This is a genomic window from Bacteroides sp. 1_1_30 (genome assembly GCF_020982715.1).
Classification (GTDB): Bacteria; Bacteroidota; Bacteroidia; order Bacteroidales; family Bacteroidaceae; genus Bacteroides; species Bacteroides xylanisolvens.
Map to the genome: position 1 here is coordinate 57,672 of NZ_JAJKHN010000005.1, position 57,671 is coordinate 115,342.

Genomic DNA, 57,671 nt, shown 5'->3' on the forward strand with positions numbered 1-57,671 from the left:
ACTCGGCTCTTTTAAGGCGGATTACATGCCGGAACAAGCCAAATATTTGTCTTCCTCCTATGCAGATGAAAGCGATAGAATATTGGCAGGGAACACGAATCATCCATTTAATGAGTATCTGTTGTTGCTGATTGAACAAGGACTTATAGGAATCGCTTTATTCTTATTGTCGTTGATTGCTGTTTTTCGAAGTAATGTGGTATTTGACACTCCAGCCTTACTGACGCTTGTTTCTATTGCTATATTTTCCTGTTTTTCTTATCCATTCAAATATGCTTTTGTTTGGTTCATGATTATCTACTGCCTCGCTTCACTTAATCAACGGGAGGTTGCTCTACGAACAATACATTTCAACAAGCCATTTTTATTGATTATTCTTTTTATACTCTGTTTTTTTTCGATTAAGAATATCATTTTCGAGTGTACATGGAAACGAATTTCGTTGGTTGCAGAAAAGAACAATGGTTTGCTGGATAACGAATTATCTGTATTTACCAGGCTATACGATGAGTGGAATGGCAATCCCTATTTCTTGTACAATTATGCATCAGAATTGAAAAATGTGGAATTGTACAAACAAAGCGTCAACATATTCTTGCATTGCGAGTCGTATATCAATACGTATGACCTGCAAATGCAATTAGCTGACAATTACTATCAGATGGAATGTTGGAAAGAAGCTGAAAGACGCTATAAACTGGCACAATGTATGTGTCCTAGCCGTTTTCTTCCATTACAAGGACTTTTGAGAGTCTATGCAAAATCTAAAAACTGTATACTTGCCGAACGGGTAGCCTTAGAAATAATCAATAAACGGATAAAGATACCATCTTACACTGTTTCTATCATACGAGAAGAGGCTAGAAACTATTTGCGCAAAAAGAATATTTAATTATAAACTAACAATCATACAAAATGAAAGCTACATTCATCTTTCTTTTTCTTCTTTTGCTTTTCAGTTGTCAAAACTCTGAAGAAAAACAGCTGGAAAAGGTGCTGACACTGTCGGGCAATAATCGTCCGGAACTCGAAAAAGTGTTGGAGCATTATAAAGAAAACGAAGCCGACAGTTTGAAGCTTAGAGCTGCTAAATTTTTGATAATAAATATGCCCGGACACCAGTCGTATACAGGGAAAGATATTGAAGAATATTATGTTGAAGCTGAAAAGATAATCTTCTCCGACAGAAAGATTGATGAACAGGTGAATGAATTAAATAATTTGTTGTTAGAGTTTCCATCAGATGATTTTGAGTTTAAGGAAGATTACTCTGTCATAAAAGCCAGCTATCTGATACAGAGTATAGACGCGGCTTTTGACGATTGGCAACAAGGTCGTTGGGCAAGAGGCATTACATTCGATGAATTTTGTGAATATATGCTTCCTTATAAGTGCGTAGAGTTTCAGGCTTTTGATGATTGGCGCAATGTGTTGAAACCGATAGCTAATGACACATTATGCGATTTTTCTTATAATGACATTTGGAATAAAACACCTTATCATGCGGCAGAAGCTATTAATATTAAACTACGTGATACTGTTATTGTCGATTTGAAAAAGCCTCTGAAGTGGCATGCGTTATATAAGATTCCGTTTTGGTGCAATATTCCTTCCAATTCTTGTGAGACAAGGACAAATACTGCTTTAGCCATCATGCGTAGTAAGGGTTTTGCGGTTTCGTATGATTTCGTTTTGCAGTGGCCTACAAAAGCACATGCACATTCGTGGCTAAGTATTCTGATAGATCACGATCGCCGAATGGTATGTGAAGGAGGGCATGAACCTTTTTTAGCTACCCTACGACCGGGTGAGTGTAAAGGTAAAGTATATCGAAGAACATATTCTCCCAATTCGGCCTTAGTCCGGCTGAATAAAGAAGCTGGTAGTGTCCCGTCAACGTTGCGCAATGTGTTTATAAAAGACGTTACGGATGAATATGCAACGACCATTGATCCTGTTTTTCCTGTACTTTCCGGGAAAAGAGAACGCAAAGAAAAATATGCATATCTGGCAGTATTTGACAATGCGAAATGGGTTCCTATTTGTTTTTCGGAAATAAAAGATAGTAAGCAGATCGTCTTTGATAAAATAGAGAAGGGAGCTGTCTATCTGCCGGTATATTATATAAATGGAAGGGTTCGTCCATTCAATTATCCTGCTTTGTTGAATGAAAAAGGTGAACTGGAGTTCTTGAATCCCGATAACACATCCAAAAGAAGTATTAGTTTAAAACGGAAATATCCCTTAACACGCAAAGCGTTCACTACAGCACTCCGTTTAAAACACAGCATGTTTCAAGCAGCACACAAGGAGGATTTTAGTGATGCCGTCACAGTACATACGTTCAAAGAGTATAGCGTATCGGGTAGTATAAATGTGAGCGATACTACAAAGTATCGTTATTGGCGTTATATCTGTCCAAAGCCCTACCGCTGTAATATTGCAGAATTGATGTTCTTGGATAAAGAGAATAAAAAACTGACAGGAACAATTATTGGTTCTGAAGAACGAAGTAAGAATCCTCATTATAGCCGTTCTGCTGCTTTTGATTTAGATCCGTTGACATTTTTCGCATCTAAAACTTTAAGAGATGGTTGGGTAGGATTGGATTTGGGCAAACCGGAATCTGTTGGAAGAATAGGCTATATGACACGTAATGATGACAATAATGTTCGTATTGGAGATACTTACGAGCTTTTTTATTGGGATATGGATTGGGTGTCGTTGGGCAAACAAATAGCTGACGATTTTAGTCTAACCTTTCACCATGTACCACAAAATGCTTTACTTTTATTGAGAGATCTTACTAGGGGGACGGATGAACGAATTTTCTTGTATAAAGATGTTAAGCAGATATGGTATTGATTCATCGGCAAAATGCCATCCGTGAATTTATCGACGGCGAGGCGCACGTCAAGGGATTCCTGCTGGCTTACTTAGGGTTGACGCAGGGCTACATCCTTCTTCCCGAATACGAATCTTCCAAAGGTTATGCGGATTTCTACATGATGCCCGATCTGGTGCGCCAGCCGGACATAGTCTACAGCTATATCGTGGAGGTGAAGTATGCCCGGCGTGACACCTCCGATGCCGACATCGCCTTGCTGAAACGTGATGCGGCAGAACAGTTGCGCCGCTATGCCGATGATGGGAAGGTGGCCCGCACGAAAGGGAATACCCGGCTTGGATTGATTACGCTGGTGTTCAAGGGATGGGAATTGGTGGCACTGGAGAAGCTGGCGTCCAGAGCGGATTGCGAAAATGCATCAGAAGCCTAAATATGGTATCCGATTTTTTTTAATATTTATGCTTGAACATTTGGACGGGCGTCTGCGGAGGCTTCTTATTATAAGGGGAATATGACGCATGCGTAACCTTTAGGTCTTCGCTTGCCTGTTAATCTTTATTTGTGCTAAAAGTTTCACAGGTTTCATCGTCGTGAAACTTTATTTCCATCACGATGAAACTTTTTTTTCATTTTTATGGAACTTTTTTTTTATCGTTATGAAACTTTTATTCAATTCCTATGAAATATTTTCGCAAGTATCTTTCCCGTCACAATCTGTGGCTTACCAGTCATAATCTTCAATGTATTCGTCGAAGTTAATCTTTGTCTTGATGCCGTGTTCCAGGAAAACGTCTGCGATTTGTTTCTGTTCCGATGGATGAAGTCGACGTTGTTTGTTGCGAATACGGTAGTACATGCTTTTCCCCATTAAAGATTTAAGGCTGTTTTGTATGGCCATAGCTTTTTTGTGCGGAACGTCGTCTAATATATGGCTGATGCCAAGTGCAAAGGTCGTGAGAGTGTATGCGCTGAAATAGGAACATTCCTTTTCATTCCCCGCTACATGGTTGATGTTGATCGCTTCGTAGTGAGGAACACTTTGGGGCACAATCATCGCAGCCTGAAAACGGAGGCATTTGTTGCGGCGCGGACATTTGGTGTGGTTGCAAAACAGATACATTTTAGGTATATCATCGTATGTAAGTGGCTTATTCATTGTTTTTATCATATTCAACTTTTATATCAGACGAATTTGATACAAATATAAGGATTTATCTTGAAATACAGAATTTGCTTCACTTGTTCTTATTTTTTTAGATGACAACCTTTTTAGAATAAAGACATTCCACCTGCAAACTCCTTATTTATCGAAGAAACAGAGAAAAGTGAAGGAGATGGAAGAATTGACCATGTTATAGAGAAAAGCATTGAATTGTTCAAAACCGTACCGATTATGAACCAATGCAAATCATTGGTCAGTATATGGAAAAAATGACATAAATATGGATAATAATCCTTGTTTCGAAATAGACTGCTAAGTTTTTTGTATTTATTATTCCTTTTGGCTAGTTTTGCTTGTATAAATCTTAAAAAACTATGAAAAGATGTATCTTTGTAACCAGCAATCAAAATAACCCCAACCACTATATGAAATATAAATTATTATGCCTCTTCGTTTTGTTAAGTTTTTCTTTATCGGATTTGTATGCTGATATTGAACTTAGTTCCAAACAAATGAGAACCAGTGATGGGCTACCTAGTAATTCTGTACGATGCATGTTTCAGGACAGTAAAGGGTTCTTATGGTTGGGTACTTTAGACGGATTGACCCGTTATGATGGAAATACTTTTCTTACTTATCAGTTGGAAAGCGGGAAACACGATCGGATTTCTTTAGCAGATAACAGAATAAAACATGTGGCAGAGGATAAGAATGGTTTTTTGTGGATAAAGACTGTGCCGGAATTATTCAGCTGTTATGATCTACAGAAAGCTTGTTTTGTAGATTTTACCGGTACCGGAAGTGATGGAGAGAACTATTCAGAAATATTTATGTCCTCTAATGGAGATGTGTGGCTTTGGCATAGAAGGAATGGTGTGCGTCAAATTGTTTGTGAGGACGATCGGACTATGACCTCTGTGAAGTTTAGAACGAAATTTGGAAACCTGCCCGATGATCGGATTAAATTTATAAATGAAGATTCTAGTGGCAGGATCTGGATTGGTACCATGCGGGGACTTGCGTCTGTTTATAAAGGGAAAGTTGAATTTATCGATAGGAAATTGAATTTTTCTTCTTCTTTCCCTCATGGAGAGGATATGTATTTTCTGACAAAGAGTGGAGATGTGTATCGCTGTGTAAATGGATCGAAAAAAATAGACTGTTTAGCGTCGCTGTCTGCTATTGCCGGTAATACATCTGTCAGTACACATTCATTGATAAAAGATAAATGGGTTATATTTACTTCTAGCGAAGGGGTATATGAATTTGATTTTCAGAATTTTCAAATAACTCCTTGCCGGGAATTGAAAATAAATAATGGAAAAGTTATTCATGACAATTATGGAGATTGTTGGGCTTACAATAACACTGGACGAATTTATTACATAAACTCGAAGAGCGGAGAAATAAAGAATTTTCAACTGATTCCTGAAGAGAAGATGAAATATATAGATTATGAACGCTATCATGTGGTGCGTGATGACCGGGGGATTGTGTGGATTTCAACTTATGGAAACGGACTTTTCACCTACGATATTCAGGAAGATCGGTTGGAACACTTTGTTTCCGAAGGGAAGAATGCAGGACCTATAGGGTCAGATTTTTTGTTATGTTTGATGAAAGACAGAACAGGAGGGATATGGGTAAGCTCCGAATATTCCGGTTTGTCTCATATTTCCATTTCAAATAAAGGCATTACACATGTCTATCCAGAATCGCCGGATGTTTTTGATCGTTCGAATACAATCCGGTTACTGACTAAAATGTCGAATGGAGATATATGGGTAGGAACGCGAAGAGGTGGATTGTATAATTATGATTCTCATCTGAAAACTAAGATAGATAATCATTATTTGCCCTATAATATTTATGCGATTTCAGAAGATAGTCAGGAGAATATATGGATAGGAACCCGGGGAGACGGACTAAAAATAGGAGATACGTGGTATAAAACGGATCCGTCTAATCCTTTTGCCTTATCTCATTCTAATATTTATTCCATTCTTCGTGATAAGAAAGATCGTATGTGGGTGGGAACATTTGGAGGAGGACTGGATCTGGCAGAATCAACGGAAAAAGGACAATACAAGTTCCGTCGTTTCTTTCAAGGAAAGAAGTATGGCTTACGGATAGTCAGAGTAATGGCAGAAGATGAGAAAGGGATGATATGGATGGGCACAAGTGAAGGTATCTGCATTTTCCACCCTGACTCATTGATCGCTAATGAAGATAACTATCATTTGTTCAGCTACACCGATGGCAATTTTTGCAGCAATGAGATTCGTTGCCTGTTTCGTGATAGCAAAGGGCGCATGTGGGTAGGAACTTCGGGTGCCGGGCTGAATCTATGCGAACTGTCAGACGACTGTCAGTCTTTGAAATATACACATTATGGAATAGCGGAAGGACTGGTTAATAATATGGTGCAATCTATTTTGGAAGATCATTCGGGACAATTATGGATTGCTACGGAATATGGAATTTCAAGGTTCAATCCCAACAGCCATTCTTTCGAGAATTATTTCTTCTCATCTTATACATTAGGAAATGTGTATAGCGAGGACAGTGCGTGTATGGGGGCAGACGGTAAACTGATTTTTGGAACAAACTACGGATTGACGATTATTGACCCGAAGAAGATTCCAACAGAGAGATTGCTTTCTCCTATTGTTATCACAGGATTGTCCGTTAATGGAATTCAGGTGAAGCCTAATATGCCGGGTTCTCCTTTGCAAGAATCTTTAGCCTATTCGGATAAGATTACATTGAAATATTTCCAGAATTCTTTTATGCTTGATTTTTCTACTCTCGATTATTCGGATAATGGTCAAATTAAGTATATGTATTGGCTGGAAAACTATGACAAGGGATGGAATGTTCCGTCTTCGTTAAGTTTTGCCACTTATAAATATCTGGAGCCGGGCAGTTACATTTTCCATGTGAAATATTGTGATGGTGCCGGTATTTGGAATGATACCGAAACAACTTTGAAGATTGTTATCGTGCCTCCGTTTTGGAAAACAAATTGGGCTATGCTCGGATATTTCATCCTGATGTTAATAGCTTTGTACTTTACATATCGTATCATTTTTAATTTCAATAGGTTGCGCAACCGCATCAATGTTGAAAAACAACTGACAGAGTATAAACTGGTATTTTTCACAAATATCTCTCATGAATTCCGTACTCCGCTTACATTGATCCAAGGAGCATTGGAGAAAATGTACCGGATGGATGATATTCCACAAGCCTTATTGCATCCGTTGAAAGTCATGGATAAAAGTACACAACGTATGTTGAGGCTGATTAATCAGTTGCTGGAGTTCAGAAAAATGCAGAACAACAAGTTGGCTCTTTCTCTGCAGGAAACTGATGTAGTTGCTTTCCTGTACGAAATATATTTAAGTTTCAGTGACGTAGCAGAACAGAAGAATATGGATTTCCGCTTTTTGCCGTCTGTGCCATCCTATAAAATGTTTATTGATAAAGGTAATTTGGATAAGGTGGTGTATAACTTACTTTCAAATGCTTTTAAGTATACTCCTTCGGGTGGGACAATTCTGTTTTCTGTGAATGTGGATGAGGTGAAGAAGTGTTTATACATTCAGGTAGCGGATACCGGAGTAGGTATTCCTAAAGAAAAGCAGGGAGAATTGTTTAAACGTTTCATGCAAAGTAGTTTCTCCGGAGATAGCATTGGAGTAGGGTTGCATTTGAGCCATGAATTGGTGCAGGTGCATAAGGGAACGATTGAATATAAAGATAATGAAGGGGGAGGTTCCGTATTTACGGTATGTATTCCGACTGATAAAACTGTTTATTCGGAAAAAGACTTCCTGGTTCCCGGCAATCTCCTGTTGGAAGAAGCGAATATGCAGACTCACCATTTGCAGGAGCTTTCAGAGGAATGTCAGGAACATGAAAAGACAGTCACCACATCAAGAAAACATAAAATATTAGTCATCGAAGACGATAATGATATTCGTGGGTTCCTGCAGGAGGAGCTTAGTGCTTATTTTGAAGTAGAAGTGGCTGCGGATGGAATATCCGGATTTGAAAAGGCATGCAACTATGACGCAGACTTGATTATCTGCGATGTATTGATGCCTGGGATGACCGGTTTCGAAGTGACAAAGAAACTGAAAACTGAATTTGCGACAAGTCATATTCCTATTATTCTGCTGACTGCCTTGACTTCACCGGATAAGCACCTGGAAGGACTTGAAGCGGGAGCGGATGTTTATGTTACAAAGCCATTTAGTTTTAAGCTTTTGCTTGCGCAGGTGTTCCGGCTGATAGAGCAATGCGAAAAGTTACGGAAGAAGTTTTCCAGTGAACCGGGGGTAGTGCGTCCTGCTTTATGTAACACGGACCGGGATAAGGAGTTTGCAGATCAGTTGGTGGCTGTGGTGGAAAAGATTTATTCTCAATACAACATTTCTATTGATGAATTTGCGCAGATGATGGGGATGGGACGAACTGTGTTTTATAAAAAATTACGCGGAGTGACAGGATACTCACCGAATGAGTATTTGCGTGTCGTACGAATGAAGAAGGCTGCCGAACTGTTTTTGACCGAAAGGGATCTGACTGTTGCGGAAGTTTCTTATAAAGTGGGTATTAACGATCCTCTTTATTTCAGTAAATGTTTTAAAGCGCAGTTTGGAGTATCTCCTTCGGCTTACCAGAAAGGGGAGAGAAGTAAAACGTAGTATATACTTACCTTGAATCCGGTTTGTGAAGGATAGACCGGATTCAAGATAAGTATGTTTATCAGTTACATATTGAGGTCTAATTTATAGATTTCACTTCCGGCAAGAAGGAAACATCCTGTTCCGAAATCCTCAAAATCAGGAACTTTGTCGTATGTGACAGGTTGACTGTCTTTCGGTTCTTTGCCGGTTCCCTGTACATAACCAAGAAAACCATTCGGGTGAACTGCATCCTTCACCATAGCATTCCATGCTTTTATGATTACAGGCAGATAGGTCTTTTTATCCAATAGACCGTTGCGTACGCCCCAAGCCATACCATATACGAAAAGAGCTGTGCCGGAAGTCTCTTTGCCTCCGAAGTTTGACGGATCGTGGAGGCTGACATTCCAAAAGCCATCTTCACGCTGGCATTGTTTCAGTGCTTTGCTCATGGTTAGAAAATCATTGATGTAATCTTGGCGATGTTTTTCATCAGATGGAATTTCATTCATTACCCGTACTAAAGCGGCATATACCCATCCGTTACCGCGGCTCCAATAACAGTTTTTACCATTCGGCTCTTTGTATGGAGGGTCGAAATTATGGTCTCTCCACCACAAACCTTCTTTGACATTGAACATTCCGTTCTCTCCGTGTTTATTACGGGTATATTCGTACATATCCCACATCTTGTCGAAGTACTTCTGTTCGCCTGTAAGTTTCCCCATTTTGGCAAATATAGGCATCCCCATCTGGATAGCATCTATCCACCACCAGTCGTTTACTTGTGGAGTGTTGACCAGCATATCCATATTGGCTTTCGTTTTCCGTATTTTCTCAGGATCAGGGCAAATGTTGTATAAATCGAGATAGATTTGGCTGGCGCAGTAATTATCTGCATTACGGGTGGTTGTTCCCCGGTGGAAGCCCCACTGGTGGTAATCCGCCCATTCTTTGGCATAGAGATAATATTCGTCTGCGGGATAGATGGAGTAGAGTGCCATTAAGCCTTCGTAATATACACTTCGTGTCCAGATATTACTGGGCCGAACTACTTTTTTCACAAAAGAAGGAGTACGATAATCGGCATATTTTTTCATGAAATAGTCGTTCACCTGAAGGGTTACTTTGAGAATTTCTTTTTTATCGGGAGCTGTCTGTGCTTTTATGTTCCCGTAACTCAATATTACTCCTGCAAAAAATAGTATAAGATGCTTTTTCATTTTATAATAAATTAGATTACTATTGTTCTTAGATTTAGGCACACAAAGGTGAGCCTTTCTTTACCTGTTGCAAAGAAAATGCATTGTAAGGAAAGTGATATTGAAATTTGTACGGAAAATATGTAATATTAGACTTTATTCTTTATTCATATTAGTCATGGATAAGAACCAAGTATGAATAATTAGCAAGAGCGATTTTTTTGTAAGTCATATTGTTGTATTGATATTTATTGTATATTTGTAGAAGAGTAAGGGGAGACGAATATGAAAAGTCATACAAATAAAATATTAGAGTCTATTAAGCAGGCATTGACAGAGCATTTACCAAAAGGTGGCAAGGCTTTGTTGTTTGGTTCTCAAGCTCGTGGGGATGCACGGATTGATTCTGATTGGGATATTTTGATTATCTTAGATAAAGAAAAATTGGAGCCTGAAGATTATGATAAGGTAAGCTTTCCCTTAACTATGTTGGGATGGGACTTGGGAGCGCGAATTAATCCGATTATGTATACGATGAAAGAATGGGCTGCAAGTTGTATTACACCATTTTATAAAAATGTAGAGCAGGAAGGAATTGAATTAGTATGAAATTGACAGATGAAGAACGTAATTCTTTGGTGATATTACAGTTGGAGAAAGCTAAAGTATTTTTGAAACAAGCAGATGAGATGTTTGATCTGAAGTATTGGGATATTGCTTCCAATAGATATTATTATGCCTGTTTTCATGCTGTTCAGGCTTTATTAATACAAAATGGATTATCATGTAAAACCCATGATGGGTTGATAGCTTGCTTTGGCTTGAATTTTATAAAAACAGGCAAAATTAGTGCACGTTTGGGAAGTTTTTTGGCGCGTATGGAACAATTACGGCAAAAAGGGGATTATAATTGCATTTATTCAATATCGGAGGATGAAATCAGTACGATAAAAGCTCCGGCAAGAGAACTTATTGAGACTATTGAAGTTTTACTTGCCGAATCATAATTATTCTTGTAAGGATATCATCGTTAAAAGACCATTTTTTTTATTTTTTCGGCCACATCTGTCATATATGCCGGATTAAATTCTTCTAGTTCCGTGCGTGGTCGGAATCCCCATGTCACTCCGCAAGCGGTTACACCGGCATTGGCTGCTGTTTGCATGTCTACACCGGAATCACCTACATAAAGAACATCTTCTTTTCGTACATCGGCAAGTTTTAATATATCAAAAACGATTGTTGGATCAGGTTTGACATTTACTCCTTCCCGTTGGCCGAAAACGGCAGTGAAATGAATTTCCGGAAAGTAGTGGGCAACCAGTTTCTCGGTAGCGGCCTGATATTTGTTGGAGGCTACGGCAATCTGAATGCCTGCGGATTGCAGATAAGACAATAACGCTGAAATACCCGGGTAAGGACGACTATCGTCTGCATTGTGAATATCATAATAAGGAATAAACTCTTTTCTTACCCGGAGCACATTCTCTTCTGTCTTTTCTCCTTCGGGTAATGCACGTTCAAAGAGTTTGTTGATACCATTTCCTACCATGAAGTTATACTTTTCTACATCGTGTGTGGGGTATCCTAATTTATTCAAAGCATAATTAGTGCTATGGGCGAGGTCTGCGATAGTATTTAATAATGTACCGTCCAAATCGAATATTATTAGTTTTTTCATTAAGGCTTATGTTTATAGTTAATTCTATATTTAAATCTTTTATTCTGCAAAGGTATACTAAAAAAATGAGATTGGGAAGAATGAGGCAATAGTTTAGAGAATATCGAATGAACAACAAAGCCGGAAATATATTTGTTATTCTACCAGATTGGCTTAACTTTGCGAAAAACTAAAGAATAATGAATGCAGAATGGTTTGAGGCATTGCCTGAACAATGTCCCCCAACGGATGCGAAGCGGTGCGAAGGCTGTTATTATAGAATTGCAAATGGTAATCCTGTTACAACAGAAGATTTCTTTTCGCAAAGAAAAATGCAGCCGGATAAGGTCTTTAAAGGATTAGGAATAGATGAATGTGTGACAAGGGCAGTCTCTCTATTTTCAGAGAGGGAAGAAGCGGAGAAAAGATTAAAGCTTCCTAAGTTCAAGAAGGCAAATATTGCTTTAGTCATATTGGAACCAAAAGATGGAGTGTTAAAGAAAACATTTGATATAGCACATTATTCTTGGTGGAGAACAAAGGATTTTAATGTTTTACAAGCTAAAATAGTCTGATTATGGGAATGGAAGATGTGTTAAGGATAGACAAAATTCTGGATTTCTGTGATGTGCCTCAGCTTTTTGTGGCAAGAGATGCCTTTGATACACTGTATCTTTGTCTTTTATATGATGATGAGACGGTTTATCGCTATACGGGAATACGTATCTCTACACGTAGACTTGAATCCTTCTTAGCAGGTAAAGCCGATTTGCGTTTACTCTATCTACAGCCTGAAAATGAACATGAGTATTACGATGTTGTGTTTCAATCGGGTGAATACCAGAAAACGTTATTAAAGGAAAGTGTATTGTTGGAAGATAAATTGCCGGCTGAGGGATATGTTTTATCTGGAGAGAAGCGCGAGAATGTGGTCATTAATTTGCCAATAAAAGACCGTAGTCTGCTTGCAGAGCTTGTTCGTAAATTTGGCTGGGCTTGTATGTAAGTTTAAAGAAGATAAAAAAGATTGTCCCGCTACTGCTTGAAAGTTGCGGGACAATCTTTTTTCATCCTTATATATACTTTGATTACTTCTTCGTAATACGGAACCAGTCAACGTCTGCCCAACCGCCGTCATTCGTTTTAATAGCCGGACGCGTACAGAACATACCGACTTTGGCACCAATCCATTGTCCTTCTCTTGCCTGGAAAGGAACACCTAATGATTCATATTTCTTTCCGTCGAGGCTATAGCTGAAATTACACATCACAATGAGGTCATGTCCGCCTTCACTACCCTTGATTTTCTTTCCGTCACAACTGAAACGCACTTTCAGATAAACCGTGTTTTGCGAAAGATCAACAGTGGCTTTCACTTCTTCTGGTTTGCCTTTATCTGCTCTGTCACATTCAACTTGCGACAGAACCAAACCTTTGTCTGTATTTTCTAGAACAAGTCCGGCATAATCCCTGCCCATAACGACAAGTCCAGTGCGTTCGCCTTTATTCTTTTGGTTAGGGCTGAACGTCAGTTTCATTGTTGCGGTAAAATTATCAGAAGGAGTTTTTTGTAATAAGAGGTTGGCTACATCCCACAGGTTCTTATAATCTTCTACTACCGGATAAGAGTATAATCTGACATAGCTTTTGTCACCTGCATAATACGCCCATTTTTCATTAATGTTAGCATGCCATTGCCACTGCGGAGAAAGTGTATACCCATCAAATTCGTCACTTTCTTGTGGAGTGCAGATAGGATATGTTTTACCGACATTTGGCTTCTTGTAAGTCAAAACAGGTTCTCCGCAGCCGTCACCGTCTTTATCAATACCGATAACAGGCCAGTCGTTCACCCATTTCATCGGTTGGAGATGCATAATGCGTCCGTAAGCACCGACATCTTGAAAGTGGAGGAACCAGTCTTCTCCGGTAGGAGTATCTACCCATGCACCTTGGTGAGGACCGTTGACAGGAGAGTTACCTTGCGCAAGTACTGTTTTCCATTCGTAAGGACCGTAGATGTTTTTAGAACGTAATACGACCTGCCAGCCTGTCGGTACACCGCCGGCCGGATGGAAGATATAATAATAGTCGTTTCTCTTGTACATTTTAGGACCTTCGCAAGTCTGATGTGCTTCGTGACCGTCGAAAATTATACGGGAAGGAGTGATCGCTTTTGTTGCTTCTGCATTCAGTTCGCAGATAGTGATTACACTTTTCAGTCCGGCACGACTTCCTGCGTATGCGTGTACCATATATACTTTTCCGTCTTCATCCCAGAACGGGCAAGTGTCAATGATACCTTTTCCCGCTTTCACCAAGACCGGTTCGCTCCACGGACCTTTCGGATCTTTGGCTTTCACCATAAAAGCTCCCTGATCGGGATCTCCCCAAAAGATGTAAAACTCACCGTTGTGATGACGAATAGCCGGAGCCCATACACGATTGCCGTGTTCCGGCCGTTCCGGAGTTTCGATAGGGGAGAGGGCATTGGGAACTGCGGCACCGATGATTGTCCAGTTGACTAAATCTTTAGAATGAAGGATTTGCAATCCCGGCAAACAGTTGAAACTGGATGAAGTCATATAGAAATCATCTCCTACACGGCAAGCATCCGGATCGGAATAGTCGGCATAAAGCACCGGATTTTTGTATTTACCGTTTCCGAGGTCGGAAACCCATACTTCAGATACATAGTTCTTCTGTGCCACTGCGGTGAAAACCGTTAATAAGCAAAAGGCTAAAGTCTGTGTCAATCGTTTCATGTTATAGATAGATTATTTATAGATATGATTCGTTGGTTTTATCTGATGGCAAAGGTAAATAAAAAGACTCTGCACAAGGAGGAATATTTGTGCAGAGTCATAGAAAAATTGGTAGATACCTCGTAATTTTTGTTTAGTTGTATTTGTTTCTACCCTATTTATTGGTGCGGTTATCTTTTATTCTCACTGTCACCGGATGAGCCAGCTCTTCTTTCCATTCGCGGAGATGAGCAAACCATGCTTCCGGCGTTTTATATCCGAATGTCTCTTTCATCGAGGTGAAAGTCGTGTGATACTGGAAATATTTATTTCCCGGGGCGGTAATTGTATAAAGGAAGTTGGCTTTATCCTTTTCTTCCGATTTTACATAACGTTGAGGAATACAAGTGCCCAGCCCTACAGTTTCTTTAGCATATTTCACGGTGTCGTTTACCGGCCAGTCTGTTCCCCAGCTTCCTACGAGTCCTTTATGATCGGAGAAAGATTTGGAAGTACCTACGATGTCTTGCACACCTGTGCAGAAAATTTCTTTATCGAGCGGTTCGTCAAAGAATGCTTCGATATGAAGATCGCGATGTCCGGCATAAAGCGTGTAGCGTGTCATCATATTCAGTTCCTGATCCTGATATTTCCATCCGGTTACTTCTATTTCTGCAATTACACGTACCGGTCCATAAGAGACGATACGTTCTGTACGAGTGTCCACTGGAGTGATATGCGTTGCTTTTTGTCCGTCCCAACTTTTCAATGCACCCGGTCCGCAACTGTCGAACACGCGAAGTACGTCATCTCCGAATCCTTTAGCTAACTGTTCATCCGTCGGGTAGAACTGCGATTCTTTAATCTCCAGTCCTTTGTTGAACTTGCCGTAAATATCCGGTGTCTGTTTCTCATTGAAATAAAGACGATAGCCCACCAGCTCCGATTCCAGAACCGGACCGTGCGGACGTACCATGCTGTATATATTGCTGGTGCCGGGAACGGTGATAGCCTGTACCCGTTGATGTTTGCCTTTCCGGTTGTCTACTATAAACATATCGGCATAAACCCGTTCCGGATAAGTCTTTGCACTTTTCTCGGAAGAGAGTGTAACCTGGAATGTTTTTCTACCGTGAGCAGGGAGGTCGGTCACAAAGACCAGTTCGTCCATCTTGCGGTCTCTGTTCAAATCGTCCAGCTGCGAAGGTATTTCCTTTGTTCCTTCCATGACAACAGCGGATTTAACTTTGAAGCCGGCGTGCAACTCATGCAGGTTGATAACAACCGGAGCATCCGCTTTGGCCTGATTCCAGTTGTTTTGTACTTCAACTGTGATGGTTTTCTCCTGTTTCTGCGCCTGGGCAGACAGACTGAAAGCTCCTAAAAGGAAAGTAAAAATAAAAAGATTCTTCTTCATGATTTTCTAAGGCTGAAATTATACGTCGTATTTCTCCTTGCAAAAGTAACAGAAAAAATAGCAGACTGTCTATCTTTTGAAAAGATTATAGTCTGCTATTTGAGCTTTTTACTCTATATAATGATATTGTGGTTTTCTTTTTTGCAATGAACTTTATTTGAGGCTTAAAATTTCTTCTTTCGCTCCCAATTCTTCATAAACCTTTCCGTCTACGGTCAGATTCTTAGCATTTTTGACGTTTAATATATTGTTGCCTTTGGAAGACTCTACATATACATTCTCCAAAGTAACTCCGTCAACTTGGCTGATAACAACGCCGTCCGTAGCTTCTGTCATCACGACATTCTTAACGGTAATATTGCTGATCGGCATTTCCGGCAAACCATTGAAGAACATGGCACGTCCCGAACCTCTGCAAACAATATTAGAGATATGAATATTGCGGAAAGCGGGTGTTTCTTCCGTTACCGGAGGAATACTTGTCTTCATGCGGTTCAGCAAATCCTCTTCCGATTCTTCGCCGGCACCTTTTCCACCGTAGAACAGGTCGAACAACAACGGTTCGTTCGGAATATTAATCATGTTGATATTATTAATGTAGATGTTTTCTACCACACCGCCACGTCCGCGAGTGCTCTTGAAGCGCAAACCTACGTCTGTGCCCATAAATGTGCAGTCTTCTACATAGATGTTCTTCACGCCACCCGACATTTCACTACCTACTACGAATCCACCGTGTCCGTGCAGTACCGTATTATTTTTAACGATAACGTTCTGGCAAGGTTCACCGCGACGGCGGCCGTCTTCATCTTTACCGGATTTGATACAGATAGCATCATCTCCCGCATCGAATACACTATTAATAATGAGCGCGTTCTTGCAAGATTCCAGGTCGATAGCGTCACCATTCTGGGAATACCACGGATTGATGACCATGATATTATTTACTGTAAAATCTTCGCAGGACAAGGGGTGCAGACACCAGCTTGGTGAGTTTTTGAAAGTAACACCTTCCAACAGTACTTTCTTGCTTTTGACGATGCTTAACAACACCGGGCGCAACCACGGACGGATTTCAGCCCATTCTTCGTCTGTATTGATACCTTCGGGTACATTGAAATCTTTACAAGCCATTGCACCTTTCAGTGAACCGGCCGTGGGGTACCATATCTCTTGTTTTTCATCAAGAACACCTCCCGAGTTTACCAGTTTTTTCCATTGTGAAGCAGTCAGTTTGCCTTTTTTTACCGGACGCCAGCAGTCGCCGTTTCCGTCAAATGTGCCGTATCCTGTGATAGCGATGTTCTCTGCATTGCGTGCGGAAATAGGCGATTGGCAACGACGGGTTTCCAATCCTTCAAAAGAAGTGGCAATGATAGGATATGCCTCAAAATCACCGGTGAAAAGCACCAATGCATTCTGTTCCGTATATAAATTCACGTTACTCAACAGTTCGATAGGTCCTGTCAACCAGATGCCTTCCGGGATAATCACTTTACCCCCTCCGCGTTGATTCACCTCTTTAATAGCATCGTTGATTGCTTTGGTATTCAGAAACAGACCATCGCCTTTGGCTCCGAATTTCTCAATGTTTACCTCGTAAGCAGGAAAAACCGGTTGCTGTACTTTGGGCATTTCAAAAGGTAGATTCTGGTAGAGAGCGTCACTGATGGAGCTTTCTTTTACGGCAGTCTCGCTTTGTTTACATCCTGATGAGATAAACGGTAAACAGGATATGGCCATCCAGAAGAGTCTTTTTGTCAATGTGTTCATTTAGTAACTTATTTCTATAGGGTTATACATCTATTGTTTTTCTTGGTAGTTGGGTGATGATTAATGAGGGCGATTTCATAATTCTTATGTCCTTCCGCAGGCGATCTGTCGCAGGCAGCCTGCAGGAGAGGAATAAGACAAATTCATGTTAACCTAATTCTAACCTTAAATAAATATTATGAAAAAACCTCTTAATTATCGATTGCAAAGATAGGTGGCAAACCCCAAGAGGATGTGGACTAATTGATAGAATACGTGTATTTTTTGTCATTTCTGTCTATTATTTGCACACTTCTCGTGTTTTTATGCAGAAAGTTCCTATCTTTGCACAAAATTTAACTATTAAAAGATATGAGTTATAACTTGTTGAAAGGAAAAAGAGGTATTATCTTCGGTGCTTTGAACGATCAGTCTATTGCCTGGAAAGTAGCAGAGCGTGCCGTAGAAGAAGGTGCAACTATTACATTATCAAATACTCCGATGGCTATCCGTATGGGAGAAGTCGACGCTTTGGCCCAGAAATTAAATTGCCAGGTTATTCCGGCAGATGCCACCAGCGTAGAAGATTTGCAAAATGTATTCAAGACCTCCATGGATATACTGGGTGGACAAATTGATTTTGTACTCCACTCTATCGGTATGTCTCCCAACGTGCGCAAAAAACGTACTTACGATGACCTTGACTATGGAATGTTGGATAAGACATTGGATATTTCAGCTGTTTCATTCCATAAAATGATTCAGTCGGCCAAGAAATTGAACGCTATTGCTGATTACGGTTCTATCGTTGCTTTGAGCTACGTGGCCGCGCAGCGTACTTTCTACGGCTACAATGATATGGCAGATGCTAAGGCATTGCTGGAATCTATTGCACGTAGCTTTGGTTACATCTACGGACGCGAACATAGCGTACGTGTGAACACTATCTCGCAGTCTCCTACATTTACTACTGCCGGTTCGGGCGTGAAGGGTATGGATAAACTGTTTGATTTCTCCAATCGTATGTCTCCGCTCGGAAATGCTACGGCTGACGAATGTGCCGATTATTGCATCGTGATGTTCTCCGATCTTACCCGTAAGGTAACTATGCAGAACTTATTCCATGACGGTGGATTTTCCAGTGTAGGTATGAGTCTTCGTGCCATGGCTACTTACGAGAAAGGACTCGATGAGTATATGGACGAAAATGGTAACATCATTTACGGATAAAAGATTATGAAACTACGGATCTCTCTTCTTATTATTTTAATTAGTATGCTTTTCGCCTCCTGCGGGATAAGCACGGGAAAGGGTACGGAGCAGAAGGAAGAGGAGATTTCTGTTCTAAGATATGATAAGCTGTTGAGCGAATACGTTCGCTCCAACAGCTTTTCTGCTATGCAGAAGTTGACGATGGACTACCGTATGCCGACGAAAATCCTGATTGAGGATGTATTGTCTATCGGTACGGTGAAAGATGATACCATTTCGCAACGTCTGCAGAAATTCTATTCGGATACGACTTTAGTCCGTTTGCTTAGCGATGTGGAAGCAAAGTACCCTAATCTGGATGAGGTGGAAAAAGGACTTAACAAAGGATTCCGGAAACTGAAGAAGGAAGTGCCTGATACAAAAGTGCCGTTTATCTATTCGCAAGTGTCTGCCTTCAACGAATCTATAATTTTGGTGGATTCTTTATTAGGAATCAGTCTTGATAAATATATGGGGGAAGATTATCCTCTTTATAAGCGTTTCTATTACGATTATCAATGTCGCTCGATGCGTCCGGAACGGATTGTGCCGGATTGTTTTGCTTTTTATCTTTTGAGCCGTTACGGAATGAACTATCATGAGGGTACTTGTTTGATTGACTTGATGATGCACTCCGGAAAAATCAACTACGTCGTGCAAAACTTATTAGGATATAGTGATATCGGCGAAGCGATGGGATATTCCAAGGAGGAAAACGACTGGTGTAAGGAGAATGAAAAGGAGATATGGAATTATATCTGTACCAACGATCATCTGCATGCACGAGACCCGATGGTGATCCGCTATTATATGAAGCCTGCTCCTGCTGTCGATATGTTGGGTGCTCAAGCTCCGGCATTGATCGGAACATGGATGGGAGCAAGAATCATCGCTTCTTATATGAAAAAGCATAAGGACATGAAACTGAAAGATCTCCTGGAATTTACTGATTATCATGTGATGTTAAGTGAATCCAACTATTTGGCTTCCTAAACTGTTGCATTTTTCAATTTTTAATTAGCTTCGCTCAAAACCTTATTTGATTTTTAATATTAAAGTATAGTCTTAATTCTCAATTTAAAAAGTGGAAACTGCCCTCTATTTGTTGCCCGTGACGTTAGGTGATACGTCTATTGAAAAGGTATTGCCTTCTTATAATAAGGAGATCATTTCTGGTATCCGGTATTTTATAGTCGAAGATGTTCGTTCTGCCCGTCGTTTCCTGAAAAAGGTGGACCGGGAGATTGATATTGATGCATTGACATTTTACCCGTTGAACAAGCATACTTCTCCTGATGATATTTCCGGTTATCTGCAACCTTTGGTAGGTGGAGCTTCAATGGGGGTTATCTCCGAAGCAGGTTGTCCGGCAGTAGCTGACCCGGGAGCGGATGTGGTTGCTATCGCACAACGTAAAAAGCTGAAAGTGGTTCCTTTGGTCGGACCTTCTTCCATTATCCTTTCCGTGATGGCTTCCGGTTTTAACGGGCAGAGTTTTGCGTTTCACGGTTATCTGCCGATTGAACCGGGAGAACGTGCCAAGAAACTAAAAGCACTGGAGCAGCGTGTGTATGCTGAAAATCAGACGCAACTTTTCATTGAGACGCCTTACCGAAATCATAAGATGGTAGAGGATATTTTGTTGAATTGCCGTCCTCAAACAAAGCTCTGTATCGCTGCCAATATTACTTGTGAAGGAGAATATATACAGACGCGTACAGTGAAGGACTGGAAAGGACACGTGCCCGATTTATCTAAGATTCCCTGTATTTTTCTCTTATATAAATAACGCCTTTCAGGTGTTCATATTCATCTTCGAAGCAACTGCTGAAGAAGCCTTTTCCTAAGTTCTCCTCTATCTGTTTGAAACTCCACAGCTTACTGTTTTTAAAGCGGGGAGTACAAAGGATGGAGTCGTCTTTGATATCGACAATGAATAGATAGATAAGACGGTTGGTCACTTCATTCTCGAAGTGATAAACGATATTGAATTCAGGTTTGATACCTTTTTCATGAGGAAAAGCATTGTTGATTAAGCGAGTGGCGCCTGCTTCCAGAGATTCTCCGTAGCGAAGATAACATTCCATGGGAATATCTACTTTCCCTCTATCCAGAATGGCTGTTGATGGTCTGTCGCAAAGGAATAACATTCCGTGAGTGGATATGGCAATTCTTATCACCGGATTGATGTATGCATTTTTGTAATTAACAGCTTCTATTGCAGGTGTTTTCCCGATCACGTCTCCTTCGGTATTCACAATAGGAACATATTCCGTGTGTGACATTAAATGATTGAAGAAACGGATGGCGATCTGATTGAACAGGATACTCATCAGAAAGACAGCAGGGGGGAACACTTTATAGAGTACAAACATGCTCGTCTTGCTCAACGGGTCTTGGAAAACGATGGTAATGCTGATTATAATAAAATGCAATATACCGAAGATCAAAGCGATACGGGCAGATACAACGGCTGCTTCTGCTCCCTGCGCATATAAACGTTTGTTGCAAGAACCTATCTGTTTTAAGAAATGGTTGATAAACCTTTTCTTATGCATGTAAAGACTTAGCATCGGAATGAGAATACTGACTTCCAGCGTAAGTGGAAGTGCACCGGGTGGAACGTAATCACCAGGAATGAGAGCTGCTACGGATAATAGTGCTAACACTCCGGTTGCTATATAGAGGATAAAATTAGGAATTAACAATCCCTTACGTCGATAAGAAAGGTATATACCTATAATACCTATGCCTGTACCGATGTAAATAGCCGTGTCTTGCGTTATAAGTTCACACAATAAAATGGAAATAATAACGGGGATAAAACCCAGCGACATGTTAAATGCGGAAGAAAGTGTTCCTTTATGAGCCATCTCTATATTTATGTTTATTTGTCGGTTCTATCAATAAAACAAATAGGGGATATGTTTTGTTTGCTAACGAATATGTTTCTCTGCATGGTAGGAGGAACGAACAAGGGGAGCGCTTTCTACGATGTTGAATCCTTTCTCTAAACCTACAGTTTTATATTCTGCAAATTGCTGCGGAGTGATGTATGCTGCAACGGGATAATGCCGGTGAGTCGGTTGAAGGTATTGGCCTATGGTAAGAATCTGGCAACCGGTTGCTAACAGATCATCCATCAATGTTTCGACTTCCTCCGGGGTCTCACCCAGTCCGACCATAATGCCGCTTTTAGATTTAACTCCCTTCCCGGAAATGTGTCTGATAACTTGCAAACTTGTATCATAATTTGCCGCGCTGCGCACTAGCGGACTAATGCGGCGTACGGTTTCCATATTGTGTGAAATAATGTCGGGGCGGGCTTCGATTATCAAATCTAACAACTTCATCCTGCCTTGAAAATCAGGAATGAGCACTTCGATTGTTGTTTGTGGATTCAGCCGTTTTATTTCCTGAATGGTACGTGCCCAATGTGCTGCTCCCAAATCCGGCAGATCATCCCGGTCTACGGATGTGATGACAGCATGATCCAGTTTCATCAGTGCGATGGATTCTGCTACATGGGTAGGTTCGTTTATGTCTAGCGGGTGCGGGCGGCCGGTTTGTGTGTTGCAGAATTTGCAACTGCGCGTACAGATGTCACCACCGATCATAAAGGTGGCAGTTCCTTTTCCCCAGCATTCCCCCATATTAGGGCAACGCCCACTGCTGCATATAGTATGCAAGCAGTGGGAGTCGACAATCCGTTTGGTTTCGGTGTATCGTTCGTTGGCACCGATATTAATTTTCAGCCATTCGGGCTTACGTACTCTGTCCGTCATTATAAGTTATTCAAGAAAAAGTTGGTCAACCGTGTGTATAGGTGTTGGCGGGTATTGCCACCGTATATTCCATGATTGCGGTTCGTGTACACTTGCATATCAAATTGTTTTCCAAGCTGAACCAACTGCTCGGCATATTCCACACAATTTTGGAAGTGCACATTGTCATCTGCCATGCCATGCACCAACAACAAGTTTCCATGCAGTTTGTCAGCACGGGTGAAGGCTGATGATTCCTTATATCCTTCCGCGTTCTCTTTCGGAGTACGCATGAAGCGTTCGGTGTAAATCGTATCATAGAAACGCCAGTCGGTGGGTGCAGCCACTGCTACTCCTGCTTTGAATACAGGCGTTCCTTCGCTCATGCTCATAAGAGTCATGTAGCCGCCGTAGCTCCAGCCCCAGATACCGATGCGATCTTTATCCACGTATGGTTGTTTGCCGAGATACAAGGCAGTCTCTACCTGATCTTTGGCTTCTTTGACTCCGATTTTCAGATAAGTGCATTTCTCAAAAGCTTCTCCACGACCTCCTGTGCCGCGACCGTCCACGCATACCACGATATAACCAAGGCTTGCCATGTATGTCTCCCAACTGATTCCCCAGGTATCTAATACCTGTTGAGAGCCCGGACCGCTATATTGATACATCAGTACCGGATATTTTTTGGATGCGGAAAAATTAACCGGTTTCATCATCCAGCCGTTCAACTTCACGCCATCTGTGGTTTGGAAAGTGAAGAATTCTTTTTGTGGCACAGCATATCCGGACAATGTTTGTTTCAATCCGTCATTGGTAATAAGCGTTTTGAGTGTTTTGCCCGAATTATCATTCAGTGTAACCAGCATCGGAGTATTCAAGTTGGAGAACTTGTTCATGTAATACTTCATCGATTTGCTGAAGAGCGGTGTATTGGTTCCTACCTGTTGGGATAGTTTGAGCTTCTTGCCTTTCTTGTCTATTTTATAGACAGCTTTGCGCAGAGGGCTTTCTTCATTGCTGGTGTAATAGAAAGAACCGTCTTCTTCATCATATCCCAGAAAATCTTTCACCTCAAACTTACCGTTAGTAACCTTTTTAATCAGATTACCTCCCATGCTGTACCAATAGAGGTGACTGTAACCGTCACGTTCGCTAAGCAGGCTGAAATATTCCGGATAGAACTGGATATTATCGAAAATATTCTCCTTTATGTAATAAGGAGACTCATCACGAAGTATAAGTTTGCAAAGTGTGGAACGAGGATCGGCAAAGTAAAGATCAAAACGGTCTTGATGGCGGTTCAATGTCATGATAGCCAGTTTATTGGCATCCTTTGTGAAACGGATACGCGGAATATATCCGTCTGCATCCAATGGGAGTTTCATTGTACGGGTGACATGTGATTTGATGTCATACGTGCGTACCTCTACTTTCGAATTCGGATATCCGGCTTTCGGATACTTGTATGTATATTCGCCCGGATAATCTTTTAAAGCATCAATGCGGGGTGCTTGTCCGGCAAATACCGGGAAAGAGTAGGAGGGAACTTCCGACTCGTCGAAACGGATAAAAGCAATCAGCGTATTGTCGGCGCTGAATTCCAAAGCGCGGTCGAAGCCGAACTCTTCTTCATACACCCAGTCAGGAATACCGTTGATTACCGAATTCTGTTTGCCATCTTCTGTGACCTGGCTTTCGCTGTTGCCGTAAAGCAACTTAACAAGAAATATGTTATTGTTGCGTACAAATGCAATCATGGTACCGTCCGGAGAAAAGACGGGGACCTGTTGAGGTCCACCGTCAGACAGCCGTTCAATAATGTTGTTTGTCGTAACGCCCTTATCATTTCGTTTCAAAGGGTAAATGTAATGTACAGCTGTGTATGAGTGCCTGTAAATAGGTGTTGTTTTAGTAGCAATCAGCAATTTCTGACCGTCGGGCGAGAATTGGTAACTGTCGAAGTTCTTGAAGTCACATTCGCGTGTGGTATTTACATCGAAAATCACTTCTACTTTCTCACCTGTCTTGAAAGAGTATTTAATGATTTGCGTGCCGTCAGCGTTCATCTGTGTGTAGTGTTCGCCATCAGGCATAGGGATTACTCCCTGAATATTTTCCGGGCGGAAACGTCCGGAGGTAATATCTTTTAAATCGAGTGCCTTTTGTCCTTGTGCCATTCCGGTCAGACAGAGAAGGCAGAGTAATAAAGTGATGCTGATCTTTTTCATCTGCGTTTATAATCGGTTTTGGTTTTAATTCGTACTTGCAAAAGTAACAATAAACTTAGATTCAACAAAGCCTGACCGATTTTTATATAGATTTGATAAGGATTATTGGGTGAGATTCAATATCTTTGTGAAAAGGACTTTAAACATTACCACTATGAATTCAAAAAGAAAAGACTTGCAATATGCTTCTGTCTTCTTATTGGCCGTGGCATTGACGTTCCTGATGGGGAAGGGTGATAATCTGTGGTTGGTGTCATGGGGTGACTTGATACCGAGTTTATTTGTACTGTTCATAGCAGGTGATTGTTTACATAGTTCCCTGCTTCGTATCAAACGTGGCGAAGAGGAGGGAGGAGCCCGGTGGAGTACTTGTTTCACTTTTCTGGTATTCAGCATTATTTTTATGGGCGACTTGTTCTTTATCGGCAACTTTATTGTCAATAAACTGTGGAGTTAAAAGAGATGTAAATGTTTTGTTCCATAGGTGTTTAATAGTGGGCTCTTCTTCTTAACTATAATTATAAAGATTGACGGAGGTACGCTAGTATCTCCGTTTCTTGTTCCGGGTGGAACCATTTTATTTCTTCATCTCTTTTGAACCAGGTCATCTGTTTACGCGAATAAATGCGGGAGTTTTGCTTGATTTTGTCTATAGCAAAGGAGAGTTCCCATTCTCCGTCCAGATATTTGAACAGTTCTTTATAGCCTACTGTATTGAGTGAATTGAGGTGACGATAGGGAAGTACGGAACGTACTTCTTCCAATAATCCTTCCTCCATCATCTGGTCTACCCGACGGTTGATACGGTCATAAAGTTCTTCCCGATCACGAGTCAGGCCGACTTTCAGAATACGGAAAGGACGCTGTTTTTTTTGTTGGGTGCGAAAAGAAGTATAAGTGCGTCCGGTCATATAGCAAATCTCCAACGCATGAATCACCCGCTTGGGATTCTTTAGGTCTACAATCCGGTAATATTCCGGATCTAACAAGCGAAGTTCTGCGCAGAGTTGTTCAAGGCCTTCCTCTTCATACTTTTGTAACATGAGTTGACGGGTTTCCGCATCAACGGTAGGAATATCGTCAATTCCCTTACAGATAGCGTCTACATACATCATTGAGCCACCAGTGAGAATCACGACTTCGTGTTGCGTGAATAATTTCTCCAGAATTTCCAGTGCTTCTGTTTCGTATTGGGCAGCGCTGTAATAGTCTGTGAGGTGGAGCGTGCCGACCAGTTGATGGGGGACACGTTTAAGTTGATCGGGAGTCGGAGCTGCCGTACCTATTTTTAATTCGGCATAAAGCTGTCTCGAATCGGCAGATACAATGCTTGTCTGAAATGTTTCTGCCAAGCGCAGGCTCAACTCTGTTTTCCCCACACCTGTAGGACCTATAAGAACAATGAGAGTAGGCATAGATTTTTAAGTATTAAGTATAGAAGTATTAAAGCGTACGGGACTAAAAAAATATTAGGTATTAACTGCCTGACACTACATAGCAATTAATACCTAATACTTGATATTTAATACTTAAAATTTTTCTTCTTCGTATGGGCTGCTAGTGTCACCACCTATGTCAAATCCTTCCTGATCGAAATCTTCCATGTCGAAGTCCTGGTCTCCATAGAAGTTTTCATCCAGATCAAGAGAACCTCCCGCAGCGGTCATTTCTTCAAAATCTACCGTTTGTTTAGGAGCATCTCCTGATTTCTTGGTACATTTGGCACCATTCATATCTTTTCCGGTAATAATTTCGGATAGTTCGATGAAGAAACAACGTTCTGTTATGTAATCGAATACATATAGCAGTTTCTGTTTTTCGTCTTCTACCAGTTCACTGATAGCAGTGTCTTTCATTACCCAGCTATCTATTTCCGGATTGTCGTCCATTTCTTCTAAGGTTACTTCTTTTCCTTTTTCCCAGTCGTCATCGCAGATAAAGAAAGAAGTCATCTGGTCGTTTGCGTACCCTACTGATTTCAGTATTGCTTCATGGAAGTCATAAAAAGTTGCTTCCGGATCAATTTGTATTTCTCTGACAAAATCGTCAACTTCATCAGATATGATAGTAAATCTGTATATCATAATATGACTATTTTGAACTGTTTATTTAATAATACCACGTTCTGAATTACGGATAAAATTGACTATATAGTCAATCTCCGGGCTCTTTTCGAATTCATCTTCTATTTTTTTCAATGCTTCTGTCGTGTTCAAACCACTTTGGTAGATGATACGATATGCATTGTGAATACTTTCGATCACTTCATTGGAGAAGCCACGACGGCGCAAGCCGATGATATTGATTCCGCTGAAAGCGATCGGTTCGCGTCCTGCAATGATGTAAGGAGGAATATCTTTACTGAAACGGCATCCGCCCTGAATCATTACATGACTGCCTACATGACAGAATTGATGCATCAATACATTGGCGCTGACAATCGCGTTATCATCAATGACGATTTCGCCTGCCATCTTGGTAGAGTTACCGATGATACATCCGTTACCAACCAATGCGTCGTGTGCTACGTGTACACCTTCCATCAATAAATTGTTATTTCCCACAATCGTGCGCCCTTTAGCTGCCGTACCACGGTTGATTGTTACATTTTCACGAATCAGATTATTATCTCCGATTTCGGCTGTCGATTCTTCACCGCGAAACTTGAGGTCCTGCGGAATGGCTCCGATAACGGCACCCGGAAAAATCGTGTTTCCGTTACCAATACGTGAACCGTATAAAATATTGGCGTTAGCCATAATTTTATTGTTGTCGCCGATAACTACGTTCTTATCTATAAATACAAAAGGCGCAATTTCTACATTTTCTCCGATCTTAGCTTCGGGATGGATATACGCTAAAGGACTTATCATGCTTTTAAATATCAATTATTACTTATTTTTTACTATTTGTGCCATGAATTCTGCTTCGCAAACAACTTTCTCGCCGACAAACGCATATCCTTTCATGGTAGAAATGCCACGGCGGATAGGTGCCAGCAGTTCTACACGAAAGATGATTGTATCTCCCGGCACTACTTTCTGACGGAATTTCACTCCATCTATTTTCATGAAATAGGTAGAATAACGTTCAGGATCATCTACGGAATTCAAGACGAGCAAGCCTCCGACTTGTGCCATTGCTTCCACTTGAAGTACTCCCGGCATAACGGGCTCCTGTGGAAAATGTCCCTGGAAGAAAGGTTCGTTGGCTGTGATATTTTTAATACCTACAATGTAGTTGGCACCAATTTCAATCACTTTGTCCACCAGTTGGAAAGGATAGCGGTGCGGTAACAATTCGCGGATACGGTTTACATCCATTATTGGTTCACGGTTACAGTCGTAACTTGGTGCCTGTATTTCGTGCAGACGGATTTCTTTCCGCATCTGACGGGCAAATTTATTGTTGATGGTGTGTCCCGGACGGGTAGCGATGATACGACCTTTAATCGGTTTTCCAATTAGAGCGAGGTCACCGATGACATCAAGCAGTTTGTGACGGGCACATTCATTGGGCCAAACTAACGGTTTGTGATTGATATAGCCTAACTGATCGGCATCCATGTGAGGTACTCCCATCACATCTGCCAACTTATCGAAGCTTTCCTGTGACATCTTGCGTTCGTAGATTACGATCGCATTGTCCAGGTCGCCACCTTTAATCAATCCGGCGGAGAGCAACGGCTCTATTTCACGAACAAAGACGAAAGTACGGCTGGCAGCCACTTCGTCTTTGAAATTATGCATATCTTCAAGGGTAGCAAACTGATTCGGGATAATAGTCGAATCGTAAGAAACCAGTACATTCAGACTGAAATTCTCGTCAGGTAGTACAATGATAGAAGAACCAGTCGTTTCATCCCGGAACTCAATTTTAGACTTGATAATATAAAAGTCTTTGACGGCATTTTGTTCTACTGTTCCTACACGTTCTATTTCTTGTACGTAATATTGTGCACTACCATCTAAAATAGGAAATTCCGGTCCGTTAACTTGGATCAGGCAGTTATCAATGCCCAATGCGTAAAGGGCTGCCATACCATGTTCAATGGTGCTTACTTTGACTCCATTTTTCGACAATACAGTACCACGGGTGGTTTCTGTTACATTGTCGGCTACTGCGTCGATAGTTGGTTGTCCTTCTACGTCAATGCGTTGGATTTTATATCCGTGATTGTCCGGAGCTGGATTGAATGTTACAGTGAGATCAAGTCCAGTGTGAAGACCTTTCCCGCTCAGTGAAAAGCTATCTTTCAGCGTTTTTTGTTTCAGCATTGGTTACTTATTTACTTATTTAATAGTTGTTTTAATTCTTCTACTTCTTTGCGCAAGTTACGCAGTTCTTTCTGCATATCCGGCAGGCTTCTTTGTGCAATGGATGATTTGAAATATTGCTTCAGTTCCATAGGAGGAGTTCCGATAAGCTGGCTACCGGACTTGATGTCTCCCGGCACACCTGATTGTGCGCCTAATCCAACTTTATCTCCTATTTTAGCATGTCCTGCAATACCTACCTGACCACCGATCATACACCATTCACCCACTTTGGTAGAACCGGCAATTCCGGCTTGCGCAGCCATAACGGTATGCGAACCTATTTCATCATTGTGTGCTATTTGTATCAGATTGTCTAACTTGACACCGCTGTGTACTACCGTAGCTCCCATTGTAGCACGGTCTACACACGTATTAGCACCTATATCTACTTTATCTTCCAGAATGACAATTCCGATTTGCGGAATCTTATCGTAGCCGTTCGGAGTGGGAGCAAAGCCAAATCCGTCAGCTCCGATCACTGCACCCGAATGAAGGATACATTCATTACCTATGCGGCAATCATGATAAACATTTACATTGGAGTAAAGCAGGCAACTGTTGCCTATCTTCACGCCATCTCCAACGAAAGTGTGCGGGTAAATTTGAGTATTATCTCCAATCACGGTATTTTCGCCGATATAGGCAAAAGCACCGATGTATACATTCTCACCAATTTTGGCGCTGGGTGCAACGAAAGCTAATGAATCTATACCTTGTTTCTTAGGCTTGCTCATCTCATAAAGATTGAGCAATTTAGCCAGACTTTCGTATGCATTGTCTACTTTGATAAGAGTAGCTTTAATTTCGTGTTCGGGAGTGAAGTCCTTATTAACCAGGACAATGCTTGATTGTGTCTCGTAGATGTAAGGTGTATATTTGGGATTTGACAGGAAAGAAATTGCTCCGGGCATTCCCTCTTCAATTTTAGCGAATGTGTGTACCGTAGCGTTTTCGTCTCCAATGATTTCCCCTTGGATAAATGCTGCAATTTGCTTAGCCGAGAACTCCATGTCTTTTATTTAAAATTTAATTAGTTCACAAATAACGGATTTTTTTTTCAGATTTCCGTGTTATTGCATGAATATTTTATACTTATCTGTGTAATCTCTGATAGCAGAGATAGTATTTCTTTACCTTTTTGGACAATAATGAGATGTTCAGCATGTCCGATGCTTCGGCAATATTTTTGATAGTGCCGTCTTTGTAGATAATATCAATACTGTCATCTGCCGGGTCATACATATTCTTTTCGATGCTGGGGGTAGAGACAAAATAGTTCGCTTCGGAAAGGGTTATGCCTAGTTGCTGGCTGATGTGCAAAGTTAATTCTTTTTTTCTGTCCTCACTAATAGGTTCCGACGAAATTTCCACTTTAAAGATATTTCGGTTTATCATTCCCGTGCTTAAAGTGGAAAGTACTTTATCGGTGTGGGTGCTCCACACTTTCAAGGCTGTCCATATATCGTTGTCGTCCAGCTGGATAAAATTCTCCAGACAGTCGGGGTTGTTATAGAATTCCGTAGGATTGATATCATTGTAAAGGAAAAAACGTAATGCGGGTGATGCAAATAGTTCCACTCCTTGTGAAGCCAGTTCTTTGGCACGCAATAGAGTACTAATCAGCATCTTTTCGTATGCCACGGACGTCTTATGCAGGTATACTTGCCAGTACATCAGGCGGCGTGCCGTGAGGAAATTCTCGATAGAATAGATCCCTTTGGATTCGACAACCAAACGGTCATCCGCTACATCAAGCATTTTGATGATTCGGGCAGAGCCGATGTTACCTTCCGTTACGCCTGTATAAAAGCTATCGCGGCGAAGATAATCAAGTCGGTCCATATCCAACTGACCGCTTACGAGTTGATGCAGAAAGCGTTTCGGGTATTCGTCCTTGAAGATTTGAATGGCAAGACTTAGCTGGCCGTTCATCTCTTTGTTCATCCGTTCCATCAACATGAGAGAAATCTCTTCGTGTGAGACTCCTTTTACAATCGTGTCTTCCAGCACATGCGAGAAAGGACCGTGTCCTATATCATGCAACAGGATGGCGGCCTGCACGGCTTCCGCTTCACTATCAAAGATAAAATTGCCTTTGGAGGCCAGTTGGGTGATAGCTTCACTCATTAAGTGAAAAGCACCTAAGGAGTGTTGGAAGCGGGTGTGTTGCGCACCGGGGTACACAACAGATGACAATCCTACTTGCTTGATGCGGGTAAGACGCTGCAAAAGGGGATGCCGTACTATATCGTACAGTAACCCCTTTGGAATATTGATGAACCCGAATACGGGGTCGTTAATTATCTTTCTTTCGTAAGGCATTCGTTTTCTTTAGAGATCCTTTTTCCCTTTTCAGAGAATTGCTTTGAGTTGTTCAGCCATTTGTGCTTGCACTTCTTGTGCGGCGGTGCGGGCAGCTTCTGCAAATTTCTCTGTTTTATCTACGTAGATAATACCACGCGACGAGTTAACAATCAATCCGCATGTACTGTTCATACCATATTTGCAAACTTCTTCGAGTGAACCGCCTTGTGCTCCCACGCCTGGTACGAGAAGGAAATGGTTCGGGACAATCTTGCGGATGTCCTCAAAAGCACGTCCTTGAGTAGCACCTACCACATACATCATGCGGTCATCGCCAGCCCATTCCTGTGATTTGCGTAATACTTTCTCGAACAGACGTTCGCCGTTTACGTCTTCTGTCAATTGGAAGTCATGAGATCCTTTGTTGGAAGTCAATGCCAACAGGATCACCCATTTGCCTTCGTAGGTAAGGAACGGAGTAACGCTGTCTTCACCCATGTAGGGGGCTACTGTTACAGAGTCGATATCCAATTCTTCAAAGAATGTGCGGGCATACATTGCAGAAGTATTTCCGATGTCACCACGCTTTGCGTCAGCGATGATGAATTGATCCGGATAGTTATCTTTGATATATTTTACTGTCTTTTCGAATGCGATCCATCCTTTTACACCCATGCTTTCATAGAAAGCCAGATTGGGTTTGTAGGCGATACACAAATCAGCTGTCGCGTCAATGATTGCTTTGTTGAATGCGAAGATCGGATCTTCTTCTTTCAACAGATGTTCCGGGATTTTCTTGATGTCAGTATCAAGTCCTACACAAAGGAATGATTTTTTGCGCTTTATGTTTTCAAATAATTGTTGCTTATCCATCTTGTTATTTACTATTTTGCAATTTACTATTTACTATTTTAAGAAACCGTTCTCAACTCTCAATTCTCAACTCTCCACTTCTCTAAAGTTCGCTTTCTTTCAGGCGTTCTGCATTTTCCGCTACGATCAGATGGTCGATACAATCCTGGATGTCTCCGTCCATGAAGGCTGCCAGATTATAGATTGTATAGTTGATGCGGTGGTCGGTGATACGTCCTTGGGGATAGTTGTAAGTTCGTATTTTGGCTGAACGGTCTCCGGTAGATACCATTGTCTTACGTTTGGAGGCAATGTCATCGATATATTTCTGATGTTCTTTGTCGTAGATAAAAGTACGGAGACGGGCCAAGGCGCGCTCTTTGTTTTTCGGCTGGTCGCGTGTCTCGGTACATTCGATAAGGATTTCTTCGGCAATACCGGTGTTCGGGTTCTTCCAGATATAGCGCAGACGTACTCCGGATTCTACCTTGTTTACATTCTGTCCGCCGGCACCGCCGCTTCGGAAAGTGTCCCATTTGATTTCTCCTTCGTTGATGACTACATCGAATTCTTCAGCTTCGGGAAGCACGGCCACGGATGCGGCTGAAGTGTGAACACGTCCTTGCGTTTCCGTCGCAGGAACACGCTGTACGCGGTGTACTCCCGATTCGTATTTTAAAATTCCATATACATTATCGCCTGTCACACTACAAACAATTTCTTTGAATCCACCGGCTGTTCCTTCGTTCGCATTGGAAACTTCCATTTTCCAACCTTTGGTTTCACAGAATTTGGCATACATACGGAAGAGGTCGCCGGCAAAGATAGCTGCTTCGTCGCCTCCTGCACCTCCGCGGATTTCGAGAATAGCGTTCTTGCTGTCTTGCGGGTCGGCAGGAACAAGCATCAGTTTGATTTCTTCTTCCAATACCGGAAGGCGCTCTTGACTATTGTCCATTTCTTCTTTCGCCATTTCGCGCATTTCAGCGTCCGATTCATTGGCAAGGATATTTTTAGCTTCTTCAATATTACCCAGTAATTGGATATATTCTTTCCTTGCTTTCATCAAGTCGTCTAATTCTTTATATTCTTTAGTCAACTTGACATAACGTTTCTGATCGGCAATCACTGACGGGTCTGTGATAAGGGTAGATATTTCTTCAAAACGGGCTACGAGTCCGTCTAATTTTTCTAGTATGGTACTATTGTCTGCCATTCTTTAATATCTAAATTCTCCGAATTCGCTCTTAATGATTAATTCTGTTTGCTCGCATGCTTCAACACGTCCTACAATCTGTGCCGGAATACCGAATGACTCGGAAATAGCTATTACTTCTTCTGCATGTTCCGGTGACAGATAAACTTCGAGGCGATGTCCCATATTGAATACCTTGTACATTTCTGCCCAGTCCGTACCGCTTTGTTCCTGGATCGTTTTGAATAAAGGAGGAACAGGGAAAAGATTATCTTTTACTACACGTACGTTTTCTACAAAATGCAGAACTTTAGTTTGTGCACCACCGGAGCAGTGTACCATTCCGTGGATTTCCGGACGCAATGCATCAAGTAATTTTTTGACTACCGGTGCGTATGTACGAGTAGGAGAGAGTACTAACTTACCTGCATCAATCGGAGAATCTTCTACGCTGTCTGTTAGTTTTAACTTACCGGAATAAACTAACTCTTCAGGAACTGCAGCATCATAGCTTTCCGGATATTTTTCAGCAAGATATTTGCCGAATACGTCGTGACGGGCACTCGTCAAACCGTTGCTACCCATACCGCCATTGTATTCTTTTTCGTAAGTAGCTTGTCCGTAAGAAGCCAACCCAACGATCACGTCACCCGGACGGATATTGGCATTGTCGATAACGTCTGAACGTTTCATACGGCAAGTTACGGTAGAGTCAACGATGATGGTACGTACCAAATCGCCGACATCAGCAGTTTCACCACCGGTTGCATATACGCCTACACCCATTTCGCGGAGTTCGGCTAGTAATTCATCTGTTCCGTTGATGATGGCGGAGATTACTTCTCCCGGAATCAACAGTTTGTTACGTCCAATGGTAGAAGAAACAAGGATATTGTCTACGGCACCTACACAAAGCAGGTCGTCGATATTCATAATCAATGCATCCTGTGCAATACCTTTCCAAACGGATAAGTCACCCGTTTCTTTCCAGTACATATAAGCAAGAGATGATTTGGTTCCGGCACCATCGGCATGCATAATGTTGCAATATTCCGGGTCACCTCCCAATATATCGGGAATAATTTTACAGAATGCTTTCGGGAAGATTCCTTTGTCGATGTTCTTGATGGCGTTGTGCACATCTTCTTTTGATGCGCTTACTCCACGCATCATGTATCGTTGATTACTCATGAGTTATAGAATTATTTTGTATACGGCTGCAAAAGTACAGCTTTTTTTTGGTACAGCCAACTAGGTACTAGTAAATGTTAATCATTAACTTTTATACTTTAGAATATTCTATTGAAAAGGAGAAAAATAATAGAAAATTAAGAGTTAAATTCATAATAATGAAAACTATGAATTTAACTCTTAATATAGAAGTGTTTTATCTAATGAAAAAATGCCGAGATAAATATCTCAGATGATATCAAGTATCTTTTTGGGTAAATCAAATCTTTTTTAGAATTCTACCTTCGGAGCTTTCTCGCTTCCTTCTTCTGCTTCAAAATATGCTTTCTTATCGAAGCCGAACATTCCTGCAAAGATATTCTTCGGGAAACGGCGGATATTGGTGTTATAAGCTTGTGCAGCATCATTGAAGTTTTTGCGTGCTACATTGATACGATTTTCCGTTCCTTCCAGTTGAGCTTGAAGTTCCAGGAAGTTCTGGTTAGCTTTCAGGTCCGGATAATTCTCGGTGATGGCTAATAACTTGCCCAATGCTGATGTTACAGCACCTTGTGCCTTTTGGTATTGCGCCAGCTTTTCCGGTGTCAGGTCGGCAGCATCTACTTTGATTTGAGTAGCCTGGCTACGTGCGGCAACAACTCCTTCCAATGTTTCCTTTTCATGTGTCGCATATCCTTTCACTGTGTTTACCAAGTTAGGAATCAGGTCGGCACGACGTTGATATTGAGTTTCTACATTTGCCCATTGACCACTTACATTCTCGTCCATAGTAACCAGACCGTTATATACACTTACTGCCCATATAACAAGGATAGCCACAACGGCTAAGATGATAATAATTGACTTCTTCATGTTTCTTGTTTTTATAGAATTTGATAATTTGTTTTTTTTACTTGTTTTCTTTAGAAACGAGAACCGGCACCACCGCCTCCGCCCATTCCTCCGCCGAAGCTGCCCCCACCGAAGCCGCCTCCGCTTCCGAAACTGCCTCCGCCAAAGCCGCCGATAAATGGACCGCCTCCGCCACCTCCCCGGTGATGGTAGTCATTATCATAACTTTGCTGGCGACGTATGATGGTATGTCCGCAGTTTCTACATGTATAGGTGACATCTTCGGTCTTCACTCCATTAATCCGGGATACGACTCTGCTTCCGCTTCTCTGCAATTGATGTTTACCACAATTCGGACAGCGACTTTGTTTGCGTGCCGAAAAGAAAGCAAGACCTCCGCCAATGGCGATAAAACAAAGGATGGCAAGAATAAAATCAAAAGAACCACCGTCATTCGAATCGGAGAGAGCATCATTTTCCATCGAACCGTCGAGCCGCTGGCAAGTCGCTTTTAGACCAGCCACCATTCCTGCATCCCAATTCCCATCTTTGAGGTAAGGAATCATATATCTTGTTTGAATCCTTTTGCAGATAGCATCAGGAAGTACTCCTTCCAGACCATAACCGGTATAGAACTGTATACAGCGTTGATCGGTGACTAATAAAATGACCAATCCATTGTTTTTGCCTTTTTTTCCTACACCCCATTTATTAAGCAGCTGATGACAGAAGTCGAAACAATCTTCTTCTCCAATTGAGGGAACTACGGCAACCACTGTTTCAATTCCTGTTTGTTGTTCCAAGGCATAAAGCATGGAGTCTATACTGTCACAAGCAGCCTGTGAAAGTATGCCGGCCGGGTTGCAAACATATTGCATTTTGTTTTGCAGGTGAACTTTCGGAAGGTTGTCTACCGTATATACTTTCTCTTGAGCTTGTAGTGGGAACAGAAGAAAAGTTGCTAGTATAAAAGTTAATATTGATTTCATAACGCTTGTTTTATCTTTGCAAATATAGAAACTTTTTCTGTTATGAATCTAAAACTCCTTGTTATAATAGGTTTAATGGATGTATCGCCCGACGAATGCACGGACTCGGTCGGTGTACTCCTGTTTATTCTCTTGGTATGAAACAGCATGGGCCGCTCCCGGCACAATCCATAGTTCTTTGGGCTCCGGTTTGGCTTCGTAAAGCGGGTATACCATCCAGGTAGGCACATACGTGTCTTTGTCCCCGTGGATAAATAACATTGGAAGTTGTGATTTGGCTACCTGTTTCAGTGAAGAAGCTTCTTTGAAATTCCATCCATATTTCTTTTCGCAAAGCCAGCTTGTGGTGTACATGAGTGGAAAAGGAGGAAGATGGAAACTTGTTTTCAACTCGTGTGAGAATTCATCCCATACACTGGTGTAACCGCAATCTTCTACAAAGCATTTGACAAACGGCTTTTGCTCCTCACCGGACACCATCATGGTCGTTGCACCTCCCATTGAAATTCCGTGTACAACCATCTGTGTGCTGTCTCCGAAGATTTCATTGGCGATGTTCATCCATTGCAACACGTCCCAACGGTCTTTCCAGCCCATTTGAATGGCAGGGCCTTCACTTTCTCCCTGATGTTGCAGATCGGGAAGTAATATATTATATCCTAAATCGCGATTATACAGATAACCGATCATAAACATGCGGATAGCATTATCCGTATATCCGTGTACAATGACTGCGGTCTTGCTGGTGGGTTGGGGAGCAGCCACATAATAAGCATGCAGTTGTATTCCGTGTGGGTTAATAATGAAAGTGTCTTTCAGTGCATCCACCTGTTTCAGACTATCCACCCATGGACGCAAGAAAGGGTAGTTTTTATACATAAAAGGATAAGAGTCAGCATCTTTAGACAAAATTTTGCCATTCGGAGTCAATGAGAAGTTTAACATATAAAAACTTCCTCCGATGGTGCAGCCGGTCAATGCCAGCATGATAAAAATGATGCTATATACTACTTTTCTCCTCATAAAAACTTCTCTCTAACCCTTATTTATGCCATATCTCCCAGGCGGCAAATGCCTGAAGCAGGAGCATTTCCAGGCCGTTTTTCACAACAGCCCCTTGCGCTTCTCCTTTTTTCATGAACAGCGTAACGTTCGGATTATATAACAAATCGTAGAGCAAATGGTTTGGTGTCAGAAGTTCATAAGGGATATTAGGGCAGAAATCTACCTTAGGAAACATTCCTACGGGGGTACTATTGACAATGACTGTGTATTCTGCCATAATTTCGGGAGTCAGTTCTTCATAAATCAGCATATCGTCGGCTTTGTGGGTGCGCGATACGAAGATGCTTTCGATACCTAGATTCTTCAGACCGTGGTAGACAGCTTTGGAAGCTCCGCCGGTACCCAAAATCAACGCTTTCTTGTGATGAGGCTGCAACAAGGGCTGGATGGATTGAGTGAATCCAATGATATCGGAGTTGTAACCCACCAATTTGACTTTTCCTTTTGGCTGGCGAATGATTTTAATTACATTGACTGCGCCTATCTTTGCGGTGTCACGATCGAGTTCATCCAGAAAAGGAATCACTTGTTCTTTGTAAGGGATGGTGACATTGAGCCCGCACAGGTTGGGATTCTCTTCGATCACTTCCATGAAGTCATTGATACTGGGAATCTCGAAATTCACATACTCTGCATTGATTCCTTCGGATTTGAACTTCTCATTAAAGTATCCGATAGAAAATGAATGTCGCAGAGGATAGCCGATTAAACCATATTTTTCCATAATATAATAAGGGTTAAATTAATCATTCACAATGAATTGCTATTTTGTTGCGGTATAAAGAGTGCAGATGCCAAAGGTCAGCCGTTTGAAGTTGACTTCGCTAAATCCGGCTCGGGCGATGACTCCTTTCATCACTTCCCCTTGAGGAAATACTTTGATGGTATCCGGCAGATAGCGGTAGGCACTGTTATCTTTGGAGAGCAGTTTGCCCAATAATGGAATGACGACTTTTGAGTAGATGGAAAACAATTGTTTCATCGGGAAACGGTCCGGAGTGGTAAGTTCCAAAATCACAAGATGACCGCCCGGTTTCAATACACGGCACATTTCGGAGAGTCCTTTGTCGAGGTCTTCGAAATTGCGGATACCGAAAGCTACGGTGATGGCGTCAAAATCATTGTCGGCAAAAGAGAGTGAAGTACAGTCCTCCCGGGCAAAAGAGATCTTGTCCGATAGTCCTTCCTTTTTTACTTTTTCACGTCCCACATTCATCATGCCTTCCGAGATGTCCGTCCCGATCAGTTCGGCAGGTTGCAGTTTACGACAGGCGAGGATAGCAAAATCTCCTGTGCCGGTAGCTACATCCATCATACGCTGCGGTTGGAAAGGGCGTAACCAGGCAATCGCTTTTTTGCGCCAGCTGCGGTCGATACCTAGAGATAAGGTATGGTTCAGCTTATCGTATGCATGCGCGATGTTGTCGAACATTCGTTCCACTTGCTCGGTCTTTTTTCCTTCTTCGTCGTAAGGCTTGATATGTTGTTGTGGGTAGTCCATTCTTTTTAATTGATAGTTGATAAATGATAGTTGGAAGATGATAGTTGATAAATGATAGTTGGCGGATAATAATTAAGGTTGAAGTTATATGCGATGAATTGCATACGAACTGTCATTCATTATCTGTCAACTATCATTTATTATCTGTCATTTGTTGACTATCAACGATTCAAGAACGTTTCAACGTTTTTGAATATACGTTCAGCGATGTTGGTGGTATCTTCTTTCACAAACTTCTCACCGGTGATGTTTTCGAACAATTCGATGTAACGGTCACTGATGCTTTGTACGATAGCCGGAGTCATTTCAGGCACTTTCTGACCGTCTTTGCCCTGGAAACCGTTTTCCATCAACCATTCGCGAACGAACTCTTTAGAAAGTTGTTTCTGGGGTTCGCCTTTTTCGAAACGTTCCTGGTAACCTTCAGCATAGAAATAACGGCTTGAATCTGGAGTGTGGATTTCGTCCATCAGGTAGATAGTACCGTTGTGCTTGCCGAATTCGTATTTTGTATCTACGAGAATCAGTCCGCGTTCTGCTGCGATTTCAGTACCGCGTTTGAAAAGGGCTAATGTATATTTTTCGAGGATTTCATACTCTTCCGGAGTAGCCAATCCCTGTTTCAGGATTTCTTCTTTAGAGATGTCTTCGTCGTGCAATCCCATTTCTGCTTTCGTAGTCGGAGTGACGATCGGTTCGGGGAATTTTTGGTTTTCGCGCATTCCGTCCGGCAATTTTACGCCGCAAATCTCGCGTACACCGCTTTTGTAAGCCCGCCATGCGCTACCGCACAGGTAACCACGTACAATCATTTCCACCGGAAAACCTTCACACAACACACCCACTGTTACCATTGGGTCCGGAGTAGCCATTTTCCAGTTCGGACAGATGTCAGTAGTGGCATCGAGGAATTTAGCTGCAATCTGGTTCAGCATTTGTCCTTTGTAAGGAATACCTTCAGGTAGTACTACGTCAAAGGCCGAAATACGGTCGGTTGCTACCATGACGAGTTTTTCGCCGTTGATGTTGTACACATCGCGCACTTTTCCGTGGTACACACTTTTCTGTCCCGGAAAGTTGAAATCTGTTTTTGTTAATGCTTTCATAATGATATATATATTAAAATTATGCTTCTTTCTTTAATTTCACCACGGAGGACACGGAATACACAGAGTCTTCATTGAGATATTTGGATTAAATCCTCTGTGTACTCTGTGTCCTCTGTGGTGAACCGTTCCGTTCGGCTTTCGCTTCTTTATCGAACTTTTCGTAAGCATCCACGATACGTTCCACCAGTTTATGGCGTACAATATCTTTCTTATTCAGTTCAACAAAACTGATCCCTTTCACTCCCTTCAAGATGCGGAGGGCTTGCACCAATCCTGACGTTTGTGAAGCGGGAAGGTCAATCTGTGTCATGTCTCCCGTCACAATCATCTTGGTGTTCATCCCCATACGGGTGAGGAACATTTTGATTTGTTGGGCGGTAGTATTCTGGGCTTCGTCCAATATAACGACTGCATCATTCAGCGTACGTCCGCGCATAAAGGCTAACGGGGCAATCTGGATAATGTTCAATTCCATGTATTCCTTTAACTTGGCGGCAGGTATCATATCCTGCAAGGCGTCATATAAAGGTTGTAGGTATGGATCGATCTTATCTTTCATGTCGCCGGGCAGGAAACCGAGTTTTTCTCCGGCTTCTACGGCGGGGCGGCTAAGAATGATTTTTTTGATTTCTTTGTTTTTCAATGCACGCACGGCAAGGGCGATAGCAGTGTATGTTTTTCCCGAACCTGCCGGACCGATGGCGAATACCATATCATTTTTGGCGAATCCTTCTACCAGTTTCAACTGGTTTTCGCTTCGGGGGATGATAGGCTTGCCCGTGACGCTGAACACAATCACGTTTCCTGTCTGTTCCGCTTGCGGAGCATTTCCTTTTATAATGTCAATGATGACTTCTTCTTTCAGTGAATTATATTCGGCGCAGTACTTTTCAAGTTTGGTGATATTTTCCTCGAAGGCACACATTTCTTCCTCGTCGCCCAGCACTTTGATGACATTGCCTCGGGCAACTATGCGTAGCTTTGGATATAAAGCTTTAATTAACTGTATGTTGGCGTTGTTTACACCGTAAAAAATAACCGGATCAATGTCCTCAAGAACAATCAGCTTCTCTATCATTAAGTTGTATTAAAGAAAAATTTCTGCAAATTTAATCAAACGTTTTGGATTCTCTGATTGTTTGGAGGTGAATTTTACTGCAAATCTTCTACTATCCACTTTTCGATGTTTCTTGTTTCATTACTGAAATTAATGCCTATTTTAAATATTTGTCGCTTGTCGGCAGCAAATGCTTGTGCATAATGTTTGTCATTGATTTGTTGCAGAGCTTCTTCGGCGGTTCCCTCTAGCTTGAATTCCATTACATAGATGAAATGATCGGTTTGCAGGACGAGGTCAATGCGTCCTTGTGAGGTATGATACTCTGCTTTTACATAGAATCCAATGAGTTTAAATACGATGAAGAGTACATTTTGATAATGTAGTTCCAAATCGCGTACCAATTCGTAAGGTGTATCGGCAAAGAAACTTTGTAGGCGGCGGAAAAAGGCATCATAATCACCGCTTCGTACTTCGGCTACAAATTTACGAATTTGGAATGGTGACTCGATAGCATCTATGTTTGTGTAGAATGGAAGAAGATATTTAACAAAACCTTCTTCTACTTCCCGATTGGGAAATCCCAGGCGATAAGTTCCAAACTCTTTGTCGAATCCTTTGATAGTAAGATATCCACTTTGATAGATGACCGGAATAGGATTTCGGGACGTCGAATCAATGCTGTTCAGTACATCTGCATCCGTTTCTTCATGCGTGATACGTTGGAGATTGTAATTGGATTTCTTTAGTAATTCTACCAGATAAGTCGGGGTGCCGGTCTCAAACCAGTAACTACCGAATTTCATCTTATAGAATGTGTTGAGCAAACTGAATGGGTTGTATATTCCTATGGAGTTTTCTACGAAATGATAACCATCATAACATTCTTTCAGTTCGGAGCATACCTCCTCATAAGTCATTTTTTGCTTATCAGCCAAGATATGCAAGTCTTCTTCCATATTGTCGTGGATTTCTTTCTCTGTGATGCCGCAGAGTTCCACGTACTGTTCATCCATTGAAATATCAATCAGATTGTTCAGGTCGCTGAATACACTGACTTTTCCGAATTTGGTGACACCTGTAAGGAATCCGAGTTTGATGCATCCGTCTTTACTCTTTAATGCTCCATAGAAAGGCTTTAGTGTGTTTCGGTAATATTTTTGCAGTTCTTCGTTTCCGATAGCTTGCAGCATAGGTTTGTCATATTCGTCTACAAGGATAACGACACGTTGCCCGGTCTGTTCGTAAGCCCGCTGTATGATGCCTGCAAAGCGTAAAGAAAAGGAAACTTCCGACGGGCGTGTGCCATACAGGCTTTCCCAATGTTCCAGATTGTCATTGAGTATTTGGTCCAGACTTTCGGGAGTATCATATTTCTCGATATTTAAATCAAGGTGTAATATCGGGTGTTTGATCCAGTCTTTTTCCAGTTGTTCGATAGCCAATCCTTCGAATAGTTCTTTCTTTCCCTGATAGTATGCTTCAAGAGTAGATATAAGCAGACTCTTCCCAAAGCGGCGGGGACGGCTAAGAAAATAGTAACGGCCGGTTTTTACTAATTGGTAAATGAGTCTGGTTTTATCTACATAGAGATAACCATCGTTACGGAGACTTTCAAAATTCTGTATGCCGATAGGATATAGCTTGCTCATAATCTGATTCTTTTAGCGTTGGATTCATACAAAGATAGCTGTTTTCCATCTTAACACAAAATTTACCTTGAAGGTTTTATGATATGCTAGTCAAAGATTTTGAAAAAAGGTATTTATCGGGCGGTGATATGGAAACATCCTTGCTTCAATTCATATTTGATGTAGCATTTTTCAGCTTGTCGCAGGTCTCTTAAAACCTCGGACAAGACAAGTTTCAGTGTATCGGCACTTACATCCTGTAACGGTCTTCCATCCTTGTCTTCTACCTTTTTGAAACGTTTCCAACTGACATCAAAGGTGGCTCCAAAGCAGTGTGCCGAGTTGGCGGAAGCATTTCCGTTGCGACGGCGGAGGCGTTTCACATCGTTTTCGGTACGCAGTACGGAAGTAATAATTACCTGGTTGGGGTTTAGACCTTTGGCTGCCAATGAATCGAGGAAATTGGAACCGATTGTATCGAGCAGTGCACTGGCACGCGGTACGAGATAGGGGATAGAGTGTGTCAGTGAATCTACTACATAAAACTCATTGTCGGTAATATGAGTTAGCTTTTCTTTCATATCTTCTGCTGCTTCCCGGTCTGCCAATGGACGGATACCTATCTTTTTGGCTACTTCCAGATGTGCGTCATTCAAATCAGGGAAAGAACGTTTATAGCTGACGACGCCACGAATATTGCGTGGCTCATTCAGTTTCAGCGACATGTCTTTCTTTTTGCAGCCCGAAGTAAGCGTTGTAAGCCCAATAACTAGTAAAGATAGCGGTAATATGCGAAGCTTATAAATAGTCATTTTATATTTTTTGCTCGCAAATATACGCTATTTTTTCATACGTTCTATGCTTTGCATTATTTTCTGGCTCATACTTTGGGGTTATTCCAAAATATTCTCTGGTATTTCAGGATAGGTGTTTAGTATCCCTATTATGGTATAATCTGTATTGTCAATTGTTGTTTTTAGTGTGGGTACTATTGTATGTTCACTTCTGGTAAGAGCTTTTTCTACAAGTTCTTTCCAATCTATATCTAGAAATTTTGATATAAGATTTAGAACGGCATTTGCACTCGTAACTCCATCGTATAGTTCAAATCTTAATTTGTGAGGGGTGGGAGGAACTGTTGCATCGCTGAAATTTCCTTGTTCGTCAGATGCATAGTTTAGTGTTAAATAAGGTATGGCGTATGTAGGAGACGAGTTGCCGGAACCGCTTTCTAACTTGGTGAAAAAATCGTATGTTCCTTTTGCTATTGGAGTACGAGATATTTCGTCTCTAGACTCAATATAACGGAAAAAATAGCAATCTTTAGCTTCATTGTTAATAAGATAAACTATAGTGCCATTAGAAAGTGCCGGATGATTACCTTTTTTTATAGCGTATGCCAAATAACTGTCTGTAATTTTAATTCTTAAATCAGCCGTTTCGTTGGTGATATTATCTTTTACTTTCACCTTTGTTTCTCCTTTCTTTTTTGGGGGTGATCCTTAAGCTTCCCATTCCTATCGAACTGGATAAATCTACATCTATATTTAAAATGTCAGTTTTTTCTACAGTTACGGTGTAGTCCCTATTTCCACCTGTGATGGTGATATTGGTTGTTCCTAACAAAGGTCGTTCGTAATACTCTTTTTCGAAGGATAAAGAATATATCTTTTTTTCATCGTTATTTCCACAGCTAAAAAAAATAATTGTATAGAGAAATGACAGTAGTGCTCCAAGTAAATGTTTTGTCTTCATGATTATTCTGTTTTATAGTTTTGCAGGAGAGATATAGTCTTATAAGTTCCTGTGTTGATGTTGGAGGCAAATATAAAGATTTTATCAATATGTTGAAGTAAATAGTGTATTTATTTCTTGTCCTCCAGCTATTTTTCATACATTTGTAGCGGTTTATAAAAATAAGCCACTTTCCCACTAAACATAACACACATGAAAACAGATTTCGATTACAATTCTATGCCCGTTAGCTTCGCTCATTGCTTGAACGGACATTGTTTGCGTGCGGACAAATGCCTGCGACGACAAGTATCTCTCCGAATGCCGAAAGAGCGGGCTACTGTAATGGTTATTAATCCCGAACATATCGCTTCCGATGGTGGGGACTGTACTTACTTTATTGATGAAAAGCCGGTGCTCTTTGCACGGGGTATGAAACATTTGCTGGACCAAGTGCCGCTTGCTGATGCCACCGTTATCAAACGACAGATGATGGCCTACTTCGGCAAAACGATCTATTACCGTTGTTGCAACAAGGAACGGCTGATTAAACCGAAGGAGCAGGAATACATACAGGGACTTTTCCGCAGGCGGGGAATTACCGAAATGCCTCAATTTGACGAATATGTAGAATACTATGATCTTGGGTAAGTATATCCGTTAGTTCCATTAGTCCCATATATTGTGGGAAAGTATTCCCTCATATTATGGGAATTTGTTCCCACAAAATGAGGGAATAAATTCCCACCAGCTAGGGAATCTTTTCCCACAATATGTGGGACTATCTGATTCTGTAATCCCCTGATAATAGTTGACTACCTTTTTCCCTTATCTTCGGGTTGGGTTGACATTGATTAGATAGGTATTATATAGCAGTCCCGGTATGAGAAATGCATGATGAAGGTATGAGAAATGCCTGCTTTTTATGGCATTTCAGGCAAAATACTATGAGAAACACCTTTTTTGGAAAGTATTTCTCATAGTGTTAATATTTTGAATTATAGGTGATTATCTTGTAAAGTATGAGAATATGAGAAATGATTACGAAAAATCATTGGTTCTTAATCAAATTCCGTGCTACTTATTTATGTTCAATAACCTTATTCATGGCTATTCCGGGGTACTTTAAGATGCATATAGCTTGGATAATTTATTTGCTATTTCTAATATGCCGATATCCCTTTATCCATCAACCTTTCAATGAGCTTTACTAGCACGGAATTTGAAGAAGAACCAAATCATTTCTAGTGCCTAAGCGGAGCTGACCGAAATAGGTGACATTCCAGGATTATTGTAACTGTATACAAAGAATGAGCGATATGGCTTCATGACTTATTACATGTTTTACGTTACATATTTTATGTAACACAAAGAACGTAATAAATCTGGAATATTCAAAGATTTATTTGAATTATATAAAAAAACAAACGCTGATGAGAACAAGCGATCATTCTTTTCTCATCAGCGTATATTATGTCGGATTACAACTATTTCTTATCTTTTTTCTCCATCAGCTTTGGTTGCAGGCTTTTCCTCCGTTTTGCTTTCCGGATTGATAATACCTTTCACTGTTTCACCGATAGGAAGTTTGTCTAATACGCCAAGGCTCGGAGCTACTGTCTTTACTAATGTATTCAGGAAATTACTAGTTCCACCATTTCCTCCGTCGAATACGGTGATATTTCCTAAGTTCATGTGTTCGAATGCCTTCACCTGTTCGCCGGCGATTTCCTTCCACTGGTCTACCATCTTATATTGGATAGCGATAGCCGGATTCGATTCGGCCGCTCTTACCATTGCTTCGAAACCTTCCGCTTCCGCAAGTAATGACCGTTTCTTACCTTCCGCTTCTGCTTCCAGTTTCATTTGGATAGCTTTTGCTTCCGCTTCGGCTTGTGCTAAAGTAGCCTTTGCGCGTGCTTCCGCTTCGCGGGTAATCTTTTCAGCGATGGCATTTGCCTGAAGAATAGCTTCCTGTCTGGCGATTTCCGCAGGAACAATCTTTTCAGCCTTCAATGAAGATTCCACTTTCCGTGCCTTAGCTTCTTCCACTTCCTTTTGCGCAATTTCGCGTGCAGTCTGTACGGCAGCTTCCGATTTCGCGGCAGCTTCACCGGCTTGCTTGTCGGCATTGGCTTGTGTTACAGCTAGTTCTGCATTGGAAAGTGCTACCTCTTTCTGTGCGTCATTTCGTCCGATGGCAGCTTTCTTTGCAGCTTCCGCCTGTTTGATTTCCATGTCGGAATTCAGTTCGGCAACGCGGCTTTCCTTTTCGGTATTTGCCTGCTCGATTCGGATATTCTTTTCAGCTTCAGCCTTTGCTACTTGCGATTCTTTTTCCGCGTTGGCGATGGCTACTTGCGAGATTCTGTCCTTATCCGCATTTGCAACAGAGATTTCCTGTTGTTTCTTTGTTTCTGCAATAGCAATATCCTGATCTTTGCGGGTTTCTGCTACTTTCGTTTCACGTTCCTTTATCTGATTGGCAATTTTGATAGCACCCAGCTTTTCCTGTTCTTCGATGTTAGCCTGTGCTTCGTTCAGTGCTTTACTTTCAGCTTCCTTACCTAAGTTGACAATGTAGTTGGCAGCGTCGCGAATGTCACTGATGTTAATGTTCATCAGATACAAACCGAATTTGCGAAGTTCGGTATCGATGTTATCTTTCACTTTAGCCAGGAACTTATCTCGGTCTGAATTTAATTCTTCGATAGTCATATCGGCGATCACCATACGCATCTGACCATATACAACATCAGTAATTAAGTTCTGCTTGTCATCCATTGTTAATCCCAGCATACGTTCAGCAGCGTTTTGCATCACTTCAGGATCGGTGCTGATAGCTACAGTGATTGTAGTCGGCACGTCTACACGAATGTTTTGAGCGGATAATGCACCGGTCAGTTTACATTCGATCTGCATTGGTTTCATGGACAGGAATTCATATCCCTGAATAATCGGCCATACAAAAGCCGCACCACCATGATATAGCTTTGCCGACTTCTTATCTCCTCCCGTTTTACCATATACAACGAGGACTTCATCACTCTTACATTTGCGGTAACGCGAAAGGATACCAATAAAAGTGAGTAGGATGACTGCCACTAATATAGCAGCCATGATTAACATTTCTTGTGTCATAAAATTGTGTATTTGAATAATTATTGAATGAATAGCGTTCCGTCTTTGTAGCTGGTAATCATTGTTCTGTCGCCAGTCTGATATGCTTTTCCGGATTCGGAGATGACGTCTACTTCGCGCATGGCTCCGTCCCGGGTGGTCTGTACAGTATATTTGCTGTCGCTTTGTTTGAAATAGATCACACATTCCCGTCCCACAAGCTGATCGGTTTGCTCGTTGTGGTTCACTTGTTGCAGTTGATAAGCTTTCTTATAGAGGAACCAGACGGCAAAAACAAAGAAAAGACCCACTAGAATACCGATTATGTAACTTTGAATTTCCGTGTTTCCCGCCAGATACATGTACCATCCGAATCCAATTCCGAAATGGGTAAGTCCTTTAAAAGAAACTACGCTACTGATATCAGCATCCACGTCTACATCTGCATCTATATCTCCGAAAAAGATGGATAATACGAATTGAATAAGAAAGATGCCTGTCGTGACGAGGGCGATGATGAGGAAAATGGTACTACTCATAATTGTGGGGTATTAGTAAATCATGATTATTTTGTTCTGTAAATATACAGGTTTATGTGAATTATACAAAGATAAATGAGATAAAATGATTAATTTTGCGCGCGAAAACCCTAAAATGAGGAATTAGCGTGCAAAGGTATTTTATTTATTTGGCTTACGACGGGACCAACTATCATGGTTGGCAAATTCAACCGAATGGGATTAGTGTGCAGGAATGTCTGATGAAAGCATTGTCTACCTTTCTGCGTCGCGAAATTGAAGTAATAGGGGCAGGTCGGACAGATGCCGGGGTACATGCTTCCCTGATGGTTGCTCATTTTGACTTCGATGAGCCGTTGGATGAAATATCAGTTGCCGATAAATTAAACCGTTTGTTACCTCCCGATATTTCCATTTATCGTGTTTGCCGGGTCCGGCCGGATGCGCATGCCCGTTTTGATGCGACTGCGCGAACTTACAAGTATTATGTAACGACATCGAAATATCCTTTTAACCGGCAATATCGTTGGCGAGTTTATAATCAATTGGATTATGCACTCATGAATGAAGCTGCACGTACCCTTTTCGAGTACACTGACTTTACGAGCTTCAGCAAACTTCATACGGATGTAAAGACCAATATCTGCCATATCACTCATGCCGAATGGACCCAGGAAGATGATGCTACGTGGGTGTTTACCATCCGTGCCGACCGTTTCCTGCGAAATATGGTGCGAGCTATCGTAGGTACGCTGATTGAAGTGGGACGGGGGAAACTTACTATCGAAGGCTTCCGGCGGGTTATCGAACAACAAGACCGTTGCAAAGCCGGAACATCTGCTCCGGGGCAAGCCCTGTTTCTGGTAAATGTGGAATATCCCGAAAGTATATTTGAATAATAAATAATAAATATTCTCATGTGGTTATTATTAGCATTTCTCTCGGCTACTTTGCTGGGCTTTTATGATGTATTCAAGAAGAAATCGTTGAAAGATAATGCGGTACTTCCCGTTTTGTTTCTAAATACATTTTTTTCCAGTCTCATCTTTCTGCCGTTTATCCTGATATCCGTATATAAACCGGACCTGTTGGGAGGAACGATATTTGATGTTCCCGTTGTTGGCTGGGAACAGCATAAATATATCATCATCAAGTCGTTCATCGTGTTGTCTTCGTGGATATTCGGATATTTCGGAATGAAACATCTGCCTTTAACCATAGTAGGACCTATCAACGCCACTCGTCCGGTGATGGTGCTCGTGGGAGCGATGCTGGTATTTGGCGAACGGTTGAATCTCTATCAATGGATCGGGGTAATGCTGGCCATTGTTTCTTTCTTTATGTTAAGTCGTTCGGGGAAGAAAGAAGGAATTGATTTTAAACATAACAAATGGATATTCTTTATTGTGTTGGCTGCCATTACAGGTGCTATCAGCGGATTGTATGACAAGTATCTGATGAAGTCTCTGAATCCGATGCTGGTACAATCCTGGTATAATGTTTATCAGGTGTTTATTATGTGTCCTATTCTATTATTGCTTTGGTGGCCTAAAAGAAAGTCTACCACCCCGTTTCGCTGGGACTGGACGATTATCCTGATTTCTATCTTCCTTTCGGCTGCCGATTTCGTTTACTTTTACGCATTGAGCTATGACGATTCCATGATTTCCATCGTTTCGATGGTCCGTCGGGGAAGTGTAGTAGTCTCTTTCACTTTCGGTGCGCTTCTCTTCCGTGAAAAGAATTTAAAAAGCAAAGCGATTGACCTTATACTGGTGTTAATCGGAATGATATTCTTATATTTGGGGTCTAAAAATTAAAACAGTTACACAAAATCTGTTTGTCACAGGTTAAATAAGATAGATATGAAAATAAATAAATTTGTAATCACTATATTCTTTTCTGCTGTCGGACTCTTTGCTTCGACCGCTCTTTGGGCACAAGAAGCCAAAACGCTGTTTGTGAATATGCCGGATTCTCTAAGCCCGTTACTAACCAAAGTAAACCGGGAAGATTGTATTGACTTTCTGGAAAGTAAGATGAAAGCGCAAGTAGAGAATCGTTTCGGCAAGAAGTCGGAGATGACTGATCTAAGTAAAGATTATATTCGTATGCAGATGTCTTCTCAATCTACCTGGCAGATGAAAGTGTTGGCTTTGAATGACTCGACGAACGTGATCTGTACAGTCTCTACAGCTTGTGCACCTGCCTGCGACAGCAGCATCCGTTTCTATACAGATGACTGGAAACCGCTTACAGCATCTCTCTTTATTACCCTGCCTGTGATGGGCGACTTTTTGAATACGCCGGATTCAGCAGGTGTTTATGAGTTTGACGAGGCACGCCGTTCGGCAGATATATTATTGATGAAAGCCGATTTTAATAAAGAAAATACAGAATTGACTGTTACATTGGCTACTCCTGATTATATGTCAACAGAAACGGCAGAGAAACTGAAACCGTTTCTCCGCCGTCCGATTGTTTATCATTGGAAGAATGGAGCCTTTACCAAATAGATAATTCTCCATTCTCTTTTTTCCTCTATTCTCAACTCTTTAAGCATTCGTTGATAAATGCGATCATTTCCGGTGTGTTGGCTTCCACGCTTTGAAGCAATTTGAATTGTGCTTTAGTACGAACCAAATTATGCTCCGGATATTTGATTTTATAATAAGTATCTCCATTGATATAGTCTGCCAAGAACCGTACACACTGCATGTATGGGAATAAAGCGGCTGCATAAGGGAGATTCTCTATCTCAATTGGAGTCAGGAATGATTTGGCTCCTTTCAGATAGCCTTTGGTAAACGCTTTGAATATTTCCATATTGAAGTTTACACGATCAAGGTCTTTATCGTCCTCATCACCCGTGTTGGCGCCTGTACGAAGGAAATCGCCATAATCGGAGAAGACAAAGCTGGGCATTACCGTATCCAGGTCGATGACACAAAGCACTTTGCCATCCTCGTCGAACATCATGTTATTCACTTTCGTATCGCAGTGGCAAACACGTTTGGGGAGTTTTCCTTCACGATATAAACGTTCTGCTTTACACATTTCATCTGCACGCTTCTCTATTTCGTCCAGATAGTATTTCACTTCCGATACCCGTCCGGCAGCATCTTTCGCAACAGCTTCACGAAGTTGTTTGAGGCGGAACTCCATGTTGTGGAAATCAGGTATGGTTTCACCCAATGTTTCCGGAATATCGGCCAACATAGCCTGGAAGTTACCAAAAGCTTCTCCAGCATAATTTGAATATTCGGGATTCACCGTCTCATACGTTTTGGCGCGTGGGATGAATACCATCACACGCCAATAGCTATCACCGTCGAACCAATATGCTTTCCCCTCTTCTGTTTCGAGGAAACTCAAAACCTTGCGCTCTATATCCGATTCTCCTGCCTCTGTTAGTTTCTTGCGAATATGATTGGTGACAGCGGTAATATTGGATTGAAGCATCTCTACATTCTGAAAAATGGCATGATTGATGCGTTGCAAAACGTAGTTGGGAGCATCTGCTTCTTTGGTGTTTACTTTGTAAGTGTCGTTAATAAGTCCTGTACCCAAAGGTTTGATTTCTTCTATCGTACCTTGGACTTTAAATTTAGCTACAATGCTAGATAAATCTTTCATGGGTTTTTTCTTTAAAAATTTATACTAAGGTTATCGATAATCGTATTTAGCCGCTTCGTTGGCCTGATTAGCCGAGCGAACAGGTACTAATGTGAAGCCCCAATGGTAATCACGATTAGCCGGGATTTGGTGGAAAGGTTCCGGGCGTGCACCCCAACTGTCATATCCGCCTACACCTTGTTGCTTCATGTCCACACAAACCTCTACGAAATCTCTCGGAACGATGTCATTAACATGATGCATTCTCCGCAATACATTACGGGCGGCATTCTCATCATGATTGGCTACTTCTTCCGGGCTAAAGTTATTCCATTGGTAAGGGTGGGGCAGTGCCTCTTCAGAGTCAAAGTCTTCGATAGAATTGCGCAAGGCATTGAAACCGATCGTACTGTCGGCTACCAAAACCAAGCCGTTTCCTTTGGCGGGAGATAAAGCGATCCAACGGGTATCGGTGTGATGTCCGTTTTCCTGTGGACGTACATAGTTGAAGTACATTTTATCTGCTGTTGTCTTATATACGCCAACGAGGGTTCCATGATTACGGTCGATATAGTTCTCTTCCGGACCACGGCCAAAGTATTGTACATTGTTCATCTGTGCCGGCAAGCGGAAACGAACACCGATACGGGGAACTTCCAGTTTGGAAGCGGCCTTGCGGGCAGCGTCACTTCCGGGAGTAAACGTAGCCATGCGGGTAGCTTCGGAAACTTCAGTTTCTGTTGCCTGCATATCTGTTGACGTGAATTTGGCATTTACATTGACTACTCCGTTCGGATAGATTTTGTACGTGACAACATACAAGTTGCCGGCAGCCAATAAGTAGGTCACATTTAAGGAAACTACCTTATTCTCTGTTGTCATGGTTGCATCCGTTACGTGGAAGTTTTTGCTTGATTGCTTCCATACCTGTAAACGTTTAGGAGCGCCATTACCATAATCATTATCATTAGGAGCACGCCAGAAGTTAGGCTGAATACCAAATCCGTCTTTGAAATATTCTGTGCCGTCCACTTTATACGAGGTAACTAATCCGCTATTCTTGTTGAATACAAAATTCACTTTGGAAGAAGAAACGATTAGCTCATCTCCTTGAGTCGTTGTTTTCAGTGCCGGACCGTTTGCTTTATAAATAGCTTTCTCTGCCTGGATAGGAAGCTGGAACTGGTCGTATGCTATTTCATATCCTGTTGGAATCAACGGTTCAGGTTCTGTGGTTGTCACGCTGAAGTTTACAAAATATTCCACTCCCGGTTGGGCTTTCAAGCCGTTTACCGGTACGGTGAATTCTTTGGATGCCTGCGGAGCAATATCCAAAGATACTTTTCCACCTTTTATAGTCTTTCCGTTAGCGAGTACGTTATAGTGAATCTGATACTTTTTCAGATTGGTGAAATAGAAACGGTTGGTGATTTTGAATATACCGGCAGCGGCATCTACTGCCTCAAAGCCTACATTCTGATGTACATATTTCACTTCAGCCATTGCCGGATGCGGACCACGATCCGGATTGACAAGACCGTTGCAGAGGAAGTTGCCATCGCTCGGCGCGTCTACACCGAAGTCACCTCCGTAAGCCCAGTATTCTCTTCCATTCTCATCTTTCTGGAGAAGACCTTGGTCTACCCAGTCCCAGATATATCCACCCTGTAGGTTCGGATATTTGTAAATCGCCTGCCATTGTCCCCACAGGTTTCCGGTGGAGTTTCCCATTGCGTGCGCATATTCGGAAGGAGCTACAGGACGGTCGCTGCCGTTCTTTCCTGTATTTTCCAGCCAGTCGGCACCTGGATATTGCGGAACATACATATCGGAGTTCCATTCCCATTGAGCACGCTCATAGTTGACAGGGCGATTCATCAGCTCTTTGTCAGCCTCTTTCAGCCACAAGTAAGTCTGATAGAAATTATATCCGTTTCCGGCTTCATTTCCCAACGACCAGAAGGTGACGCTCGGATAGTTCTTGTTGCGTTCGAACATATTGATGGTACGGTCCATGTGTGGTTTCAGCCATTCGGGGTTGTTACCCAATGAACCGCCCTTTCGAAGATCGTAATACATTCCGTGGCTTTCGACATTGGCTTCATCGTACACATAAAGACCGTATTCATCGCAAAGTTCGTAGAAACGGCGGTCTTGCGGATAGTGGCAAAGGCGTACGCTGTTCAGGTTATGTTGCTTCATAAGCTCGAAGTCACGACGCATTAACTCTTCTGTTACATAATGACCTGTTGACGGGTTGTGTTCGTGGATATTTACCCCTTTCAGTTTTAGTGGCTGACCATTGATGAACAGGCAAACGTATGGTTTTCCGTTAGCAGCTTTTTGTTCGATAGGTTTGATTTCAATACGGCGGAATCCTACATTAAAAGGAATAATCTCATTTATTTTGCCATTCTCTTTGACGGTCATCAGCAGTTTGTACAGATTCGGATGTTCGGATGTCCATGTATTGACATCTGCCAGCTTCTGATCGAAAGAAAGTGTACGTACTTCGTCCGATGGGATATAGGCGGTCTTCTCTTCAGTAGAGATTACTTTTCCCTGTGCATCCAATAGCTCATAAACTAATGTGAGATTAGTTGCTGCCTTCTCGTGATTTCTCAAATCGACATTCAAGCTGAAGATTCCATTCTTGTAGCTGTCATCCAGGGTAGACTTCACCCGGAAATCTTTGAGGGCTGCTTTAGGTTGTGAATACAGATAAACATCGCGTTCAATACCGCTCATGCGCCAGAAATCCTGACATTCCAGATAGGAACCAGTGCTCCAGCGGAAGATTTTAACGGTAAGCACGTTCTTGCCGGGCTTCACATAGTTGTTAATAAGAAACTCTGCCGGATTTTTGGAGTCTTCGCTATATCCAACTTCTTGCCCGTTGATATATACATATACGCCGGACTTGGCTCCTGCCAGATGCAGGTAGATATCCCGTCCGTCCCAATCTGCCGGAATATCAATATCCCGGCGGTAAACTCCCACCGGATTCGCTTCGGGAAGAGCCGGAGGTTGCGGATTGCGCGGCTTGAATTCATAACCATGATTGGTGTAGATGGCTATTCCGTGTCCTTGTACTTCCCAGTTGCCGGGTACCTGAATATCATTCCACGAATCTGTATTTGTATTCGGGTCAGTAATGTTGTCGGGAAGCTTTTTGTAAGAGTCTACAAAGTAGAATTTCCAGGTTCCGTTCAGCAAGCGGTAATACTTGCTTCGTTCGAACTTGCCACTCAAGGCATCAGCGCGATTGTTGTATGTCATAAAAGAAGTGCGTGGATACTCTTTGTTGACTTCAACTACCTGCACATCCTGCCAATAGGGTTTCACGGCTTTTTCAGCCATTACATTAAATGTTGTCAGGGAAAATATTCCCATGAAAATGCCTGTTAATAAATTGGGGGTTGGTCGAAATTTCATGTTTCTCAATATTGGTTTTTCATTTCTTTTTTATTTTACTTTAATATGATCGAATCCTTCTCCATAAACTCCGATGACAGCACTTTGTGACACAAATGCATTCGGGTCTATATCTTTAATCAACCGGAAGATGATAGGTGATTCCCTCTTCTTGGCTAATACGAACAGCATCTTTACTTCTCGTCCTGTATAAAAGCCGGTTGCATTGATAATCGTAACTCCCCGGTGTGGATATTCGTTGATATGCCGTCCTATTTCTTCATATTTATTGGATATGATAAAGAACTGTACGGATTGACGGGCACTATTCACTACCTGGTCGAGAACGAAGCTACAAATATAAAGAGTAACAAACCCATATACCACTTTTTCCCAGTCTTTTAAGACAAAATAACTGGAAGAAATAATAATCATATCGCAGATGAGTACGACTCTTCCTAATGTGATGTCCCGGTATTTGTTGATGATGGCTGCGATAATATCCGTGCCTCCTGTGCTTCCGTTTGCCGAAAAAGCAACCCCTATACCACCTCCACAGAAGGATGCTCCAATGACACATGCCATAAAGGGCTGGTCGTGAAGGAGTCCGAAACCTGCTGTCAGCTTTTGAATGACGGACAGAAAGAAGGTGAGGGTAAATACTCCAAAAATAGTTTTAATGCAAAACTTCATCCCCAGCAATTTGAGGGCTAGTAGCAATAAAAAGAAGTTGATGCTGAAGTACGTATACTGTACGGGAAAACCCGTAGCCCAATATACAATAGAAGCAATACCTGGTACTCCCCCGGTAGTGATATCGTTCGGAAGTAGAAAAACGGTCCAACCGATGCCATACAAAATCATGCCGATGGCAATCATTACATAATCTCTGGCTTCACGGATAATGCTTTGCTTAGAAGGTTTTGGAATAGCTGTTTTCATAAAAGTGATTATGATAATCTATAAAATGTTCAAACACGAACCCATGAATAATCCGGCTTTGGGGGAGAAGCCGGATTGGTTCATTATGTTCGTGCTAAAAGGATATATTCAGTTTTATTTTGCAAAAGCGTGACGATAGCCTTGTACTTTATTCCATCCGCCGCGAGTGAAATCGGGGACTTCTACCGGAGCAGAATTGTTTTCGATGGAAAGTCTGGTAAGTTCGGCCATGCAACACCACTCTGCCAGGTCATAAACGTCCATATCTAATGGTAATCCATTTTGCAGGCAATATGCCAGACGGTAGTCCATGATAAAGTCCATACCACCGTGGCCGCCTACTTTCTTGGCAGTTTCTTCCAACTCTATGTGAATCGGATCTTTATATTTGTCCATCAAGGCTTTCTTTACATTTTCGGATACAGAGCCATGTGCATTCAGATTTTCATGATTAGGCACATCTTTAGAATCAACTTGTGTAGGTCGCAGGCAATATTCTTCAATCGGATATTTGCTTGCATAACCATCGGCTCCTACTATCTGGTACATACGGCTGTATGGGCGGGGGGTCATTACATTGTGCTGGATCAGCATCGTTTTGCCATTTTCTGTGCGAATCAAGGTCGAAGTCTGGTCACCATTCTGGAAGTCGGTCACTTCTTCTCCTGTTTGTTTCTTAATGTAAGCCGGTCCGTTGACAGCTTTCGTATCCATAGATACCAATGTTTTCATACGGTCGCCACGGTGGATGTTAAGTACCTGACAAGCGGGACCCATACCGTGAGTCGCATATACGTCACCGCGATGCAGGTGATTATAATCCATTCGCCAGTTGTTCCAGTATTCAGGCCAGAAATCTTCCAGGTTGTGGATATATGAACCTTCTACATGAAGCACTTCTCCGAATACGCCCTGTTGTGCCATATTTAAAGAAGTCAGTTCAAAGAAGTCATATACACAGTTTTCGAGCTGCATACAATGCTTGCGGGTCTTTTCAGAAGTGTTGATTAACTGCCAGATTTCATCCAATGTCATAGCGGCAGGAACTTCGATGGCTACATGCTTGCCATGTTCCATGGCATAGACACCCATTGCAGCATGATGCTTCCAGTCTGTAGCTATGTATACAAGATCAATATCATCCCGTTCGCAAAGTTTTTTCCATGCATCTTCCTCTCCGCTGTAAGAAGCAGCTGCAGGGAGTCCGGCATTCTTCAAAATTTCTTGTGATTTTTCAACACGTTCGGGAAGCAGGTCGCATAACGCTACAATCTTAGTTCCCGGAATATGAGTCCAGCGTGCTACGGCGCCGGGACCACGCATTCCTAAGCCGATGAAACCGACACGTACGGTATCAATTTTAGGAGTAACGAGTTGGATTACATCTTCTTGTCCGGCAGGGCGGGCAGGAGTTTCTACTTTGATAGGAGTAAAGGCTTCCGGAGCCTTTGGTTGTTGAGTACAACTGGTGTGCCAAGTTAACAAAGCCAAGCCGATAGCAGTGGCTGTGAGTAGTTTCTTCATCATATTTTAAGTTTTTAATAGGGGTTATTCGCTGT

49 protein-coding genes and 1 pseudogene (1 of these 50 only partly in view) are annotated in these 57,671 nt (G+C 41.8%); 16 read left to right on the forward strand and 34 right to left on the reverse strand.

Features of this window, described 5'->3' with window-relative positions; translation table 11 throughout:
* The 3 genes in view from LPH68_RS02220 to LPH68_RS02230 are tightly spaced (at most 23 nt apart) and all read left to right on the forward strand, a layout consistent with a single transcriptional unit that may run on beyond the window.
* Positions 1-892, forward strand: the 3' portion of a protein-coding gene (locus LPH68_RS02220; RefSeq protein ID WP_230296844.1) for an O-antigen ligase. The gene continues 272 nt to the left of window position 1, outside the view; only the last 892 of its 1,164 coding nucleotides appear in the window; its start codon lies beyond the left edge, outside the window; its stop codon occupies positions 890-892.
* Positions 893-915: 23 nt separating this feature from the next.
* Complete coding sequence (locus LPH68_RS02225; RefSeq protein ID WP_149944283.1) at positions 916-2,865, forward strand: discoidin domain-containing protein; 1,950 nt, start codon at positions 916-918, stop codon at positions 2,863-2,865.
* A complete protein-coding gene (locus LPH68_RS02230) occupies positions 2,856-3,278 on the forward strand; it encodes a PD-(D/E)XK nuclease domain-containing protein (protein WP_004304505.1) in 423 nt (140 codons plus the stop codon). Before LPH68_RS02225 ends, LPH68_RS02230 begins: the two co-directional genes overlap by 10 nt.
* A 291-nt stretch (positions 3,279-3,569) precedes the next feature.
* On the opposite strand, the gene LPH68_RS02235 is transcribed toward LPH68_RS02230, so the two are convergent.
* Entirely contained in the window at positions 3,570-4,004 is a 435-nt protein-coding gene (locus LPH68_RS02235) for a DUF6078 family protein (protein WP_032842376.1), read from the reverse strand.
* Between the two features lie 431 nt (positions 4,005-4,435).
* Here LPH68_RS02235 and LPH68_RS02240 point away from each other — a divergent pair, with 431 nt between their 5' ends.
* Positions 4,436-8,722 carry a two-component regulator propeller domain-containing protein gene (locus LPH68_RS02240; protein ID WP_151923292.1) on the forward strand — a complete coding sequence of 1,429 codons (4,287 nt, stop codon included), beginning with the start codon at positions 4,436-4,438 and terminating at the stop codon, positions 8,720-8,722.
* A 65-nt stretch (positions 8,723-8,787) separates the two neighbouring features.
* Here the strand turns inward: LPH68_RS02240 and LPH68_RS02245 are convergent, their stop codons facing one another.
* Positions 8,788-9,927 (reverse strand): glycoside hydrolase family 88 protein, encoded by a 1,140-nt coding sequence (locus LPH68_RS02245; protein ID WP_151923286.1) that lies wholly within the window; start codon positions 9,925-9,927, stop codon positions 8,788-8,790.
* A 264-nt stretch (positions 9,928-10,191) separates the two neighbouring features.
* On the opposite strand from LPH68_RS02245, the gene LPH68_RS02250 reads away from it, so the two are divergent.
* The gene (locus LPH68_RS02250; RefSeq protein ID WP_004301671.1) at positions 10,192-10,515 is read left to right on the forward strand and encodes a nucleotidyltransferase domain-containing protein; all 324 of its coding nucleotides are present in this window, start codon (positions 10,192-10,194) and stop codon (positions 10,513-10,515) included.
* Positions 10,512-10,913, forward strand: coding sequence for a HEPN domain-containing protein (locus tag LPH68_RS02255; RefSeq protein WP_004301673.1), 402 nt, complete (start codon positions 10,512-10,514; stop codon positions 10,911-10,913). The genes LPH68_RS02250 and LPH68_RS02255 overlap by 4 nt, the downstream gene beginning before the upstream one ends.
* 23 nt (positions 10,914-10,936) lie before the next feature.
* Here LPH68_RS02255 and LPH68_RS02260 read toward each other — a convergent pair whose 3' ends face one another.
* Positions 10,937-11,587, reverse strand: a complete 651-nt coding sequence (locus LPH68_RS02260) for an HAD family hydrolase (RefSeq protein ID WP_004301675.1) — start codon at positions 11,585-11,587, stop codon at positions 10,937-10,939.
* 179 nt (positions 11,588-11,766) lie between these two features.
* On the opposite strand from LPH68_RS02260, the gene LPH68_RS02265 reads away from it, so the two are divergent.
* A complete protein-coding gene (locus tag LPH68_RS02265; protein WP_004301677.1) occupies positions 11,767-12,141 on the forward strand; it encodes a hypothetical protein in 375 nt (124 codons plus the stop codon).
* 2 nt (positions 12,142-12,143) lie between these two features.
* Positions 12,144-12,572, forward strand: coding sequence for a DUF6575 domain-containing protein (locus LPH68_RS02270; RefSeq protein WP_004301681.1), 429 nt, complete (start codon positions 12,144-12,146; stop codon positions 12,570-12,572).
* 82 nt (positions 12,573-12,654) lie between these two features.
* Here the strand turns inward: LPH68_RS02270 and LPH68_RS02275 are convergent, their stop codons facing one another.
* The 3 genes from LPH68_RS02275 to LPH68_RS02285 all read right to left on the reverse strand — a co-directional run bounded on the left by LPH68_RS02275 (position 12,655) and on the right by LPH68_RS02285 (position 17,500).
* Positions 12,655-14,331 (reverse strand): glycoside hydrolase 43 family protein, encoded by a 1,677-nt coding sequence (locus tag LPH68_RS02275; RefSeq protein ID WP_151923287.1) that lies wholly within the window; start codon positions 14,329-14,331, stop codon positions 12,655-12,657.
* A gap of 154 nt (positions 14,332-14,485) precedes the next feature.
* A complete protein-coding gene (locus LPH68_RS02280) occupies positions 14,486-15,727 on the reverse strand; it encodes a DUF4861 domain-containing protein (RefSeq protein ID WP_230296845.1) in 1,242 nt (413 codons plus the stop codon).
* Between the two features lie 153 nt (positions 15,728-15,880).
* On the reverse strand, positions 15,881-17,500 hold the full coding sequence (locus LPH68_RS02285; protein WP_117683310.1) for a glycoside hydrolase family 28 protein: 1,620 nt from the start codon (positions 17,498-17,500) through the stop codon (positions 15,881-15,883).
* A gap of 351 nt (positions 17,501-17,851) precedes the next feature.
* On the opposite strand from LPH68_RS02285, the gene LPH68_RS02290 reads away from it, so the two are divergent.
* The 3 genes from LPH68_RS02290 to LPH68_RS02300 all read left to right on the forward strand — a co-directional run bounded on the left by LPH68_RS02290 (position 17,852) and on the right by LPH68_RS02300 (position 20,519).
* Positions 17,852-18,709, forward strand: a complete 858-nt coding sequence (locus LPH68_RS02290; RefSeq protein WP_004301687.1) for an enoyl-ACP reductase — start codon at positions 17,852-17,854, stop codon at positions 18,707-18,709.
* A gap of 6 nt (positions 18,710-18,715) precedes the next feature.
* Positions 18,716-19,723: a hypothetical protein gene (locus LPH68_RS02295; RefSeq protein ID WP_008020785.1), complete on the forward strand. Its 1,008-nt coding sequence runs from the start codon at positions 18,716-18,718 to the stop codon at positions 19,721-19,723.
* A 91-nt stretch (positions 19,724-19,814) separates the two neighbouring features.
* Positions 19,815-20,519: an SAM-dependent methyltransferase gene (locus tag LPH68_RS02300; RefSeq protein ID WP_008645497.1), complete on the forward strand. Its 705-nt coding sequence runs from the start codon at positions 19,815-19,817 to the stop codon at positions 20,517-20,519.
* Here LPH68_RS02300 and LPH68_RS02305 read toward each other — a convergent pair.
* The 3 genes from LPH68_RS02305 to LPH68_RS02315 form a co-directional block, all read right to left on the reverse strand.
* A complete protein-coding gene (locus tag LPH68_RS02305; protein WP_151923289.1) occupies positions 20,485-21,603 on the reverse strand; it encodes a hypothetical protein in 1,119 nt (372 codons plus the stop codon). The two genes, LPH68_RS02300 and LPH68_RS02305, sit on opposite strands and share 35 nt — an antisense overlap.
* A gap of 63 nt (positions 21,604-21,666) precedes the next feature.
* Positions 21,667-22,515 carry a lipoyl synthase gene (gene lipA / locus LPH68_RS02310; RefSeq protein ID WP_151923290.1) on the reverse strand — a complete coding sequence of 283 codons (849 nt, stop codon included), beginning with the start codon at positions 22,513-22,515 and terminating at the stop codon, positions 21,667-21,669.
* Entirely contained in the window at positions 22,515-24,725 is a 2,211-nt protein-coding gene (locus LPH68_RS02315; RefSeq protein WP_230296846.1) for a S9 family peptidase, read from the reverse strand. The genes lipA and LPH68_RS02315 overlap by 1 nt, the downstream gene beginning before the upstream one ends.
* Positions 24,726-24,879: 154 nt before the next feature.
* Between LPH68_RS02315 and LPH68_RS02320 the strand changes: the two genes are divergently transcribed.
* Positions 24,880-25,182 carry a hypothetical protein gene (locus LPH68_RS02320; RefSeq protein ID WP_004301693.1) on the forward strand — a complete coding sequence of 101 codons (303 nt, stop codon included), beginning with the start codon at positions 24,880-24,882 and terminating at the stop codon, positions 25,180-25,182.
* A gap of 61 nt (positions 25,183-25,243) precedes the next feature.
* Here the strand turns inward: LPH68_RS02320 and miaA are convergent, their stop codons facing one another.
* The 19 genes and pseudogenes from miaA to LPH68_RS02415 form a co-directional block, all read right to left on the reverse strand.
* Positions 25,244-26,140, reverse strand: coding sequence for a tRNA (adenosine(37)-N6)-dimethylallyltransferase MiaA (gene miaA / locus LPH68_RS02325; protein WP_004308534.1), 897 nt, complete (start codon positions 26,138-26,140; stop codon positions 25,244-25,246).
* A 114-nt stretch (positions 26,141-26,254) separates the two neighbouring features.
* Positions 26,255-26,809: a hypothetical protein gene (locus LPH68_RS02330; protein WP_004308535.1), complete on the reverse strand. Its 555-nt coding sequence runs from the start codon at positions 26,807-26,809 to the stop codon at positions 26,255-26,257.
* A 21-nt stretch (positions 26,810-26,830) separates the two neighbouring features.
* Entirely contained in the window at positions 26,831-27,598 is a 768-nt protein-coding gene (lpxA, locus tag LPH68_RS02335; RefSeq protein WP_004320906.1) for an acyl-ACP--UDP-N-acetylglucosamine O-acyltransferase, read from the reverse strand.
* Between the two features lie 18 nt (positions 27,599-27,616).
* Positions 27,617-29,002, reverse strand: a complete 1,386-nt coding sequence (locus LPH68_RS02340; protein WP_004301699.1) for a bifunctional UDP-3-O-[3-hydroxymyristoyl] N-acetylglucosamine deacetylase/3-hydroxyacyl-ACP dehydratase — start codon at positions 29,000-29,002, stop codon at positions 27,617-27,619.
* A gap of 11 nt (positions 29,003-29,013) precedes the next feature.
* The gene (lpxD, locus tag LPH68_RS02345) at positions 29,014-30,054 is read right to left on the reverse strand and encodes a UDP-3-O-(3-hydroxymyristoyl)glucosamine N-acyltransferase (RefSeq protein WP_004320905.1); all 1,041 of its coding nucleotides are present in this window, start codon (positions 30,052-30,054) and stop codon (positions 29,014-29,016) included.
* An 82-nt stretch (positions 30,055-30,136) separates the two neighbouring features.
* On the reverse strand, positions 30,137-31,366 hold the full coding sequence (locus LPH68_RS02350) for an HD domain-containing protein (RefSeq protein WP_004308539.1): 1,230 nt from the start codon (positions 31,364-31,366) through the stop codon (positions 30,137-30,139).
* Positions 31,367-31,396: 30 nt separating this feature from the next.
* Positions 31,397-32,221 (reverse strand): orotidine-5'-phosphate decarboxylase, encoded by an 825-nt coding sequence (gene pyrF / locus LPH68_RS02355; protein WP_004301706.1) that lies wholly within the window; start codon positions 32,219-32,221, stop codon positions 31,397-31,399.
* An 82-nt stretch (positions 32,222-32,303) separates the two neighbouring features.
* Positions 32,304-33,416 (reverse strand): peptide chain release factor 1, encoded by a 1,113-nt coding sequence (gene prfA / locus LPH68_RS02360; protein WP_008020796.1) that lies wholly within the window; start codon positions 33,414-33,416, stop codon positions 32,304-32,306.
* A 3-nt stretch (positions 33,417-33,419) separates the two neighbouring features.
* A complete protein-coding gene (locus tag LPH68_RS02365; RefSeq protein WP_004320904.1) occupies positions 33,420-34,586 on the reverse strand; it encodes an AIR synthase-related protein in 1,167 nt (388 codons plus the stop codon).
* 270 nt (positions 34,587-34,856) lie between these two features.
* On the reverse strand, positions 34,857-35,438 hold the full coding sequence (locus LPH68_RS02370; RefSeq protein ID WP_004304537.1) for a LemA family protein: 582 nt from the start codon (positions 35,436-35,438) through the stop codon (positions 34,857-34,859).
* Positions 35,439-35,488: 50 nt separating this feature from the next.
* Complete coding sequence (locus LPH68_RS02375) at positions 35,489-36,406, reverse strand: YgcG family protein (protein ID WP_087323857.1); 918 nt, start codon at positions 36,404-36,406, stop codon at positions 35,489-35,491.
* A gap of 72 nt (positions 36,407-36,478) precedes the next feature.
* On the reverse strand, positions 36,479-37,429 hold the full coding sequence (locus LPH68_RS02380; protein WP_008017214.1) for an alpha/beta hydrolase: 951 nt from the start codon (positions 37,427-37,429) through the stop codon (positions 36,479-36,481).
* A gap of 19 nt (positions 37,430-37,448) precedes the next feature.
* A complete protein-coding gene (locus LPH68_RS02385; protein ID WP_074706682.1) occupies positions 37,449-38,195 on the reverse strand; it encodes a shikimate dehydrogenase in 747 nt (248 codons plus the stop codon).
* Between the two features lie 39 nt (positions 38,196-38,234).
* Entirely contained in the window at positions 38,235-38,972 is a 738-nt protein-coding gene (gene ubiE, locus LPH68_RS02390; protein ID WP_004315680.1) for a bifunctional demethylmenaquinone methyltransferase/2-methoxy-6-polyprenyl-1,4-benzoquinol methylase UbiE, read from the reverse strand.
* A 161-nt stretch (positions 38,973-39,133) separates the two neighbouring features.
* A complete protein-coding gene (locus LPH68_RS02395) occupies positions 39,134-40,078 on the reverse strand; it encodes a phosphoribosylaminoimidazolesuccinocarboxamide synthase (protein ID WP_004315679.1) in 945 nt (314 codons plus the stop codon).
* 88 nt (positions 40,079-40,166) lie between these two features.
* Positions 40,167-41,159: a PhoH family protein gene (locus LPH68_RS02400; RefSeq protein ID WP_022199898.1), complete on the reverse strand. Its 993-nt coding sequence runs from the start codon at positions 41,157-41,159 to the stop codon at positions 40,167-40,169.
* A 74-nt stretch (positions 41,160-41,233) separates the two neighbouring features.
* The gene (locus LPH68_RS02405; protein ID WP_074706675.1) at positions 41,234-42,790 is read right to left on the reverse strand and encodes an ATP-binding protein; all 1,557 of its coding nucleotides are present in this window, start codon (positions 42,788-42,790) and stop codon (positions 41,234-41,236) included.
* Between the two features lie 113 nt (positions 42,791-42,903).
* On the reverse strand, positions 42,904-43,581 hold the full coding sequence (locus LPH68_RS02410; RefSeq protein ID WP_151923291.1) for a DUF5715 family protein: 678 nt from the start codon (positions 43,579-43,581) through the stop codon (positions 42,904-42,906).
* An 81-nt stretch (positions 43,582-43,662) separates the two neighbouring features.
* Positions 43,663-44,524, reverse strand: a pseudogene (locus LPH68_RS02415) (hypothetical protein).
* A gap of 192 nt (positions 44,525-44,716) precedes the next feature.
* On the opposite strand from LPH68_RS02415, the gene LPH68_RS02425 reads away from it, so the two are divergent.
* Positions 44,717-45,154, forward strand: coding sequence for a DUF6078 family protein (locus LPH68_RS02425; protein ID WP_024986530.1), 438 nt, complete (start codon positions 44,717-44,719; stop codon positions 45,152-45,154).
* An 843-nt stretch (positions 45,155-45,997) separates the two neighbouring features.
* Here LPH68_RS02425 and LPH68_RS02430 read toward each other — a convergent pair.
* Complete coding sequence (locus tag LPH68_RS02430) at positions 45,998-47,644, reverse strand: flotillin family protein (protein WP_087323849.1); 1,647 nt, start codon at positions 47,642-47,644, stop codon at positions 45,998-46,000.
* Positions 47,645-47,664: 20 nt separating this feature from the next.
* Entirely contained in the window at positions 47,665-48,162 is a 498-nt protein-coding gene (locus LPH68_RS02435; protein WP_008020827.1) for a hypothetical protein, read from the reverse strand.
* Positions 48,163-48,290: 128 nt separating this feature from the next.
* Between LPH68_RS02435 and truA the strand changes: the two genes are divergently transcribed.
* The 3 genes from truA to LPH68_RS02450 are packed head-to-tail and all read left to right on the forward strand — an operon-like array spanning position 48,291 to position 50,657.
* Positions 48,291-49,040 carry a tRNA pseudouridine(38-40) synthase TruA gene (gene truA / locus LPH68_RS02440; RefSeq protein ID WP_120143704.1) on the forward strand — a complete coding sequence of 250 codons (750 nt, stop codon included), beginning with the start codon at positions 48,291-48,293 and terminating at the stop codon, positions 49,038-49,040.
* Between the two features lie 18 nt (positions 49,041-49,058).
* Positions 49,059-49,961 carry a DMT family transporter gene (locus tag LPH68_RS02445; RefSeq protein WP_120143703.1) on the forward strand — a complete coding sequence of 301 codons (903 nt, stop codon included), beginning with the start codon at positions 49,059-49,061 and terminating at the stop codon, positions 49,959-49,961.
* A gap of 45 nt (positions 49,962-50,006) precedes the next feature.
* Positions 50,007-50,657, forward strand: coding sequence for a DUF3256 family protein (locus LPH68_RS02450; RefSeq protein WP_074911514.1), 651 nt, complete (start codon positions 50,007-50,009; stop codon positions 50,655-50,657).
* Between the two features lie 31 nt (positions 50,658-50,688).
* Here LPH68_RS02450 and LPH68_RS02455 read toward each other — a convergent pair whose 3' ends face one another.
* The 4 genes from LPH68_RS02455 to LPH68_RS02470 all read right to left on the reverse strand — a co-directional run bounded on the left by LPH68_RS02455 (position 50,689) and on the right by LPH68_RS02470 (position 57,636).
* On the reverse strand, positions 50,689-51,777 hold the full coding sequence (locus LPH68_RS02455) for a phosphotransferase enzyme family protein (RefSeq protein WP_151923868.1): 1,089 nt from the start codon (positions 51,775-51,777) through the stop codon (positions 50,689-50,691).
* 30 nt (positions 51,778-51,807) lie between these two features.
* Positions 51,808-55,149, reverse strand: coding sequence for a glycoside hydrolase family 2 TIM barrel-domain containing protein (locus LPH68_RS02460; protein WP_177159846.1), 3,342 nt, complete (start codon positions 55,147-55,149; stop codon positions 51,808-51,810).
* 72 nt (positions 55,150-55,221) lie between these two features.
* Entirely contained in the window at positions 55,222-56,112 is an 891-nt protein-coding gene (locus tag LPH68_RS02465) for a YitT family protein (RefSeq protein ID WP_015532437.1), read from the reverse strand.
* A 114-nt stretch (positions 56,113-56,226) separates the two neighbouring features.
* Positions 56,227-57,636, reverse strand: coding sequence for a Gfo/Idh/MocA family protein (locus tag LPH68_RS02470; RefSeq protein ID WP_087318806.1), 1,410 nt, complete (start codon positions 57,634-57,636; stop codon positions 56,227-56,229).
* Between the last annotated feature and the right edge of the window lie 35 nt (positions 57,637-57,671).

Coding starts and splice junctions, on each gene's coding strand:
- LPH68_RS02290 (WP_004301687.1), top strand. CDS start 17,852: ATGAGTTATAACTTGTTGAAAGGAAAAAGAGGTATTATCTTCGGTGCT.
- LPH68_RS02270 (WP_004301681.1), top strand. CDS start 12,144: ATGGGAATGGAAGATGTGTTAAGGATAGACAAAATTCTGGATTTCTGT.
- prfA (WP_008020796.1), bottom strand. CDS start 33,416: ATGGCAGACAATAGTACCATACTAGAAAAATTAGACGGACTCGTAGCC.
- LPH68_RS02370 (WP_004304537.1), bottom strand. CDS start 35,438: ATGAAGAAGTCAATTATTATCATCTTAGCCGTTGTGGCTATCCTTGTT.
- LPH68_RS02245 (WP_151923286.1), bottom strand. CDS start 9,927: ATGAAAAAGCATCTTATACTATTTTTTGCAGGAGTAATATTGAGTTAC.
- LPH68_RS02225 (WP_149944283.1), top strand. CDS start 916: ATGAAAGCTACATTCATCTTTCTTTTTCTTCTTTTGCTTTTCAGTTGT.
- ubiE (WP_004315680.1), bottom strand. CDS start 38,972: ATGGACTACCCACAACAACATATCAAGCCTTACGACGAAGAAGGAAAA.
- LPH68_RS02380 (WP_008017214.1), bottom strand. CDS start 37,429: ATGAGGAGAAAAGTAGTATATAGCATCATTTTTATCATGCTGGCATTG.
- LPH68_RS02265 (WP_004301677.1), top strand. CDS start 11,767: ATGAATGCAGAATGGTTTGAGGCATTGCCTGAACAATGTCCCCCAACG.
- LPH68_RS02455 (WP_151923868.1), bottom strand. CDS start 51,777: ATGAAAGATTTATCTAGCATTGTAGCTAAATTTAAAGTCCAAGGTACG.
- LPH68_RS02250 (WP_004301671.1), top strand. CDS start 10,192: ATGAAAAGTCATACAAATAAAATATTAGAGTCTATTAAGCAGGCATTG.
- LPH68_RS02465 (WP_015532437.1), bottom strand. CDS start 56,112: ATGAAAACAGCTATTCCAAAACCTTCTAAGCAAAGCATTATCCGTGAA.
- LPH68_RS02425 (WP_024986530.1), top strand. CDS start 44,717: ATGAAAACAGATTTCGATTACAATTCTATGCCCGTTAGCTTCGCTCAT.
- LPH68_RS02280 (WP_230296845.1), bottom strand. CDS start 15,727: ATGAAGAAGAATCTTTTTATTTTTACTTTCCTTTTAGGAGCTTTCAGT.
- LPH68_RS02305 (WP_151923289.1), bottom strand. CDS start 21,603: ATGGCTCATAAAGGAACACTTTCTTCCGCATTTAACATGTCGCTGGGT.
- lpxA (WP_004320906.1), bottom strand. CDS start 27,598: ATGATAAGTCCTTTAGCGTATATCCATCCCGAAGCTAAGATCGGAGAA.
- LPH68_RS02340 (WP_004301699.1), bottom strand. CDS start 29,002: ATGCTGAAACAAAAAACGCTGAAAGATAGCTTTTCACTGAGCGGGAAA.
- lipA (WP_151923290.1), bottom strand. CDS start 22,515: ATGACGGACAGAGTACGTAAGCCCGAATGGCTGAAAATTAATATCGGT.
- LPH68_RS02230 (WP_004304505.1), top strand. CDS start 2,856: ATGGTATTGATTCATCGGCAAAATGCCATCCGTGAATTTATCGACGGC.
- pyrF (WP_004301706.1), bottom strand. CDS start 32,221: ATGGATAAGCAACAATTATTTGAAAACATAAAGCGCAAAAAATCATTC.
- LPH68_RS02320 (WP_004301693.1), top strand. CDS start 24,880: ATGAATTCAAAAAGAAAAGACTTGCAATATGCTTCTGTCTTCTTATTG.
- LPH68_RS02285 (WP_117683310.1), bottom strand. CDS start 17,500: ATGAACACATTGACAAAAAGACTCTTCTGGATGGCCATATCCTGTTTA.
- LPH68_RS02395 (WP_004315679.1), bottom strand. CDS start 40,078: ATGAAAGCATTAACAAAAACAGATTTCAACTTTCCGGGACAGAAAAGT.
- LPH68_RS02450 (WP_074911514.1), top strand. CDS start 50,007: ATGAAAATAAATAAATTTGTAATCACTATATTCTTTTCTGCTGTCGGA.
- lpxD (WP_004320905.1), bottom strand. CDS start 30,054: ATGGAGTTCTCGGCTAAGCAAATTGCAGCATTTATCCAAGGGGAAATC.
- LPH68_RS02445 (WP_120143703.1), top strand. CDS start 49,059: ATGTGGTTATTATTAGCATTTCTCTCGGCTACTTTGCTGGGCTTTTAT.
- LPH68_RS02430 (WP_087323849.1), bottom strand. CDS start 47,644: ATGACACAAGAAATGTTAATCATGGCTGCTATATTAGTGGCAGTCATC.
- LPH68_RS02405 (WP_074706675.1), bottom strand. CDS start 42,790: ATGAGCAAGCTATATCCTATCGGCATACAGAATTTTGAAAGTCTCCGT.
- LPH68_RS02260 (WP_004301675.1), bottom strand. CDS start 11,587: ATGAAAAAACTAATAATATTCGATTTGGACGGTACATTATTAAATACT.
- LPH68_RS02470 (WP_087318806.1), bottom strand. CDS start 57,636: ATGAAGAAACTACTCACAGCCACTGCTATCGGCTTGGCTTTGTTAACT.
- LPH68_RS02350 (WP_004308539.1), bottom strand. CDS start 31,366: ATGCCTTACGAAAGAAAGATAATTAACGACCCCGTATTCGGGTTCATC.
- LPH68_RS02295 (WP_008020785.1), top strand. CDS start 18,716: ATGAAACTACGGATCTCTCTTCTTATTATTTTAATTAGTATGCTTTTC.
- LPH68_RS02275 (WP_151923287.1), bottom strand. CDS start 14,331: ATGAAACGATTGACACAGACTTTAGCCTTTTGCTTATTAACGGTTTTC.
- LPH68_RS02460 (WP_177159846.1), bottom strand. CDS start 55,149: ATGGGAATATTTTCCCTGACAACATTTAATGTAATGGCTGAAAAAGCC.
- LPH68_RS02385 (WP_074706682.1), bottom strand. CDS start 38,195: ATGGAAAAATATGGTTTAATCGGCTATCCTCTGCGACATTCATTTTCT.
- LPH68_RS02410 (WP_151923291.1), bottom strand. CDS start 43,581: ATGACTATTTATAAGCTTCGCATATTACCGCTATCTTTACTAGTTATT.
- LPH68_RS02400 (WP_022199898.1), bottom strand. CDS start 41,159: ATGATAGAGAAGCTGATTGTTCTTGAGGACATTGATCCGGTTATTTTT.
- LPH68_RS02435 (WP_008020827.1), bottom strand. CDS start 48,162: ATGAGTAGTACCATTTTCCTCATCATCGCCCTCGTCACGACAGGCATC.
- LPH68_RS02235 (WP_032842376.1), bottom strand. CDS start 4,004: ATGAATAAGCCACTTACATACGATGATATACCTAAAATGTATCTGTTT.
- miaA (WP_004308534.1), bottom strand. CDS start 26,140: ATGCCTACTCTCATTGTTCTTATAGGTCCTACAGGTGTGGGGAAAACA.
- LPH68_RS02375 (WP_087323857.1), bottom strand. CDS start 36,406: ATGAAATCAATATTAACTTTTATACTAGCAACTTTTCTTCTGTTCCCA.
- LPH68_RS02330 (WP_004308535.1), bottom strand. CDS start 26,809: ATGATATACAGATTTACTATCATATCTGATGAAGTTGACGATTTTGTC.
- LPH68_RS02255 (WP_004301673.1), top strand. CDS start 10,512: ATGAAATTGACAGATGAAGAACGTAATTCTTTGGTGATATTACAGTTG.
- LPH68_RS02240 (WP_151923292.1), top strand. CDS start 4,436: ATGAAATATAAATTATTATGCCTCTTCGTTTTGTTAAGTTTTTCTTTA.
- LPH68_RS02365 (WP_004320904.1), bottom strand. CDS start 34,586: ATGAGTAATCAACGATACATGATGCGTGGAGTAAGCGCATCAAAAGAA.
- LPH68_RS02315 (WP_230296846.1), bottom strand. CDS start 24,725: ATGAAAAAGATCAGCATCACTTTATTACTCTGCCTTCTCTGTCTGACC.